The following is a 57,671-nucleotide window of genomic DNA, read 5'->3' as shown; positions in this document are numbered from 1 at the left end:
TATTTGGTGGGTGAGGCCTTTATGCGCCAAGCCTCACCGGGGCAAGGCTTAAGTGATTTATTTAATCCAATTTATAAATAAATTATACTGTATACAGCTCTAAGTTATTGTTGTTAACGCTTAGAGCTGTATACCCAATACGATTAACATCAAGGCGTCGCTAGCGACCAGGATTGACAGTACGATGCAGCATTGCATCGTTAGACTGTTTAAGTGACAAAGACATGGTCGTATTATTTATGACCGCCACCTTCACCCCCTTTGCCGCCACCACCGCTTTTGCCGCCGCCACTGCCGCCGCTATTTCCACCACTACTTCCGCCACTACTTCCACCACCACCACCACCACCACTACCACTACCACTACCACCACTACCGCCACCACTACCGCCACCACTACCGCCACTACTACCTCCGCTACTTCCTCCGCTACCACTTTCACCGGAGCCGGACGAGCCTTTTGATGAGGAATTAGAATGACTTGATTGATGGCCTGTCGATTGATGTTCGCCACTACGACTTTGATCAGCGCGACTTCTCCCTGCTGAATCATCCCCTAGCTCGCCAGATCGGTCTGATGGTTTATTGCCTGAGCGATGGCTCTCTTGTTGTTCTGGCAACGCGCGGCCATGTTCAATTTCGACACCTTCACGCGAGTGGTGCTCATTAAGCTGATGCAGCGCATGTTGCGATTCATGACTTTTAGACACCACAGAGCCTAAATTAAGCCCTAATCGATTTGAAATTGCGCCCCAACCCATACCTGAAGTACGCATTGACGACACTGAGCTCAGCGCCTGCGATAATGTGAGATTACTGTTTTTTTGCATCATCGCACTAGCCAAAGCCAGCGTGACATTCACATTGCCCCAGCCCATACTTTGCCCAGTACCAACAATCGTTGTACGACTACCATTGTCTGCAATCAACGTAGTCGAGCGGCCTTCTCTCAGCGCTTCAGCCAGTTGGGCGGCATTTCTTTTTGATCCTGCTAGTGTGGCGTAGGTACTGGCCATGGCATCCGCAACTTGTTTTGAATCTTGTTGCTGGCTCAGTTGATTGGTTTGCTGCGCGCTGTCATCCAAACGATCCGCCCATACCGGAAAGCTGAGCGCTAAAGCCGAAATAAACCATAAACGTTTCATCATTTGCTCCTCAACATAAGAATCAATACTGATTCAGTATGGCGCGCAGACAATGAATACCAGCCAGAAAAATTGACTTTAACAGCTCAAAGGTTTTCGTAAGGTAGGCGAAGAGAATTTAATCGAGTAGATGTGAGCGTATTGCGGCTTGCTGCTGCTGATTGATGCCCAAGACATGCTCAATATAGCGCGGTAGCGTGCCGGATATTTTTTTGACTTCATGCAGTGCGGCCTTTAGATAAGTCGCTTCCACCCCAAAGATTGCATTCAAAATGGCCACATCAGCGCCATTAGCGACGCAGCGCGCAATCATAGGCTGGTATTTACGCAACACATTGGCATTACTCGCCAAATAGTCGCGCAAAATCCGCTCGTGCGGCACGCCTAAAATCGTCAACAATAAAACCGCAGCCCAACCGGTGCGATCTTTGCCTGCAGTACAATGAAACAACACCGGATATTGCTGTTCATCGCAAAGTGAGCTCAGCCACTGCCTCATGACTTGTTGAGCGTGTGCATTATTGACCATATCGCGATATAGGCCGGCCATCAATATGGCCGCCTGCCCATTGCCTAGATGCAAGTCCAATTGCTGAGGATCGGCCAATAAGGCATCTAAATGCAGGGTCGATTGTTGTAAAGATTCGGCCAACACGTCGCCCGTTAAGACGTTAATTTGCGGCCATTTGGGATCGGGATAGCGCGCCACTTCGGCGGCAGAGCGAAAATCCCAGATGGTTTTAATCTGCAGCGCGGCAAATGCTGCTTGATCTTGCAGCCCAATCAGTTGGTCCGATCGAAACAAGCGAACAGATCTCACCACCCGCCCATCGCTGGTTTTCATGCCACCCAGATCACGAAAATTTGCTAGGCCGGCCAGCGTTAATGCTTTTTTGGGTGTTGGTACAAGCCGTTTTTGGCTAAAGAAAGCTTGTAATAGCTGCTTTGCCGCTTCGCCACCTGCGCCTTGTTCAATCCGCGTATGCTGATTTAAACGAGGCTCTAAATAGGGATTACACACACTACCGGCTGCCCCAGTTTTAGGCTCGGCGAGTGCATACACCACGCGCGCGATGCGCGATTGCAAAATAACGCCACTACACATTAAACACGGCTCAAGCGTAATAAACAGCTCACACTCGGGTAGGCGGTAATTGCCCAGATGCTGCGCAGCTTGGCGAATTGCCAGCATCTCGGCATGCGCACTCGGGTCGTGACGATGGATGGGTTGATTATGCCCACGGCCGATGATCTCCCCGCGATAGACTACGACAGCGCCGACTGGCACCTCGCCCAAAGCAAACGCCAGCTCGGCCTCTTGTAACGCCGCCTGCATAAAATCTAAATCGGTGTGACTCAAATCCAAATCCTTCGTTGGGTATACCGCTACAAGCAATCACCAGCACTGCGTACAAAGCAATACTCTAAGCCAACATCTCAGCAGCATGCTGGCGCGTGGTTTCGGTAATGTCTAAACCACCCAACATGCGCGCTATCTCTTCGATTCTGGCCTCGTGGCTTAATAATTCAATTGAGCTCACGACGCCCTCTTTACCTTGCTGCTTGGCCACTTGCAAATGCTGCACGCCGCACGCTGCCACTTGCGGCAAATGCGTAATACACAACACTTGCCGCGACTGGCCTAATTCAGACAATAATCGACCGACAATCTCAGCCACCCGGCCGCCAATACCAACGTCCACCTCGTCAAAAATCAGCGTCGGCACATTCGCTACTTGGCTGGTCACCACTTGCAAGGCCAAACTAATGCGCGACAACTCGCCACCCGAGGCGACTTTGGCCATCGCGCGCAGTGGCGATGCGGGGTGATTGGCCACTTGCAATTCAACTTGCTCCAAGCCGTAAGCTGCAGGATGGGCTAAAGGCTGCAAAACCACTTCACAGCGGCTACCCGACAAGGCGAGCACTTGCATTTGTTCGGTCACGAGTTCAGAGAGTTTTTTGGCGGCGCTAACGCGAGATTTACTTAAAGACGTGGCCAATTTGCGATAGCCACTTTCTGCCGCTAACACTTGTTTTCGCAGTGCGTCTAACCCTTCGGCACCGCCCAATTCTGCCAAGCGCGCTTGCCATTCTTGTAATTGCGGCAATAGTTGCGACGGGTCGATACGATATTTACGGCCCATTTTATAAATCGCGTCCAAGCGACTTTCAACTTCGCTTAAGCGTTCAGGATCGAGCTCCAGTCGGTCGGCATATAGGCGCAAAGCACTCACCGATTCGGCCAATTGCGCTTCGGCGCCAGCAATTAACTCTAAAGTATCGTTAATCGACGGATCAAAATCGGCCAATTGGCTTAGACGGTGCGCTGCTGTCGCGAGCCAGCTTTGGCAATTGTCATCACCGTCGCTCAATGCAATCAGCCCTTCTTGCACACCATCGATTAAGCCTGCCGCATGGTGCAAACGCTTGTGATCGAGCTGCAATTCAGGCCATTCACCGTCTTGCATATTCAGCGCCGCGACTTCGTCAATTTGCCATTGTAAGCGCTCGCGCTCGGTTTCAAAGCGCTCGGCATTTTGTTCGGCATCGTTAAGTTGCTGCGCTAGCGTATGCCAAATTTGATATTTTTTGGCGGTATCACGCGCGACTTGGGTGGTGCCAGCGTAAGCATCGAGCAAATCACGCTGCGCGTCATGGCGCAATAAAGATTGGTGGGCGTGTTGGCCGTGGATGTCGACCAAGAACTCACCGATGCCTTTAAGCTGACTCAGTGTCACAGGGCTGCCATTGATAAATGATCTGGATTTGCCATTGGCATCAATAACGCGGCGAATAATCAACGGTGCGCAGTCTTCGCTTAAACCTTGTTCAATCAACCATGCGGTGACGCCGCTTAAGGCTTCACACATAAATTCAGCCGACAATTCAGCGCGTTCAGCACCGTGGCGCACAACGCCAGCATCAGAGCGATCGCCAAGCAATAAACCCAGCGCGTCAATCAAAATGGATTTACCGGCGCCGGTTTCACCGGTGAGTACGGTCAAGCCGGCTTGAAAATCTAAATCCAGTTCACGAACAATGACAAAATCACGTAAATGCAGCGCAGCCAGCATGGTCTCACCTAAGTTAAAAGCTCAGAACAAGATCAAAGTGTACATTCGTTCTATAAAAATGGCGAGTGCTGGCCATTAAAACTCACCGGTAAAGCACGAAAATCCGCCAGAGTCGTACTCGAATCGCGACGACGGATATTGAATTGTTAGCGCTTTACGCCATTATTTACGCGCAAATGTGTAATCCATGATGCAAACTCAGCAAGACGTTGCAAAGCATAGCCTTACAGCAGCTTTTCACCCCAACGCAATTTGGCGCGCAGCATATCGTAATAGCTATAACCATGTGGATGCAAAATACGCAGTGAATTGGTGTAGCGACGAATCATGACGCGATCCATTTCATGCAATTCAAAATCCGATTGATTATCAAAATGCACGCGCGCGCCCTGCCCGCGCGTCAATAAAAACGCCACTTGAGCATTATCTGACACCACAATCGGGCGATTAGATAAAGATTGCGGGCAAATCGGCACCAAGGTAATGGCGGGTAGTGAGGGATGTAAAATCGGCCCACCGGAAGCCAGTGCATACGCCGTAGAACCGGTTGGCGTCGATACCACCAGACCGTCGGAGCGTTGACTATACACAAATTGGTTGTCGACAAAAATCTCGAATTCAATCATCGAACCAATTGAGCCGCGGCTAAATACCACATCATTAAACGCTAAAGAGGTGCTAATGGGCTGGCCATCGCGCAAAATCGTCGTTTCTAGCAAAATGCGCTCTTCGGGAACAAACTGCCCGGCAATCATATTGCTAACGGTGGTTTCCATTTCATGCAATGGAATATCGGTCATAAAGCCTAGGCGGCCTTGATTAATCCCCACCAAGGGTATGCGATAGGGAGCCAATAAGCGCGCCACCGACAACATGGTACCGTCCCCCCCTAACACCACAACCAAATCAGCCAGTTTGCCGATATGATCGCGTGATACTTTTTGGTATTCAATAATCCCATGCTCTTGGGCAATCTCTTGCTCGACCAATACTTTAATGCCGCCGCCTTCTAGCATGGCGGCCAAACGAGCAATCGGATCCCCAAGTGCGGGGGTATTTAAGCGGCCAACAAGGGCGATGGTTTTAAATAAGCTATGCATGACGTGTGGTTTTACACCAATAGTTTGGGTTTTGTTCGTGAAAAAAATCACATAACGCATTAATAACACGCCAGACAGGTTAAAATCCAGCGCTATGATGCTCAATGATCGATCCCACATCCTTTTAAAGACGCTGGTTGAACGCTATATCGCCGACGGCCATCCTGTTGGCTCAAAAGCGTTGTCGCAATATTCTGGCCTTGATGTCAGCTCGGCCACAATACGCAATGTGATGGCCGACCTCGAAAACCTCGGCTTGATTGCCAGCCCACACACCTCGGCGGGGCGCATTCCCACCGCGCAAGGCTACCGCCTGTTTGTCGATCGACTACTCACCACGCAGAACAGTGTCGCCCATGCTGCCTTGCCTGAGTTACTCAGCACTGAATTGCCCAACGATCATCCGCAACACAGCATTGCTGCGGCTTCGCAGCTCTTATCACAGCTTACGCATTTTGCTGGCGTGGTAACGCCCCCTCGCCGTAGCGAAGTACTGCTCAAACAAATTGAATTTTTGCCACTGTCGGATAAACGTGTGTTGCTGATTTTGGTAACGCAAGATGGTGAGGTGCAAAATCGCATCGTGCAAACCGAGCGCATTTTAGGTATCAATGAACTTAATGACGCGGCGCACTTTTTAAATCGCCATTGCGCCGGCAAAACCATTAGCCATTTAATGCAAGTGTTGCAACAAGATTTAGGCCAAGTTAAGCGAGAATTACTCGAACTGATGAATGCCGCCATGCAAATGGGGCAGGATTTAAGCCACGACCATATGGTGATAGCTGGGGAACATCAATTGCTAGGGCTGAATGATTTTGGCAGCAATATGCGACAAATGCGGCAGTTATTTGAACTTTTTGAACAAAAAAGCACCCTACTCAAACTGATGCAACTCGGGCAAAGCGCCGAAGGCATTCAAATTTATATCGGCCATGAATCGGGCATCGCGCCACTGGATGAATGCTCGGTGATTGCCGCGCCGTATCGCGTGGATGGCGAAATCGTTGGCACTTTAGGCGTGATTGGCCCGACTCGAATGGCGTATGATCGCGTGATTCCCATTGTTAACATTACAGCACAGCTACTTTCAAGCGCGCTGTCTCATTAAATTGACCTTATTCATGAAAAAAATCACCCTGGCCATCTTGGCGACCCTCGCGGTATCAGCGCCTTCTTTTGCGGATGATGAATTAATTAGCCGTCCAGAAGTGCAAAACTACATTCGCCAAACCGCCGCCACGCATGGCTTTAGTGAAGATTACCTCACGGCAGTATTGCAAGACGCGCAAACCAAAAATAATATCATTACGATTTTGGATCGCCCCTCCACCAGCCGACCTTGGCATGAGTTTCAAGCCAATTTTGTCAATAAAACCCGCATTAATAATGGCGCCAAATTTTGGCGCAATCATGCCGAGTTAATTAATGCCATTGCCAAGCAATACAAAGTCGCTCCCGAAGTGATGTTGGCGATTTTGGGCGCTGAAACCAATTACGGCACCTATACCGGCTCGTTTCGGATTGTTGATGCTTTAAGTACCATTGCGTTTAATTACCCACGCCGTGCTGCGTATTTTCAAAAAGAACTGACTGAGTTTTTCTTATTAGCGCAAGCAGAAAAACAAGATGCCGCTTCATTTAAAGGCAGTTACGCCGGCGCAATGGGCTGGCCGCAATTTATGCCGTCATCGTTCAGAAAATATGCACAAGATTGGGATGGCGATGGCCGCCACGACATTTGGAATAATCCTGGCGACGCGCTGGCCTCAGTCGCCAATTATCTAAACCAACATGGCTGGGTGGATCAAGGCGACACCTTTACCGCAGTAAATATGAATCAAGATCCAAGCCAATTATTGGCTGACAAATTTAATCTGCATTACACCGTGGATGAATTAATCGCCAAAGGCGTGGCACCGATTGCCGAAATCAACACCCAGCAACCGGCGGTGCTATACGCGCTAGAAACAGAACCGGGTTTCACCCAGCACTTTTTAGGCTTTAATAATTTTTACGTGATTACTCGCTACAACAAGAGCACCTTATACGCCACGGCAGTGCTACAGCTTGCCGATGAAATCAAAGCGGCGTATCTGCGTGGCGATGAGCCCGCCAAAGCAGCGGCAAAAAAATAATTATCTTTGTATTCGCGAGCCGCCTTGGCTCTTACCCGCTACGGGCATGAGCCAAGGCAGTCCCACAAACTGGTAGGTTACGCTTTAACCATGCGCTACCACCTGTATTACCCGCTAAGCAAAACCATATAAGCTCTAGATTAATATACCTCGCTCACTTGCTGGGTCATACTGATCAGCATTTTTTCCATATCCAGCGCTGATAATGGTTTGCTATAAAAATAACCTTGGGCACAAGCACAACCCATCTCACGCAAGATCTGCATTTGCGCTTGCGTTTCCACCCCTTCGGCAACCACATTCAAACCCAATTTTTTGGCCAAAATCACAATAGTTTCCGCAATCACCACATCGTCGGCATGCTCAGGAATGCCTTCAATAAACGATCGATCGATTTTTAAGGTATCTAGCGGTAGGTTTTTGAGTTGTGATAAAGACGAATAACCGGTACCAAAATCATCAATTGCCACTTTCACGCCCAATTGTTTAAGCTGCTGCAAAATGGCAACTGCTTCATTAATCCGCGTCATAATCAAGCTTTCAGTGACTTCGAGCTCTAATACCTGCGCCGGCAGACCGCTATTTTGCAGCGCTTGCGTTACTTGCGTCAGTAAAAGCTCGGGCCTAAATTGCCGCACCGACAGATTCACAGCAATTTGCGGCACCACAAACCCTTGCTGCCGCCAGCGCTGCACGCATTGACACGCTTCATTAAGTACCCAATCGCCAATAGGAATGATCAAACCATTCTCTTCGGCAAGCGGTATGAATTCGAGCGGGGAAATCAATCCTAATTGCGGATGCTGCCAGCGAATTAAACACTCCAAGCCCGCTAATTGCCCGCTCTTCAAATCAAACTGAGGCTGATACCATAATTGCAATTGCTGGCGCTCTAAAGCAAAACGCAGCGCATTCTCTAAATTTAAATGCGACATTTGATGCGCTATATTCATATCCACTGAATAAAACTGATACGTATTCTTGCCCATTTCTTTGGCGCGATACATCGCAATGTCAGCGTTTTTCATTAATTGTGCGGCTTGCCCAGCATCATGCGGATATAAACTAATGCCGATTGAGCCCGTCACAAAGAGCTCATGCTCACCCACTTGATACACTTCACCCAGCGCCAACAAAATACGCTCGGCAACCTGAATAATTTGCTCGTTATGGATCACATTTTCCAATAAAACCGTAAACTCATCGCCCCCCAAGCGTGCCACCGTGTCAAATTGCTTTACATTGCCTTGCAAGCGCTGCGCGACCACTTTGAGCAATTCATCCCCCACATCGTGGCCCAAAGTATCGTTAATGGTTTTAAAGCGATCCAAATCAATAAACAACAATGCAAAAGAGCGGCATTTGGTACTGGCTCGCGTTAAAGTTTGCCCGAGCGCCTCGTGTAATCCGCTGCGGTTGAGTAAGCCGGTCAGCGCATCATGCTGCGCCAAATGGCGCATTTTTTGCTCGGACTCTTTGCGCGTGGTGTAATCAGAAAAAACCGCCACATAATTGGTAATCTGATTATATTCATCACGCACCGCACTCATAGAAAGCCAGGCCGGATAAGCGCCACCGCCTTTGCGCCAATCTTGCACTTCGCCCTCCCAGTGACCAATTTGATGCAAACTAGCCAATTGATTCGATTGCAATACACTAAGCTGCCCTTGCTGGCGGCCAAAAATACGCGATGTTTTGCCAATTGCATCGCGAGATTGAAAGCCAGTGATTTTTTCAAATGCTGGATTAATCGCAATAATTTTGGCATTGGCATCGGTCAATAAAATACCTTCGCTGGCATGCTGAAAAATCTTTCCCGCCAAGCGCGCACCATTAATTGCGCGTTGATTTTCACGGCGAGAAGCAGTTAAAAAAATTGACGTTTGCAGCGCGATTGCCAATAAAAATAACAACCTGACGGTATGCACAATAGAATTTGTTTCACCAATATATTGACTACTGACCACCAGCAAAATGACTAAGGCAATAGCACTATTGGCAATTTGCCCGAGGCGCAATGACGACCAAACAAACAAAGGAAACATTAAATAGGCAAATTCTAGGGCATACACATTATGCCCTTGCAATAATAAAATACTGCCAGCAGCTACTACGGTAATGATTAAAGTTAATTCAATAATCCAGTTGGCATTAAGCAATTCTTTGTCGCTCAATACCGCATATATTCCAGGAATGATAATTAACAGACTTAATGATTGAGCTAGCCAAACCATTAGCCAATTTTGCAGCAACAAAGGCTGATGAATTACAAACTGCACCAAGGAAATAAAAATACTAGCAAATAACACATTGCTATAAATTGGCCCGGCCAATAATAAACGATGGCTATCGTTAATTTTAAATTCGCCTTCAGATACAAATAGTGGCATCAAACTAAAAACACATAGCGCCTGCGCCAGATTAAGCAAGGCCACAGTGGCAGCAAGCCATAATGTCGGCGTAGCAAGCTCAAGACCATAACAAATTGCGCCCGGAATACAGTAGAGTATTGCTTTGGGCCCCATTAGCAATAAGCCGGCCACGGCAATACCTAATTGCAAATTTAATGGACTAAACCAAGTGCCTTTGGGTAAGACACTGCAATCAATGAGGCCAGCCAAAAGATAGGCTAACGCCAATAAATAATATTTATGCTTAGATTGCGACATCGGCAATGGAAGATCATCAAAATGGAACGTTGATCAACATAAGCTTTTTGTACGTAGGATGTCTAGAAAATGTAGCTAATTTCATCAGACTACCAACAGCTACACGTCAGAAAATAGAAATTATAACGAATGATGTTCAGCCAACACGCCTAGTCCTAAACCGACATGCCCGCATAGATGCCAGCATGCATCACAAATGATCCCAAATAAAGACCAATCCGATCAATCACGTTGAATCAATGCTTCTGCATCCAAGCCAAAGGACGGTAATTCACTTAGTTTTTTTAAGCCTAAATCGGCGAGAAAAGTTGCATTGGTTGCGAGCAATTCCGGACGACCTGGCACCTCTTTATGCCCAATCACTTCTAACCAGCCACGCTCTTTTAAGGTTTGAATAATTTGGCTTGAGACCACCACGCCGCGAATTTCTTCGATTTCACCGCGAGTAATCGGTTGTTTATACGCAATAATCGCCAGCGTCTCCATGACGGCACGGCTATAGCGCGGTGGCTTTTCTGGATTTAATTGGTTTAAATAAATTTGCATTTCAGGTTTAGCGCGAAAACGCCAACCATTGGCGAGTTCTAATAATTCAATACCACGATCTTGCCAAGCCACCGCTATTTCATGCAAACATTGCAAAACAACCGCGGAACTCAATTCATCATTAAATATTTTTTTAATTTGCGAAACACGCAATGCTTCTTGACTCGTCAACAACACCGTTTCAATGATTTTAATTGCTTGAACTTGATCCATTTAAAACTCGCATAAAAATTTAGCGGAATAACCATCCGTTAATCGGTGTTTATTGCATTACGACGCGAATCACAAAGCATTCCCATCGACATTTATGCAATTTAATAACAAGGCGCATCGTCGCAGGCAGTGCATCGCGTATCGCACAATGTCGCCACAATGCAGGATAAACCGACTATACGATTTATTTGGTATTGAATTTATGTTGCAGCGGATTCTGCTCGAATTAACTGAACATAAACCGGCGTTAATACTGCATATTGCGTCACTGAAATCAATCGCTCTTTGACCAATTCTAAAATTGCAATAAAAGTCACTACCAATAATGGCACGCCCTGCAGCAAATCAAACAGCTCATTAAATTCATAATAACGGCCATTGGCGATAACTCGGAGAATATGCGCCATTTGCGCACGCACTGATAATTGCTCACTCGCAATCACATGATGCTGTACCTGTTTACTACGGGCAATTAAACCCAGCCAGGCGAGCTTTAAATCCATTAAACTCACATCAGGCATAAGGGCTGCACGCTCTGATTCGACATGAACCGCCACCCAAGTGAAATCACGCTCTGCTTGTGGCAAAATATCTAATGCTTGCGCGGCTAATTTCATTTGTTCATATTCTAATAGACGGCGCATTAATTCAGCACGGGGATCTTCTTCGTCCATAAAATCAACTTCGACTGCGGGCTTGGGCACCAAGAGTCGAGATTTAATCTCAATTAACATCGCTGCCATTAATAAATATTCCGCCGCTAATTCAATATGACACGCCTCCATCGCTTCAACATACGCCATGTATTGCGTGGTCACCTGTGACATTGGAATATTGAGAATGTCGATATTTTGTTTACGAATCAGATAAAGCAATAAATCGAGCGGACCTTCAAACTCAATCAATAAGACGCGCAATGCTTCTGGCGGGATATATAAATCAGCTGGAAACGCATGTACTGGCTCACCAAATACATGCGCTAACGGCGTCATAGGTAGATCGGCTGCATTCATTCGGGTTGACGCGGCGGTAAGGGTTGCTGCTCCCACGGTTTAGGTGGCGCAGCGGCAATCCAGCGCGAACGCGCCAGCAGCATTAAAAATCCGCACAATATGAGCAATATCGGCCACTGAATTGAAAGTGGCAATTGATATTGCTGGCGTAAAAACGTAGTAATTGCACCGGCAATCAGCATGGGACCCAAAACTATCGTGGATTTATTCACCCCTTCAATCGCCAACAGCGCAATCCCTGCGCTCATTAAACCAATAATGATAATCCAGCTCACGCTAGGAAAATAATCGAGCGAATTCATCAGCCAGCCCGCACCGATCACAATCAATACGACCGGAAAAACAATGCCTCGCATTGGCAACACCTACAAAACAATTTGAATTAAACGCATTACCATCGTCATTAATGGCACTAAGACATAACCTAAAATACCAGTTACCAATAAAGCAATGATAATGAAAAAGCCATAAGGCTCAACTTTCATTAAAGTTCGTGCTAAATTGGGTGGCAAAATAGAAATCATAATCCGGCCACCATCTAATGGCGGAATCGGCAATAAATTGAGCACCATTAAAATAACGTTAATTTGAATACCCGCTTGGCTCATTAAGGCCAATGGCAATTGAAACGAGCTACCTTCTAAGCCGCTGGCGGCAAAACGAAACAGCAAAGCCCAAATAAAGGCCATGACTAAATTGGCCAACGGCCCTGCTGCTGCCACCCAACGCATATCACGCTTGGGATTATTTAAAGCATGAAAATCAACCGGAACAGGCTTGGCGTAACCAAACAAAAAACCACCCGGCAGCAAAACACACAACAACGGCAATAACACCGTACCAATTGGATCGATGTGTTTAAGGGGATTAAACGTCATTCGGCCTTGTAAAAAAGCCGTGGGATCACCCAAACGCTTAGCCGCATAGGCATGCGCCGCTTCGTGTGCCGTAATTGCAAATAGCACCGGCAAAGCCCAGATTGCAATTGTTTGAATAATATTGAGTTCCATAACCGCCTTTATTTCCGTTTTAAAGTGCAAACGGCGTCACATCGCCTTTGCCTTGCCGAATCAGCGTTGGCACATCGCCAGAAAGATCAATCACCGTCGTTGGTTCCGTGCCGCAATAACCGCCTTCAATCACCAAATCGACTTCATGCTCTAAGCGATCGCGAATTTCCCACGCGTCCGTCATTGGATATTCTTCATTGGGTAACAATAAAGAGCTCGACAACATCGGTTCTCCGAGCTCTTCTAATAAGGCCAAAGCCACCGGATGATCCGGCACCCGCAAGCCAATCGTGAGTTTTTTAGGGTGCGAAACGCGGCGCGGCACTTCTTTGGTAGCCATTAAGATAAAGGTATAACTACCCGGAGTCGCCGCCTTGAGTAAGCGAAAAGCTTGATTATCCACTCGCGCATAGTTGCCCAGTTGCGACAAATCACGGCAGGCCAAAGTAAAGTGATGCTTATCGTCCAACTGGCGAATTCGACGAATTCGCTCAATCGCATCTTTATTATCTAAAGCGCAGCCCATGGCATAACACGAATCGGTCGGGTAAATAATAATCCCGCCTTTACGTAAAATATCCACCGCCTGTTTAATCAGACGCGCTTGAGGATTTTCAGCATGAATAGAAAAAAACTGTGACATGAGCTTCCAACTTATTAATAGGTATACCGCTATACAGCACAAGCCTTGTTAGCTAGCGCGAGATACATCTTGCAAAGGCTGTTTTAGCCAACGCTCCCACACAGGTGTGCAGCCAAAAGGCAGGTCGGCATTTAAGCCTGGTTCTCTCGAGCCCTCACCCGTGGCGTGATAATCGGTACCGCTAGAGCATTGATAATTAAAATCATTAGCCAAACGGCCAAATCGCGCCGCATCGGCAATGCTATGCGTACCGGAAACCACTTCGATCGCCTCGCCACCCATGCGGTGAAACTCGATTAATAATACGCGCAAGGTTTCATTACCTAAATCATAGCGCCCTGGATGCGCCAACACGGCAACGCCGCCAGCGCCACGAATCCAGTCAATGGCATCGTGTAAGCGCGCCCATTCATGCTCGACATAACCGGGTTTACCGCGCACTAAATATTTTTTAAATACTGACTTAGTGTCTTTGCAGCGGCCAGACTCAACCAAAAAACGGGCAAAATGAGTACGGCTAATCATTTCTGGATTTTCGGCAAATTTTTGCGAGCCTTCCAATACACCCGTCATGCCGAGTTTTTCCAAACCCTGAGCCATGCGTTCGGCGCGCTCAGCGCGGCCTGCGCGCACACTAGCGAGCCCAGCTAAAAGCGTCGGGTCATTTTCATCAAAACCTAAACCAACAATATGCAAGGTGTGCTTACCCCAGCTGACTGAGATTTCAACACCATTCACAAACTGCATACCCAACTCATCGGCCGTTTGCCGCGCTAACGGCAAGCCACGCACATCATCATGGTCGGTGAGTGCAAATAATTGGCAACCTCGTGAATGGGCACGGCGTACAACTTCATCAGGCGGCAATAAGCCATCCGAAATATTGGAATGACAATGTAAATCAACAGGCGTCATTGTGTTCTCTTAGTTTGAAACATTCAGCAAGCAAAATATTTGCTGCTTTGATAGTTGTATGCCAAAGATCGAATAAAGTCTTGGCATCGCTTACGCAGGAAACACCCCAGTAGACAGGTAGCGATCACCACGATCACAAACAATACTCACAATCACGGCGTTTTCGACTTCTTGCGACAAAGCCAGTGCTGCGCACAAAGCGCCACCCGATGAGATGCCAGCAAAAATACCCTCTTCACGCGCAAGGCGCCGTGTCATATCTTCGGCATCGGCTTGATTGACTTCCATTAAGCGATCAATCAAATCAAAATGACAAATCGTCGGCACATATTCTGGCGTCCATTTGCGAATCCCCGGAATTTGCGCGCCATCACAAGGCTGCACACCAACAATTTGAATGTCCGAGTTTTGTGCTTTTAAAAAGCGCTGCGTTCCCATAATGGTGCCAGTGGTACCCATACTGGAAACAAAATGCGTAATTGTTCCTGCGGTGTCGCGCCAAATCTCTGGGCCGGTACTTTCAAAGTGCGCCAGTGGATTATCCGCATTGGCAAACTGATCTAAAATCAAACCCTGCCCCGCTTGCGCCATTTGCAACGCCTGATCACGAGCCGCTTCCATGCCTTCGGTTAAAATCACTTCAGCACCGTAGGCTTTCATGGTTTGAATTCGCTCAATACTGGAATTTTTTGGCAGCAATAACACCATGCGATAGCCCATCACTGCGGCAGCCATGGCTAATGCAATACCGGTATTGCCGCTAGTGGCTTCAATCAAGGTGTCGCCAGTTTGAATATCTCCGCGCATTTGTGCGCGGCGGATCATCGACAAAGCGGGTCGATCTTTAACCGAGCCAGCCGGATTATTGCCTTCGAGCTTCACTAAAATCGTGTTAGTGGTATCGCCGGGAATACGCTTCAGTTTGACGAGCGGCGTATTGCCGACAAAATCTTCTAGATACTTGAACATATATCACTCCATGGGTCGCATGATTATACGCAAGCCCATGAAGTCTGGTTTATTTGTTACGCAATAGCTTCACTACAGCCAGCAAGACGCCAAATAACTTAACGCCATTGGCTAGTCGCGCCATCGACGGATGAGCCTTCGCTAAGATTTGCGCCAACTTACTGAGCATGCTTAATGATTGCGTATTACCCAACAGTGAGCTTGCCAGCGCCATTGGGCGACGAGACTCAAGCAATCGAGTTTCAAGCTGCAAGCGACACAGCTGTGAACGAAAGACCAGCTGCTGCTTTTTGAGCTCACGTTGCTGATTGGCCATCATGCTCCTCCTTCATCGAAGTTGCAGCATTAAAAGCAGCATCAATGAGCTTTTTGTCTTGAGCAAACTCCTCACTGGTTAATGGAAACGGGGTAATTAAATCGTGCATTAATTGGCGTAATTGTTTGTACGCAAACAAGCCACACAGCAAAAACACAGACCCAAAAGCGGCGCAAATAATAACCCGATATTCCCAAAAGCCAAATAGCAAGCCCAAACCTGTGAAAGTTAGCGCCATAATCAATAAAAAAGCGGCGGCAATCGCAAAACCAATCATCTGAGCGAGTCGATCAAACTCATCACGCAACTCAAGACCAAACAATGAAAAACGGGCAGCCACTAAGCCGCCCACCGTATCACGCCAAGATGCGCGCCGACTCATTTAGCGCCGAGCTGCCAAAAAGCCAATCAACAAGCCCACTGCGGCACCAACACCAACCGCTTGCCACGGATGCGCATGCACGTATTGATCTGTTTGCTGCGCTGCCACTTTGGCTTTATTTACTGCGAGCGCTTCAATTTCAACTAGACGATGTTTTGCATCGTATAAATTAGCGGCGATTTTTGCATATATCTTTTTTGATTCTTCAGGACTGGCATTGGCCGCTTCATTCATCAAATCGGCAGTTTCTTGCAGTACATCTTTAGTTTCATCAATTAGTACAGATTCACTTGCTTCAGACATAAATCGCCCCTTTAAATTAAAAACCAAAACAGAGTTATAAGAATAGCAGGCTGGCTCTTGCTTGCACAGGTAATATAAACAGTCAGCATCGAGTCATTTTCGGCAAATTAAATGCTAATTTAAAAACAATGAAAGGCCTTATTGCATACAACAGCCGCTTAGAATGCAAAAAAGCCACCTTCTACAAGGTGGCTTTTAAAATCAACGCGGCAAATTAAAACTTAAATCATGCCTTTTGATTTTAGCAATTCAAACATCGTTTTACCGATTTCTGCTGGGCTGCGTGTGTATGCAATACCCGCTTGTTCAAACGCTTTGAATTTCTCTTCAGCTGTTCCCTTACCGCCAGAGATAATGGCGCCAGCGTGGCCCATACGTTTGCCTTTTGGCGCAGTCACACCAGCGATGTAACCCACGACTGGCTTAGTCACGTAAGATTTAGCAAATTCAGCCGCTTCTTCTTCAGCAGAACCACCGATCTCACCGATCATTACGATTGCGTCAGTATCAGGATCATCTTGGAACAACTTCAATGCGTCGATGTGGCTCAAACCCGGGATTGGATCGCCACCGATACCGATACAAGTAGATTGACCCAAACCGAGTGCAGTCGTTTGCGCAACGGCTTCGTAAGTCAATGTACCAGAGCGTGAAACGATACCGATACGACCTGGGTTGTGAATGTGCCACGGCATAATACCGATCTTGCACTCGCCCGGAGTAATAATACCTGGGCAGTTAGGGCCGATCAGACGGATGCCCGCTTCATCAACCGCTTTTTTCACGTACAGCATGTCAATCGTTGGCACGCCTTCAGTGATACATACGATCAATTTAACGCCAGCATTCACCGCTTCTAAAATTGAATCTTTAGCGAAAGCTGCAGGCACGTAGATGACTGAAGTATCAGCTTGAGTTTGTGCCACTGCATCACGCATGGTATTAAACACTGGCAAGCCAAGGTGCTCAGAGCCGCCTTTGCCTGGTGTAACACCACCAACAACTTTTGTACCTACTTTCAACGCTTGTTCGGCGTGGAAAGTACCGTTTTTACCGGTGAAACCTTGCACCAGCACTTTTGTATCTTTGTTAACCAAAACGCTCATGGTCTTTTCCTTTGTAGTAAGTCAAAAGTTCTCTAGCGGCCTTACCTTATCTTGCCGTACTTGATGTACTGTCTGCGATTCGGTGCCTAGCTAGAAAACTTTTGTTACGTCACATATTCGTGCGGTGATTACAAGGCTGCAACAGCAGCAACGATTTTCTCAGCTGCGTCGTTCAAGCCTTGGGCTGAAACGAGTTTCAAGCCAGATTCATCCAAGATTTTTGCGCCAAGTTCAGCGTTATTACCTTCCAGACGAACCACAACAGGCACAGTCACGTTAACTTCTTTTACCGCAGCGATAATCGCTTCAGCAATCATGTCGCAACGAACGATACCACCGAAGATATTGATCAAAACGCCTTTCACTGATGAATCAGCCAAGATCAATTTGAAGGCTTCGATCACGCGCTCTTTAGTTGCGCCGCCACCAACGTCCAAGAAGTTAGCTGGCTGGCCACCTTTGAGTTTGATGATGTCCATTGTCGCCATCGCCAAACCAGCGCCGTTGACCATACAACCGATATTGCCTTCAAGTGCCACGTAGTTCAGTTCGAACTCAGACGCCTTAACTTCGCGCTCGTTTTCTTGTGACTTGTCACGTTGAGCTAGCAACTCTGGGTGACGGTACAAAGCATTTGAATCGAGGCCAATTTTGGCATCCACGCAGCACAATTCGCCGTTTTCACGCAGTGCCAATGGGTTGATTTCGAACAATGCAAAATCATTAGCGATAAACGCTTCAGCTGCACCCAACATCATTTTGGTGAAATGTGTTACTTGCTTGCCTTCAAGGCCAAGTGCAAATGCACATTCACGTGCTTGATACGGTTGCATGCCAACCAAAGGATCAACGGTTACTTTAATGATTTTTTCTGGCGTTTCTTCTGCCACTTTTTCGATCTCAACACCACCTTCAGTTGAAACCATAAATACAATGCGTTGTGAGCCACGATCTACCACAGCGCCAAGATAAAGTTCGCGCGTTACTGGGTACATGTCTTCGCACACCAATACACTGTGAACTGGCTGGCCTTCGGCATCAGTTTGATACGTGATCAAATTAGTACCGATCAAACGAGTGGCTTCAGCAGCTGCTTCTTCGCGGCTTTTAACCACTTTTACGCCGCCGGCTTTACCACGGCCACCTGCGTGAACTTGCGCTTTAACCACCGCAAATTTACCACCGAGCGCATCATACGCCGCAGCCGCTTCTTCGCCGGTTGTCGCCAAAATGCCGCGTTGTACTGGCAAGCCGTACTTAGCCAATAATTCCTTGGCTTGGTATTCGTGCAGATTCATCTCTATTAATCCTTTTCAAGGAGAGTGTTATTGTGAGGGTCAACACAACCCTCCAGAGGTACCACCGACGGGCGTCAATCACCCGTCAACAAATTAAGTATTGCCACAAAAAGCAGGCAAGGCGCGGTTAAGCCACCTATACCCCACCTTTTGCGTCAGCAATTACGAATGCAAACCACGCTTATCAACACCCAGCGCCGCTTCATGCAAAGCTTCAGACAACGAAGGATGAGCGTGAACGATACGGGCGATGTCTTCACTTGATGCGTTAAATTCCATCGCCACCACGGCTTCGGTAATCAATTCAGAAGCAAATGGGCCGATGATATGCACGCCCAAAATACGATCTGTTTTGGCGCAAGCGAGCATTTTTACAAAACCAGCCGTTTCACCCAAACCGAGTGCACGACCATTCGGGCCAAATGGGAACTGGCCTTTCTTGTATTCGATACCTTCGGCTTTGAGTGTTTGTTCGGTTTTGCCGACCCAAGCCATTTCTGGACTGGTGTAAATCACCCAAGGCACATTGTTAAAATCAATATGTGGATGCTGGCCAGCAATACGCTCAGCCACGGCAACGCCTTCTTCTGATGCTTTGTGCGCCAACATTGGACCACGAACCACGTCGCCCACGGCCCAAACATTCGGCAAGCTGGTACGGCAATCGCCATCCACAATCACATAACCGCGCTCATCAAGTTGCAAGCCCACTTCATCACTGGCTAGATTCCAAGTGTTTGGCAAGCGACCAATGGATACGATTAATTTATCGAATTCTTCTACATGCGCGGCACCATCAGCGTCAACATAATTGACTGTTACTGAGTCAGCACCTTTGTTGATTTCACCGATTTTGACGCTGGTATTGATTTTCAGGCCCAAATCTTTAGTGAAAATCTTATGCGCTTCTTTGGCAATCGCTTCGTCGGCGGCCAACAAAAAGCCCGGTGCGCCTTCCAAAATCGTGACATCAGAACCCAAACGTTTCCACACCGAGCCCATTTCTAGACCGATCACACCGGCACCAATCACGCCCAAGCGTTTTGGTACCGCTGGAATCGATAAAGCGCCGTCATTATCCAAGATCAAAACGTTATCAACCGGCGCTTGCGGCAGTTGACGTGGGGTTGAGCCCGTTGCAATGATGATGTGTGTGGTTTCAACCACTTCAGTTTGACCCGCATCACTGACTTCTAGCTGCCATTTGTCGCCAACGCGGCCCAAAATCTTGCCATGACCATGCAAGCTGTCGACTTTATTCTTTTTGAATAAATAACCGATACCTTGCGTAAGCTTGCTCACGATGCCATTTTTACGCGCCAGCATGGTGCCAACGTCAAACTTCATGCCTTCAACAGTAATGCCGTGCGCAGCAAATTTGTGCTCGATGCGCTCTACATTTTCTGAAGACTCAAGCAATGCTTTCGATGGGATGCAACCGACGTTTAAGCACGTGCCGCCCAATGAAGCTTTGCCTTCTTTGTTTTTAAATTCATCAACGCAAGCGGTCTTAAAGCCCAGCTGTGCGGCACGAATCGCCGCGATATATCCGCCAGGACCTGCACCAATCACCACAACGTCAAAAGATTTCGACATTTTGAATTCCATCCATAACCCGCATGGGTATATTAATGCAAACATTTAGGTATGCCGCAAGTAGCGGCATACCCTTAGATAATTACAAATCGAGCAATAAACGTGCTGGATCTTCGATGGCGTCTTTAATCGCCACCAGAGCCAATACCGCTTCACGACCATCAATAATGCGGTGATCGTAAGATTGCGCCAGATACATCATTGGCAAAGCAACGATTTGACCATTCACGACCATGGCGCGCTCTTTGGTGGCGTGCATGCCCAAGATCGCAGATTGTGGTGGGTTAATGATCGGCGTTGACATCATTGAACCAAAAGTACCGCCGTTCGAAATGGTATACGTGCCGCCTGTAAGCTCTTCAACGCCAAGCTTGCCTTCTTGCGCACGCTTACCAAAGTCTGCGATGGTTTTTTCGATATCAGCCAAAGACAATTGATCAGCATTACGAATGATTGGCACGACCAAGCCACGTGGGCTACCTACGGCAACACCAATATCAAAGTAACCGTGATATACGATGTCATTGCCATCCACTGAGGCATTAACGATTGGGTATTTCTTCAGTGCGGCAACGACGGCCTTCACAAAAAAGCCCATAAATCCGAGTTTAACGCCGTGTTCTTTTTCGAATTTATCTTTGTATTTGTTGCGTAAATCCATCACTGGCTTCATGTTCACTTCATTGAACGTCGTCAGAATGGCGTTGGTTTGTTGCGATTGCAGCAAACGCTCCGCAACGCGAGCACGCAAGCGGCTCATCGGCACACGCTGTTCAGCACGGCCATCGGTCGAAGTGGCCACCACTGGCGCTGGCGCAGCGGCAGCAGTTGGTTTGCTCAGATGATTTTGCACGTCTTCTTTCAATACACGGCCATCGCGGCCAGTACCGGCCACATCAGCCAGATTCACACCCGCATCAGCAGCCAGTTTTTTCGCTGCTGGCATGCCCACTACAGTGGCATCAGCCACTGCGGCCACTGGCGCTGCAGCAGCAGGCGCCGCTTGTGCAACCGCGGTGGTGTCGATACGCGCGATCAGTTGCAAGCTACCCACTGTTGCGCCATCCACTTCAAGCAATTCAACCAATACGCCGGCTTGTTGCGCTGGAATTTCTAGCACGACTTTGTCGGTTTCTAGGTCAATCAAATTTTCATCACGAGCTACCGCTTCGCCGACTTTTTTCTTCCAAGTAACTAAAGTCGCTTCTGATACTGATTCAGGCAATTGTGGCACTAAGACATCTACAATCATTTTTCATCTCCAGAGTTTTGGCCAGTTTAGCCATTACGCCACGCGCTGCGTGGCGTTGGATTTACAGTTTCATTGCATCATCAACAAGGGTTTTGAGCTGTGCATTGTGCTTACTCATATAACCCACTGCAGGCGACGCTGACGATGGACGACCCGCGTATTGCAATACTTGTTTTGCTTCGAGCACGTCTTCTAAGCGATGACGTAGTTGATGCCAAGCGCCTTGATTGCGTGGTTCTTCTTGCGCCCACATGATTTCTTTAGCGTTTGGATACTTGCTAAGTTCAGCTTTGAGTTCATCCGCTGGGAATGGGTACAGTTGTTCAATCCGCACGATGGCAATGTCTTTAATTTCGCGTTCACTGCGTCCTGCCAGCAAATCGAAATACACCTGACCCGAGCAGCACACCACGCGTTTAACCTTTTTACCATCGAGCTCTTGCGCTTCACCGATCACCGAGCGGAATTCACCATTGGTGAAATGCTCAATTGGGCTGGCAGCATTTTTTGCCTTCAAGAGTTTTTTACTCATGATGACAATCAATGGCTTGCGATAAGGACGCAACATTTGACGGCGTAGCACGTGATACATTTGCGCCGCTTCAGACAACATCACCACTTGGATATTGTGCTCAGCACACAACTGCAAGTAACGCTCAACACGCGCTGAAGAATGCTCAGGACCTTGACCGTCGTAACCGTGCGGCAACACCATAGTCAGACCACACAAACGGCCCCACTTGGTTTCACCCGAAGTAATAAATTGGTCAATCACCACTTGAGCACCGTTGGCAAAGTCACCAAACTGCGCTTCCCAAATCACTAATTCGTTCGGCTCTGAGCAGGCATAGCCATATTCAAACGCCAAAACAGCTTCTTCGTTCAAGATCGAATCAATCACGCGGAATGGTGCTTGGTTTTCCGACAGATTTTGCAGTGGCACATGCACGCCGTGATCCCATTTTTCACGATTTTGATCGTGCAAAACCGCATGGCGGTGATTAAACGTACCACGACCCGAATCTTCACCAGAAAGACGCACGCCATGACCTTCGGTCAACAAAGTGGCGTAAGCCAAATGCTCGGCCATACCAAAGTCAACTGGCGTATCGCCAGCAGCCATGGCTTTACGTTCGTTAATGATTTTTTCTACGTTGGCGCGCAGCTTAAAGCCTTCTGGTACCGCAGTGAATTTTTCGGTCAAGCGAATCAAATCCGCCTGTGGTACCGCAGTTACAACTGGCTGACGCCAGTGCGTGCCGAGGTATTTTGACCAATCAATAGCGTGTGAGCGCTTGTAATCTGTGAGCGTGGTTTTTTCAACGTGCTCACCACGATCCAATGCATCGCGATACGCTTGGATCATGCCATCCGCTTCTGCTGCAGTGACCACGCCTTCGGCGATCAAACGATCGGCGTATTTACGGCGTGCACCTGGATGTTTAGCCACTTGGCGATACATCATTGGCTGCGTTACAAATGGATCATCCGCTTCGTTGTGACCGTGTTTACGGTAACAAACCAGATCAATCACCACGTCTTTATGGAATTTCTGACGGTATTTCAATGCCGCATCCGTTACCAAACAAACGGCTTCTGGATCATCCCCGTTCACGTGGAAAATCGGCGCTTCAACCATCTTGGCGATATCAGTACTGTAAATCGTCGAGCGATTGTCGCGAATATCCGAGGTCGTGAAGCCCACTTGGTTATTGATCACTAAATGCACCGTACCGCCAGTACCGTAACCGCGAGTTTGCGACAGATTGAAAGTACCTTGGTTAGTACCTAGACCGATAAAGGCCGAGTCACCATGAATCAATAGCGGCAGCACTTGATCGCCCACCGTATCGTGGCGACGATGTTGCCGTGCACGCACTGAGCCTTCAACCACTGGGTTAACGATCTCTAAATGCGATGGATTAAACGCCAAGGTTAAATGCAATGGACCACCAACCGTTGGGATGTCCGAGCTAAAGCCCATGTGGTATTTCACATCACCCGATGCCAACGAGGTATCGTAACGGCCTTCAAATTCGCCAAACAAATCACGCGGTTGCTTGCCCAAGATATTGACTAGCATATTCAAGCGGCCACGATGCGCCATGCCGATGACCATTTCTTGCACGCCAGCCGCACCAGCGGCTTGTGCTAAATAGTCCACCGCTGGGATCATCGAGTCGCCGCCTTCGAGCGAGAAGCGTTTTTGACCGACATATTTTTTATGCAAATACTGCTCAAGCGTTTCTGCGGCAGTCACTTGCTTGAGAATGCGTTTTTTCTGCTCGACATTAAAGCTCGGTTGCGAACGGCTTGATTCAAAGAACTCTTGCACCCAGTTGCGCTCTTCCGCATCGGTAATGTGCATGTATTCCAAGCCAATATTGCCGCAATAAGTTTGCTTTAAAAACCCCAGCACTTCTGTAGGCGTTGCGCGCTCTAATCCGGCGATATTGGTGCCCAACTTCACCGCCATATCACTATCAGATAGGTTGTAAGTTTTAGGATCCAATTGTGGCATCGCCACTTTATCCATTCTTTCCAAAGGATCTAAGCTAGCGCCGCGGCTACCCATAATGCGGTACGCTGAAATCAAACGCAGTAAGTTGACTTGGCGTTCAATTGCGCCTTCATCGGCAACGCCAGCAGCACGAATTGGCTGCTTGGCTAACTGCCGAAATGACTCTTCAATCGGTGCACGCGCAATATCACGCGTGGTATTGCCGCTACTGAGTTGCAGTTTGTCAAAATACGCCCGCCATTCTGCGTCTACCGAAGTGGGGTCAAATAAATACTGTTCGTAAAGATCTTCTACGAAAGGTGCGTTGCCGCCAAAAAGCTGAGAATTTGTTTCGAGTTCTTTCATCATTGCCGTGTATCCAGTTTTATCCGCCTAAGCTTTGCAAGTTGATGCACCTAGGCCGGTCAATGCTGCTACGCCCTCATGGGGTACATAAGGGCGCAGGAACGGGGTCTTAGCCGCGTTGATCAATAGGTACAAAATCGCGTTTTTGCGCGCCAGTGTATTGCTGACGTGGACGACCGATTTTCATACCAGGATCAGAAATCATTTCATTCCAGTGGCTAATCCAACCTACAGTGCGCGCCAAGGCGAAAATCACTGTAAACATTGGTACTGGAATACCCAAGGCCGACTGAACGATGCCTGAATAGAAATCAACGTTTGGATAAAGTTTACGCTCGATGAAGTACGGATCTTCCAGCGCGATTTTTTCCAATTCCATCGCCAATTTGAATTTCGGATCGTCTTGCAAGCCCATTTCAGCCAATACTTCGTGGCAGATACGGCGCATCACATTAGCGCGTGGGTCGGTGTTTTTGTAAACACGGTGACCAAAGCCCATCAATTTATGCGTTTTAGCTTTCACGCCATCCATAAAGGCTGGTACGTTTTCAACTGAACCGATTTCGTCCAGCATCACCAATACGGCTTCGTTGGCGCCGCCGTGTGATGGGCCCCAAAGACACGCGATACCTGCTGCGATACAGGCAAACGGATTGGCGCCTGAGGAACCTGCCAAACGCACGGTTGAAGTCGATGCATTTTGCTCGTGATCGGCATGCAAGGTGAAAATCACATCCAGCGCGCGCACCAAAACTGGGTTGGGCACATATGGCTCGCAGGGTGTTGAGAACATCATGTGCATGAAGTTGGCGGTGTAGCTCAAATCATTACGTGGGTAAACGAATGGCAAGCCTTGGTTGTAGCGGTAGCACATGGCGGCTACGGTTGGGATTTTAGAAATCAAACGGAACATCGCTACTTTGCGGTGTTCTTCGTTATTGATGTCCAAACTGTCTTGGTAGAACGCAGACAAAGCGCCAACCACACCCACCATCATCGCCATAGGATGCGCGTCACGGCGGAAGCCATTAAAGAAGCGCGTCAATTGGTCGTGAATCATCGTGTGACTCATGACGGTTTTTTGAAAGCCGGCTTTTTCTGCTGCTGTTGGCAATTCACCATTGATCAACAAGTAGCAGACTTCGAGGTAATCTGAATCTTCTGCCAATTGTTCGATGGGATAGCCACGATAGTACAACTGCCCTAAATCACCATCGATGAAAGTGATTTTGGATTCGCAACTTGAAGTTGCTAAAAAACCTGGGTCGAAGGTAAACATCCCCGTTTGCGAAAATTTACGGATATCTACAACATCAGGACCCAGCGTGCTCGGCAACACTGGGAAATCGAGTGTGCTTTGTCCGTCGTTATACGTTAGCGTGACTTTCTTATCCATCTATAGACTCCTGTTAAACAGCCTAAGCTGTACGTTACTGTTGTGCGTCGCTAATGCGCGCTATCATCACGGCCAGCTGTGCATCAGGACACACTGACTTGCCATTGACGTACTCTAAAAAGTCCCAATCAGGCAGCATTAAAACTTGTTCGTACACAGCCAATTCAGACTCAGATAACGTGGGTAAAACATCGGAAACGAAGCGCTCTAATTGCAAATCCAATTCCAGTAATCCACGTCGAGAGCGCCACACGATTCGTTTAAACTCTACTTCATTCATCTAGACCCCCTATGGGTATAACCATGCAGGCTTTATCATAAAAAGTCTAGAAGGAAATACCCACCTACTATCAAGAAATACGCTTCACCATTAAATCTTTAATCTTGCCGATAGCCTTAGTTGGATTGAGCTCTTTCGGGCAAACATCAACGCAATTCATGATGCTATGGCAACGGAACAAGCGATAAGGGTCTTCTAGGTTATCCAAACGTGCGCTAGTGGCTTCGTCACGGGTATCGGCAATAAAGCGATACGCAGCGAGCAAACCAGCAGGACCGACGAATTTATCCGGATTCCACCAGAATGATGGGCACGATGTTGAGCAGCACGCGCACAAAATACACTCATACAAACCATCGAGTTCTTTACGATCTTCTTGGCTTTGCAGGCGTTCACGATCTGGCGCTGGGCTGTCGTTAATCACATACGGCTTGATCGAGTGATATTGCTTAAAAAACTGCGTCATATCGACGATCAAATCACGAATCACTGGCAAGCCTGGCAATGGACGTACTTCGATTGGCTGCTTGAGCGTATCGATATCAGTAATACAGGCCAGACCATTTTTGCCGTTGATGTTCATTGCATCCGAGCCACACACGCCTTCGCGGCACGAACGACGGAATGACAACGACTCATCAACCACTTTGAGTTTCACCAAGGCATCGAGCAATTTGCGCTCAGTGGTGGTGTCGACATCAACGCTGATGTCTTGCATATACGGCTTAGCGTCTTTATCTGGATCGTAACGATAAACGCGAAATTTTACGGATTGGGTAGTCATAGCAACCTCTTAGTATGAGCGAGTCTTCAACGCGACAGAATCAACAGTCAGCGGCGTTAAATTGACGGGTTTATATTCAAGGCGATTGTCTGAGCTAAACCACAGGCTATGTTTGAGCCAGTTTTTATCGTCACGACCATTCGGTTGTTCTGGGCTATCAATCGCATCGTCACGCACGTGCGCGCCGCGTGATTCCGTGCGCGCATTAGCCGAAATCATCGTGGCTTTGGCAACTTCGATCAGATTTTCTAATTCCAGCGCTTCAAGACGTGCGGTATTAAAGGTTTTCGATTTGTCGGCAATCACGGTGTTTTTAACCATTTTTTCGACTTCGAGAATCTTCGAAACACCTTCAGCGAGCATGTCTTTAAAGCGGAAGACGCCAGCATGCGCTTGCATTGTGCGTTGCATCGCTAAGCGAGCTTCGTTCACATTGGTACCCGTTGTTTGATTATCCAAACGAGCAACACGTGCCACAGAGCGTTCAACATCTTGCATTGAAATTTCTGGGAATGATTCATGATGCGACTTGATGTAATCGATCATTGAATTGCCAGATGATTTACCAAACACCAATAAATCGAGCAATGAGTTAGTACCTAAGCGATTAGCGCCATGTACCGAAGCACAAGCGCACTCACCTGCGGCGTAAAAGCCTTTGATGGTTGAATCGCCAGTTACCACTTCACCTTTGTAATTGGTCGGAATACCGCCCATTTGGTAGTGGCAAGTTGGTACAACAGGGATTGGCGCTTTGATTGGATCAACACCGGCAAATTTAATCGAAATTTCGCGGATACCCGGCAATTTCGACATAATGACTTCTGGATCTAAATGCGTAATATCCAGCAAAACGTGATCTTTATTTGGACCACAACCACGGCCTTCGTTAATTTCGGTCACCATGGCGCGCGAAACCACATCACGCGAAGCTAAATCTTTAGCGTTTGGCGCATAACGCTCCATAAAACGCTCGCCGTTCGAGTTGCGTAAAATACCGCCCTCACCGCGCACACCTTCAGTAATCAATACCCCAGCACCGGCAACGCCAGTTGGGTGAAATTGCCAGAATTCCATGTCTTCTAACGGTACACCCGCACGAGCGGCCATCCCCAAGCCATCACCGGTATTAATAAAGGCATTGGTTGAAGAAGAATAAATCCGGCCCGCGCCGCCAGTGGCGAACAAGGTTGCTTTGGCTTGGAAAATCACAACTTCCGAGGTTTCCATTTCCATGGCAACCACACCTTGCACCGTGCCGTTTTCGTCGCGAATCAAGTCCAGCGCCATCCATTCAACGAAAAATTGCGTATTAGCGCGAACGTTACGTTGATACAAAGCATGCAACATAGCGTGACCGGTACGGTCAGCAGCAGCACAGGCGCGGCGAACTGGTTTTTCGCCAAAGTTACTCATGTGACCACCGAATGGACGCTGATAAATCGTACCATCGCTATTACGGTCAAACGGCATACCAAAATGCTCAAGCTCAATCACGACTTTTGGCGCTTCGCGGCACATAAATTCAATCGCGTCTTGATCCCCTAGCCAGTCCGAACCTTTGACGGTGTCGTACATATGCCAAGTCCAATGATCGGGCTCAGAATTACCCAATGAAGCCGAAACACCACCTTGCGCTGCAACCGTGTGCGAGCGCGTTGGGAATACTTTAGACAGAACAGCGGTTTTAACTCCCGCTTCAGACAATTGCAGTGCAGCGCGTAAACCCGCACCACCCGCGCCGACGATCAGCGCGTCAAATTTGCGAACTGGAATCGGACGTTTTGTAGATTCTTGGCTCATAAAACACCCCATACAACTTTAACCATGTAAATCAAGCTAGCGAGCAACCACAGCAGCGTCAGCACGTGCATTGTGAGCTTTACGCCAATATGCTGGATGTAATCCATCCAAATGTCGCGAACACCAACCCAGGCATGCCACAACAAAGCAATAATCGTGATGGTGGTAACAATCTTCACCCACGTACAGGCGAACAATGCTTGCCAAGCTTCAAATGACGCACCGTTTGCAAACAAAATAAAAGCCACGACACCCAAGGTATAAGCCAACATAATGACCGCAGTCACACGCTGAACCAACCAATCGCGCAATCCATAATGCGCACCGACAACATGACGATTTACCATGTGATCGCTCCAATAATGACGGTCAATGACAAGCTCACTGCCAAGACAATATAAGAAGTGAGGCGCGCGGTTTTTAAATCCAAGCCTTTATGAATATCTAAAAACAGAAAGCGCGTGCCCGCACAGGCGTGATGCAAATAGGCCCACAACACCGCCAATAAGAACAGCTTCACCAGCGGATTGCCGATGCAGTCTTTAAATGCCGCAAAACGCTCAGCCGAAGACAAAGAACCTTCTAGCGCATACAACATGAATGGAATGGCTGCGAACATCAACAAACCGCTAATGCGGTGCAAGATGGACACAATCCCCGGCAGTGGCAAACGGATCTGCCATAGCGCGAGGTGTTTTGGGCGTGTTTTTTGCATACGCTCTTTCCTCTCTAAGTTACAAATAAAGCTCTAAGAGCTTAGGTAGTCTGATTTAGTCCTTAAAGGAGCTGTTATCAGTATTAAAAAATCTATGCAAACGGCGCTGGCTCAAAGGCAAGTGTCTCGGTTTTGAGCCATGCCACACTCCAAACCTGTGGCTTGCCTTCAAAATCTCTCGCCAAACGAACCAACTGCAACAGTGGCTCATTTAAATCCACCATCAGTAAGCGTGCTTCGCTCTGCCCTGCAGCAACCGCGCGATAACGCACTTCACCATCTCGCAAACGCACACCAAAATCGCGCCAGCACAACTCACGTAAATTACCTTTTAACTCACGAATGCGCCGGATATCGAGATTGGGAAACCCTACCTCGGGCAGTAACATTTCTTCTAGCCCGATGACAACACCCGAAACTCTAAGTAAGCGACGAACCTGCCACAATGCCGCGCCACGTCGCAAACCTAATATATCTGCTAGCTGTTCACCGGCATGAATCCGCACACAACCAAGTAGTTCAATTTTTGGTGCTACACCATCGGCACCTGCCAGTGGTAAAAAATGCCCCCGGGCCAGAAAGTCATTCATTCCTGCTACGAAAGTACCTACACCTTGACGCCGATACAAAACGCCCTCCGCGACCAAGGAATCGAGCGCCTTACGAACCGTACCTTGACTTACACCAAAGCGCACGCCCAGCTCAACCTCACTCGGTAAGCTTTCGTCATCCTGCCATTCACCTGCCTCAACCGCAGTCATAACTTCTCGTATAACTTGCTTATAAAGAGGCTGCGCCGCTAGTTTTTTCATTCCAACTTTATCTTTTTATCATGTTGTCGATGCCGAGTCTACTACAGTCTTATATAAGACAAAAGATATAACACCAAATTTTTGTTTTTATTAAACTTACTACGCACCCAATCGTCATCGTGATAAGATTACTTGCTAAGTATCAAAGTTCTCGCTTTGCAGTCATAATCAAGGCGGCCAAATTCTTATTTGCTTGATGGCGATCAACCGCCACTTACTTGGAGTATGCTCGATGAAACAACCTATTCGCGTTGCTGTTACTGGTGCTGCAGGTCAAATTGGTTACAGCCTTTTGTTCCGTATCGCCTCTGGTGCCATGCTCGGCGCAGACCAGCCTGTAATTTTACAATTACTAGACATTACACCTTCGCTACCGGCACTTAATGGCGTCGTCATGGAATTAGATGATTGTGCTTTTCCTTTACTACAAGGAATCGTACAAAGCGACGATCCAAAAGTAGCCTTTAAAGATGCTGATATTGCCTTACTGGTTGGCGCACGCCCGCGCGGCCCAGGCATGGAACGCAAAGACTTACTCGAAGCCAACGGCGCAATCTTTACAGCCCAAGGCCGTGCGCTGAATGAAGTTGCAAGCCGTGACGTTAAAGTTTTAGTAGTTGGCAACCCTGCTAACACCAACGCCTACATCGCAATGAAAAACGCACCGGATCTTAATCCTGCCAACTTCACTGCCATGATGCGCCTTGACCACAACCGCGCCATGACACAAGTAGCCCAAAAAACCGGCACTACAATTAGCGACGTTAAGAAAATGATCATCTGGGGCAATCACTCTGCCACTCAGTACCCTGATATTTTCCACGCCGAAGTGAAAGGCGCGAATGCAGCCACTTTGATCAACGATCAAAAATGGTTAGAAAGCGAATTCATCCCTACCGTACAACAGCGTGGCGCAGCCATTATCAAGGCACGCGGCCTATCTTCTGCCGCATCAGCAGCTAACGCAGCGATTGATCACATTCGCAATTGGGTTTTAGGCACACCTGAGGGTGACTGGGTAACGATGGGCGTACCTGCCAATGGCGAATACGGCTATAGCGATTTAATCTACGGCTACCCTGTTACTTGCAAAGACGGCAAATACGAAATCATTACCGGGCTTGAAATCAGCGAATTTAGCCGCGCACGTATGGACGCGACCGCTAAAGAGCTTTCTGAAGAACGCGACGCAGTTAAACATCTACTCGCTTAATTGAAAGAATCAAAAAATAGCATCACATAAACAAAAAGCCCGCTGCAGTGCAGCGGGCTTTTTTACAACACAACAAACTCAATCAATCAATCGCGTGAAAACTTCGCCGCCAATTGGTTGAGCTTTTCTAATTTTTGCGCCTCAGCCACTTTGGCGGCTTCTGCGGCTTCTTTTTCTTTACGCTGAGTCGCGGCTTTCTTGAAGTATTCGTGAAGGCTGTTTGCGGCAAATACGCGCTGCTCTTCAGTCACTTCATCCGCCTGACTGCCATCCAAGTTAAAGCGAACTTTGGCCACCTGCATCGCCTTAAGGTAGCGCAGTGAGCGTGTATGCATCGCCAATGCTTGGCGCAACACGCGATGACTCAACTCTGGCCGAGCGGCAAATAGTTGTTTGTCGACGCCAATGGCCAGCGGCAAGCAATCCCGAAATACAGGGCTATTTTTTTGTAATTCTCTTAACAATGCCGGAGCACTAATCGGTGAAGCAGGCTGCGAATCAGCGGTAGTCATCAAACTTCCTTAAAACGATAGAAACACTCTTAGTGGCAGATTTTATCAGACCCAGACCTGATCTTGCTGATATAAGTATAAAAATCACACTACTTAACAAAAAAACAGACGAAATACTTCGCCGTAGTAACGAAAAAAGGGTTGTAGCTCAAAAAAGCTACAACCCTTAGATTTCTTTGGCGCCGACGGCAGGAATCGAACTCGCGACCCCCTGATTACAAGTCAGGTGCTCTACCAACTGAGCTACATCGGCAACAGGCGTGCATAATATCTAACGATCGCCACTTGCGCAAGTCTTTTTTGAAAATATTTTAAAATTATTTTCTCCACACCCAATATCAAACACCAATGCAGCATTAACTCCACATCAATACTGAAAATGCCCCACGTCTTGGCGCAAACGCACAGTCAATGCTTCCAATAGATTGGCCGACTGACTCATCCCCGCCACTGCGGCGGAATTTTCATCAGTCATTTGCGCCACTCGCTCAACTTGCATGGCAATTTGCTGCATCCCTGCGCGTTGCTCACTGAGCGCCTCGGCAATTTGCGACACCGACTCATCTTCATCGATGACGCTGGCGTTAATACCATCAATCGACTCGCCGGCACCACCGGCGATTTCGGCACAGTCATGCGCTCGATTGGCTGTTTGACTGATACTGGCAACAGCGTCTTTACTGGTTTGATCAATACGGCCCACCATTTGCTGAATATCAACGGTTGCCGATGCAGTGCGCTCAGCCAGCTTTCTAACCTCATCGGCAACAACCGCAAAGCCCCTACCTTGCTCACCGGCTCTGGCCGCCTCAATCGCGGCATTGAGCGCCAATAAATTAGTTTGCTCAGCAACGTCTTTAATCACCCCAACAATCATGCTGATTTTTTCCGAGTCATTACCTAGCATCGCCACTTTTTCCGCAGCAGCTGACACTTCACGATCGATCCCTTGAATTTCAAGCACTGTTTTTTGTATTTTTTGAGTTCCATCCACGGCGCGTTGGCACGTTTGCTGCCCTATCGATTTGGCTTGTGCCGCGCTGTCGGCGACATGCGAAATACCTACCGTCACTTGCTCCACGGCAGCGGCCATCTGGCTGGTCGATTCAGCACCTATCATCGTTGCTTGCGAGACTTGCTCACTACAAGCAGCGAGGCTATTGGCCTCACTACTCACGGTATTAATCGCGCTTGCGATATTACTCACCAAGGTCTGTAATTTTTGTGCCAACTCGTTATACGCCAAAGCAATGCTATCGACTTCATCATTCCCATCCACCGCCGCACGAATCGTTAAATCTTGCCGCTCTTGCGCTAACAACATACTGTTTTTAAGTGCGTTGATTTTTCGACTCATCCCAACAATCACCCAAGCAGAATAACCAAGCCCAAATACCAGCGCCAAACCCATTAAAGTCCAAGCCCAAACTTTGGCCTGAATATACTCTTGCTGTGCATTTTCAAAATTAAGTTTAATCGCCGCCATTTGCAGATCGACTAATTGCGCAATTTGGCCGGAAACTGGATCGACCGCGTGATAAAGCTGCTCACGCACCAAGCGGTCCAATTCGGCGGCATTGCCAGTGGCTAAAACTTGCTCAAGATCTGCAACCACCTTGTCTGCCGCAAGTTTTTTTTGCGTTACCGCTTCTATCACTGATTTTTCGCTGGCTGACGGCTCATCTTTCAAAAATTCATCCCAGTTGCGATTAATTTCAGTTCGCGCCTGACGCACCAACTCCAATGCTTTTGCATAAGGGACTTGCTGATGATTGGCCTTGTGTGCGGTATCGACAATGTTGACTGCATACATATCGGCAACGATGCGCAAATGACTGATGGGCTCAACACGGTCTTTATATGTCACCTCAAAGTCATCAAACGTATGCGTCAAACCGCGCAAAGACGTCCAGCCCATCAAGGCAATCATCAGCAGCAAAACCGAGCTCAAAAGCATTAACTTGGCACGAATACTCATTGCAAACCTCCACAATTTAAACCAGAGCAATCCCAGCGCAAACCCCTGCGCCACTCATAGATTACTATCGCTTAAACTATAGACAGCAAATACTTAATGCAAAGTTTATTAAAACAAATCATCAGCTTACATAAGGTACTACAAGCCCAATGACGCTACTTTCTGCCAATCCATCGCCATATTCAGCGCATCGGCCAGTCTATCGATTTCAGCATTCAGTTGCGCATCGGCATCGGGCAACAAATCAACCGATCCGCGCCAACCGGCCCAACTCAACAAAGCCGTTAACGCCGGTAATTGATCAAACAGGCCATGCAAATACGTGCCAATCATTTGCCCATCGTTTGAAATTAACCCCTCGGTGCGACCATCATCCAATTGCAGCAAAGCCTGCCAGCCGTCGCCATGCAAAGTACTTTGCCCCACATGGATTTCATAACCGGCCACCGCACCCGTTAGCCCCTTGGCCACCAACTGCCCCGTGGCTAAGCGTAACTGCTTCTCAGGCTCTAAATGAGTATTCATGGGTATATAGCCCAAGCCTTGGCTAGATATTTGCTGCGATTCAATACCCACCTCATCAACAATCAGCTCGCCCAGCATTTGATAGCCACCACACACCCCGATCAATTTACCGCCATAGCGCAAATGCGTGGCAATCTGTTGATCCCAGCCTTGCTGGCGCAACCATGCCAAATCGCCTTGCGTGTTTTTACTGCCGGGCAAGATCAATAAATCACACGCTGGCAAAGGCTGATTCGGGTTGGCAAATTGGCAGTTAATCCCAGCAATTCGGCGCAGCGGATCAAAATCGGTGTGATTAGATATATGCGGCAAAGTGGCAATGACAATTTTAAAGTCGCCGTCAACACCGCTCGCCGTGCGCGGCACCGCGTCTTCAGCAGCAATGTCTAAACCATGCAAATACGGCACCACCGCCAACACCGGCTTGCCGGTTTTGGCCTCTAACCAATCGCAACCGGGCTGCAATAGCGCAATATCACCGCGAAAGCGATTAATAATAAAACCTTGAATTCGCGCCTGCTCTGATTCTGACAGACACGCCAAAGTCCCCACAAAATGAGCAAACACGCCGCCGCGATCAATATCGGCCACCAGCCACACAGGGCAATCGGCTTCTTCGGCAAAGCCCATATTGGCAATATCGCCTGCGCGTAAATTGACTTCAGCCGGGCTACCCGCCCCCTCGACCAACACCCAATCGTATTGCGCTGCTAAGCGCTGCCAAGACTCAAACACCGCCGCACGCGCGGTGGTTTTATACGCGTGATAATCCACCGCATCGAGATTACCAATCGATTTACCTTGAATAATCACCTGCGCGCGGCAATCGCTCGAGGGTTTAAGTAGCACCGGATTCATATCGGTATGCGGCGCTAAACCACAAGCAAACGCCTGCACCGCCTGCGCACGGCCTATTTCACCGCCATCGGGTGTAACCGCTGAATTAAGCGCCATATTTTGCGGTTTAAACGGGGCCACCGAGATGCCTCGGCGCAGCAATAAGCGGCACAGCGCGGCGGTGAGCGTTGATTTACCAGCGTCGGAGGTACAACCTTGAATCATTAAAGTCGGCATAAAATCCATTCACAAAAAACAAAAACCGTACTGCACCCAACGAGCATCCTACTTCGCCAAACGGGGTATGCAACACGGTTGATTTAACAGAGAAATTCAAAACTTCTTAACGCGGAATAAACCACGCGCGATCTGGCGTATTGATTTCAACAATCGGGTGATGGTATAGCGCAGTCAGATGTTCCGCGGTTAAGACTTCAGCGCGTGGGCCAGCCAGCCAGCGGCCGTCACCAAACAGCAGCAAGACGCGGCAATGCTCAGCAGCAAAAAAATGCGCATGGTTTGGGTCATGCGTCACCATCACGACGGCGCGTCCTTTGGCCTGCTCTTCGCTGAGCACCTGCAGCGCTTGCTGTTGATGGCGCAAATCCAGTTGCGACAAAGGCTCATCAAGCAATAGCAACGGCGCGTCTTGCGTTAAGGCGGTGGCCAACGCCACACGGCGGCGCTCGCCGCCGGATAAAGTCGCCAAATCACGCCCTGCCAGCAAGGACAAATCCAAACGCGCCAATTGCTCGCGCGCCAAAGCCACATCGGCGGCACTTTCCCAAGCAAAGCGTGATAAATGCGGATGGCGGCCAGTGAGGACTTTTTCCAACACCGTGAGGGGGAATGGGCATTCATCTTGCTGCGTTTGCCACGCCAGCATTTTAGCGCGCTCACCATGTGGCCAATCGGCCCATTCTCGCCCTTGCAGCGCAACTGCTCCCGCTGCCAGCGCATGCCAACCGGCCATTGCGGATAATAAAGTACTTTTACCGCAGCCATTCTCACCCAAAACCAGCCACACTTCACCCGGCTGTATGTGTAATGACAAATCACGAATCAAGCAGCGATCCGCCTGAGCAATGCTCACTTGCTCTAACTGCATTGAGATTGCTTGAACGCTCATCGCACTGCCCGCCGACTTAATAAATACAAAAACGCCGGCACACCCAATAGCGCCATCACTACACCCACTGGCAACTGCTGCGGCGCAATCAAAGTGCGAGCAATGATATCGGCCCACAGTAAAACAATCCCACCAGCCAACGTTGCCGCCGGTAATAACAAGCGCAAATCTTGACCAATCAATAAACGCAGCGCGTGCGGCACAATCAATCCAACAAAACCGATCATCCCAGCAGTGGTAACCGCCAAAGCGCTGGCCAAAGCGGCAGCAAAATACAGCACCCAGCGCAAGCGCTGATGATTTAAACCCAAGGCATGCGCCGATTCGGCTGACATCCCCATAATATTAAGCTCACGCGCCAAGGGCCAGACGAGCAGCAATAGAATACACAGTACCGCCGCCCCCGATTGCCAATGCGCGCCTGCCAAATCACCCATCAACCAAAACACCATGCCGCGCAATAAACCATCGGGCGCCATGCTCAGCAATAAAGACGACACTGCGCCGCAAAAAGCCGCCAACGCCACGCCAGTCAACAATAATCGGGTTTGCGTACTCGAGCGATCACGCCCAGCCAGCAAAAAAACAATCAAAATACTCAATAGCGCACCGGCACCGGCGGCGGCATTCACGCCCAAAGTACCCACACCCAGTAATAGCGCCAACAGCGCACCCACACTGGCGCCGCCAGAAGTACCCAGTATATAAGGATCGGCCAAAGGATTACGTAGCAAGACTTGCTGCAAAGTACCCGCCAAAGCCAATAAGCCGCCCACGACCAAAGCCGACACCGTGCGCGGCAATCGCAATTCAAGCACCACATCGCGCGCCAACGCCGATTCAGGACTGTCATACCAAAATTGCCATGGCCGCAGCGACGTACTACCCACCGACACACTAATGATTACGCTCAGCAATAGCACAAGTAATAAAATACTCAGCGTGAGCAGCGTTTTTTGCGGTGTTAACCGCGCCAAATTCATCACTTTATTCCCCAGCAACGTCTGCATTACAGCGCATTATTTCACCTGCCGAACTTGCTCTACCGCTTCGCACATCGCTTGCGCGCCATCGACCAAGCGTGGCCCCATGCGGCTAATGATGTCTTTGGGCAGCACATAAAACTGCTTATTTTGCGCCGCTTTTAGGTTTTTCCAGCGCTGCCAGCTTGCTAAAACATCGCCCTTCACCCCCGGCTCGCCACTCGTCATAATCGCATCTGGATTAGCGACCAACACCGCCTCGACATCCACTTTGGGCGTGAGCTCTGGCAAATGGCCAAACACATTCACCGCGCCGCATAAGCGCATTACATCCGAAATAATCTGCGTGTTATTGATCGTCATTAAAGGCCGATCCCAAATCTGATAAAACACCCGCACTGGCGCTCGGTTTGAGTAGGTTTTTTCTAACCGCGCCAATTGATCGCGATAGTGTTTGGCCGCTTTGGCCGCGCCCGCAGTTTGCTGGGTTAATACGCCCAAGCGCTCTAGCACCGTTGGTACATCGGCCATTTTTTTGGAAAAAGTCGTAAAAACCGGAATCCCCAGCTGCTTAATTTGATCAAGCTGGCGCTGTGGATTGCCGCTACCCCAAGCAATAATTAAATCGGGTTTCAGCGCCCGAATGCGCTCTAAATCAAAACCGTTATACCCGCCAATGCGTTCAATCTCTTTGGCTTTGGCTGGATAATCACTGTAATTGACCGCGCCAACAATCAAATCTCCCGCGCCAATGGCAAACAAATCTTCAGTCGCATGTGGTGCCAAGCTAATAATGCGCGCTGCCGGTTTGGCTAGCGTGACCGTCACGCCCAAATCATCTTGCACACTCACTGCTGCGTTCACTGTCGCACTCACTGCAACAGTCACCAACGAAGCACTCACAACCATCACGGCCAGTTTCAATTTAAAACTCATATTTAATTCCAATCTTGATACCCATTATTAATACCGCTAAGCCATGCCATCAAATCGCGCCAAACAAGACCGCCGTCGCCACCGGATGACTCATAAACCACGCATGCAAATACGAAGCCTGCAAACCACCTTGCCGGTATATAGCCTCAGCGCCAGATCCTAAGCGGCATGGCGCACCATACCCTATAGGCTCAAGCTGCGTCTGCATTGTTGAATAATGAAACGTATGGCCACGCAGCGCGCCCGACCCCAGGTCAAAACTTTGTGGCCCAAGTGCAGCTAAGCGGGTTTGCATCTCAACTTGCGCGGGCAACACGCCCCATATCGCGTGCACGGTACCATCGAGCAAAGTGAGCGATTCGCACAATGCAATCATCCCGCCACATTCGGCCCAAATGAGCTTACCTTCAGCCACATGCTGCGCCAATTCAATCGCCAGCGTCGGGTGCGCGGCCAGCTGCGCTGCGTGCAACTCGGGATAACCACCGGGCAACCACACTGCGTCGCACTCGGGTAAAGATTCATGTGCCAGCGGGGAGAAAAACACGAGCTCCGCGCCCAAAGCGCTCAAACACGCTAAATTGGCTGGATAAATAAAACAAAACGCCGCATCGCGCGCAATTGCAATGCGTTTACCCGCCAGCAACGGCGCGATTTTGCTGGCAATCGGCGCAGCAAATTCAATTGTTGGCAGGTTTTGCGCGTTAGCAATCGGCTGCGCCGCCAACACATCGGCTATTGCATCGAGTTTCTCAGCCAAATCGGGAATTTCTGCTGGCAGCGCCAAACCCAAATGCCGCTCAGGTAGCGGATCAACGCGCCCAAGCCAACCTTGCCAGTGCGCTGATGGCGCTGATTCTTGCAACATCTGCGCATGGCGCTCACCCGCCACTTTATTGGCCAGCACGCCAAAAAACGGCAAATCCGCACGATAATGCGCCAAGCCAAACGCCAGCGCACCAAAGGTCTGCGCCATTGCACCTGCTTCGATCACCGCCAGTACCGGCAAGCCAAACTGCACCGCCAAATCAGCGGTACTCGGCTCGCCGTCAAACAAACCCATCACCGACTCAATCAAAATCACATCAAAATCGCGTGCCGCCTCTGCAAGCATCTGCCGGCACAAATCCTCACCGACCAGCCATAAATCCAGATTATCCACCGGCGCACCGCTGGCAAAACCCAGCAGCAAGGGATCGAGAAAATCAGGCCCACATTTGAAAACCTTGACGCGCAAACCTTGCCGCCGATACAGCCAAGCGAGGCCCGCGGTGATGGTGGTTTTGCCAGAACCTGAGGATGGGGCGACGATCAAAAGTAGCTGAACAGAATGGAACAAAATTTTACTTTCCTAGCTTCGCCAACGTCGCTGGCACGATCAATTTATGTACAGGGGCGACAAAAAACATATAAACCTTACCAAGCAAATTATGGTTATGAACAACAGTAGTAACTGAAACACCCTGCTGATGGGCTTGATCTACGCGCTGCACAGAAAGTTGAACTCGTAAATGTTTATCAACATCGCTAAGCACCAACTCATTACGTGTCAACGACACAATCGAAAAAATACCCAATCGATCTCCCACCCGATATTCAACGACATTTTTTTGCTCATCCAATGAAGCCAATGCACCCAAATCTTTAAGCCCTAAATGCTTAACAATTTGATTTCGCAAACTCATCAAACCATTAACCCAAGAAGGTGCTTGTTTCACCATTAAGATATATGCAGCCAATGCACTATCCGGCAGAGGATCTACTTTCACCCAATAGGAGTCAGCAAAGCTCGCATTAACGTATGAAGCGCTGATAGCGCAATCTAAAGGTAAATCTTGTGCTGGCATGGCCTTAGTCCTGATGAATTACATAGTTGCCAATAAACTGCACCGCAATGCCCTGCGCGGTAATGATTTGCACCGGCAGTTCAATCCGCCCACGCCCTTTACGGGCAAATAATTTCAAGCAATGTGCAAAATCGGCCTCGCCATTCACGCGGCATTCAGCGTTAATTGTTTCAACCACGGGCAATAAATAATCAATCTTGGCGTCTTGAATCACGATATGCGCGTGAATGCCTGCGGCATGCAATTGTGCAAACACCATACTCCAGCCCGCCAACACCGCCACGGCGTATAAACTCCCGCCAAATGCGGTGCATTTATGATTAACATTGGGCGATAGCGGCGCACTGAGTTGCACTTGCTGAGTCGTAGCATGAACAACCTGAATACCAATATCACGCGTTAGCGGGATTTCTTCGTGAAGTGTTTTTTCTAGCAGACTTGCCAATTCACTCATACAGCACTCCAGTAGCATGACTCGTTTGAGTCAATCCAAACACTGCAGATTCGTTGGTATCCACAAAACCATTGCCAAGCACGAATTAACCGCAGCGAGCGCCCGTCAGCGCTGAGCGGCCGGAACGCAGGAGCCGGAATGTACTTTGGTACATGAGGCTTCATAGCTGTCGAGTACCGCCCGAATCATGATCACGGGATGCGCAGCACTTTTAAAACCGTTCTTACCATTCCAAACCCTTCTGCGCTCTGATTCCTGATTTGTACGCATGTTTTTCATCGGCCAACACGGTGACGGTATCGGCGATTTCATGCAACTCAGTAATCGCAGCGCGGCCGGTGACGACGACGTGTTGCATTTCGGGGCGCGACTCTAGGTCGCGCAATACGATGTCTTTATCAAGGTATTTGTAAGACAAGCAATACGTCAACTCGTCGAGCACCACTACGTCGTAGCTAGGATCGTTCAGCATTTTGGCCGCCATCGCCCAAGCGGTTTCTGAGCGGGCTTTGTCCGCTTCAAAATTTTGTGTTTCCCACGTAAACCCATCCCCCATCACATGCCATTCGCAGTGCTGGCCCAAAAAAGCTTCTTCGCCGGTGTCGGTGCGGTTTTTAATAAATTGCACCACGCCGACTTTAAGCCCATGGCCAATCGCGCGCGCGACCATGCCAAACGCCGACGATGATTTTCCTTTACCGTTGCCAGTTAGCAAAATCATGATGCCGGTGTCGATATTGGCTTCAGCAATATGCGCATCGATAATGGCTTTTTTACGCGCCATGCGCGCGGCGTGGCGCTCGTTTTTAGCTTGGTCTTGACTCATGCTGACAACTCCGAAATTAAAATAAATATTAGGCTTTACTGCTCGCACAGCTGGCGAATATACGCTTGGATCTGCGGCAAACCACGGGTGATGGCCGTAATACCGGGAACGAGTAAATCTTCACTTTTGATTTCAAATACTTGCTGATTTTTTACTGCAGCAATGCCGTCCCAGCCCGCTCGCGCTGTTACGCTTTTCGGCTCAAAAGCTTGGCCACACCAACTACCGAGAATTAAATCTGGCGCGCCTGCGATCACTTGCTCTGGCGTCACGGTGCGATCTTTAGCGCGCACTTTAGGCGCAATCTCGGCAAAAATATCATCGCCACCGGCAATCTCGATCAGCTCCGACACCCAGCAAATACCGGTATACAGCGGCGTATGCCATTCTTCGAAATACACTTTGGGCCGCCATGCAAAGTGCGTCGCAGCGAATTTGGCGGCAGCAATCTGCGCATTTAACTCAGCAATTAAGGCATTGGCGCGCTCAACGCAATCGAGCAATAAACCCAAGGTGCGAATCATCTTAAAAATACCGGCGATGCTGCGTTGATTAAAAAACAGCACTTCATACCCCGCCAGCACACACTCTTTGACCATCTCGCCTTGTAAGCTTGAATACGCCAAAATCAAATCGGGTTCAACTGCCAAGATTTTCTCGACTTTGGCGCTAGAAAACCCGCAAATAATCGGATGATTTTTAGTCACACCAGCCGGGTGGCGCGAAAAAGCCGATATCCCGACAATGCGATGCTGTTGCCCCAAGGCATACAGCACTTCAACGGTTTCGCTACTTAAACACGCAATTTTTTGTGGGCCTAGCATGGTACATCCTAAGTCGATTGAACTTGCGCTGCGGCGCGCGCCAAACGCTGCGCAAACTCAGCATGTTGCTGCAGCGTTAACGCACCAAAACGCAGCGCATTAACACCGACATCTTGGGTATTGAACACCCGAGCATATATTCCATTGGCTGCCAGCGCATACCCCCATTGATCAATTTGATCGACCACACAAAACTGCATCAGCGGATGATCACCACACGGGGTCAAGCCTTGAGCGATTAAATGCGCTTTTAAACTTTGTGCTTCTTGCAGCAAACGTGAGCGCTGCATTTGCTGCCAAGCCTCATCGGCTAAGGCCAATTGCCCAGCCCATAGCGCGGGGCCGCTTACCGCCCATGGGCCGATATATTCAGCCAAGGCCGCTAAAATCTTTTTATCGGCAAAAACAAAGCCCAAACGTAAGCCCGCCAAACCAAAAAACTTACCAATGCCGCGCAAAACAATCAGGCCAGAGCGATTATTCTGGCTCGCAGCTTGACACACACTCTCTGCAGCATCGACATCAATAAACGCTTCATCAACAATTAACCAAGCGCCGCGCGCGGCCAATTTGGCGTGCATCGCCAATAATTGCTGCGCCGTCCAGCGCTGACCATCGGGATTGTTGGGATTAACTAAAATCAGCACATCCAGCGTATCGAGCGCGGCATCGATCTCGTTTCGCGCCAGCAAAATCACCGTATGCCCAGCCTGTTGCCAACGCCAAGCATGCTCGGCATACGACAAACGCAAAACGCCCACGCGGCAAGGCGCACGCAACTGCGGCAAAGCCACAATCGCCGCTTGCGATCCGGCCACCGGCAAACACTGCGCACTGCCGTAATAGCCTTTAAGCACCGCCCAAAACTCAGCGCTAATTTGCGGCAATCGCTGCGCGACCGATTCGGGCATCGCGGGTAAAGGATAACTGTAAGGCGAAATTCCAGTCGAGCAATCGAGCCAATCGGCGTCGCCGCCACCAAAACGCGCTTGTACTGCCAATAAATTGCCACCATGCCGTGGCGCAGCGTGGCATGGTCGGTCTTGTTTGAAATCAGCCACTATGCATCACCACCATCGTGAACAATAAAACCACCACCATCACTCCCAACCACCACGCCAGCGTGGCTTGAATGAGCTCAATGCTGCGCGCGATATCTGGCGCGCTCGCTAGTGGGCCAAAACCTAATTCAGGCCGCAGCTCAATCTGGCCATGATATGGCGCAGCACCGCCTAAGCGAATACCCAAAGCGCCAGCACCGGCGGCCATCACCGGGCCGGCATTGGGACTATCCCACTGCGGTGCTTGCTGTCGCCACGCCGTCAACGCCAATCGGGTTTGCCCCAGCAAAGCGTAAGACACTGCACATAATCGCGCGGGCACCCAATTAAACAGATCATCCATGCGCGCAGCACAGCGACCAAAGTGCCGCCATTTTGGCGTTTTGTAGCCCCACATCGCATCCAAGGTATTGGCCAAACGATGTAAGAGCGCGCCCGCGCCGCCCAACAGTATGAAATAAAACAAACTGGCAAAAATCGCATCCGCACCGTTTTCTAAACACGACTCCACCGCGCCAGCGGCAACTTGAGATTCATCGAGCGCTTGGCAATCGCGGCTGACAATTTTTTGCAATTGCGCGCGTGCCAAAGGTAAATCGCCAGCCATTAACGGCGTGCCAATCGCCGCCACATGCGCCAATAAACTGTTTGCGCCTAGCGAAAACCACAAAGCCCACGCATCAAGGGCATACGCCAACAGCGGCGAATATTGCATAACTTGCCAGCGCAGCCCAATAAACACGCCCAGCGCGCCGCCGACTAAAATCAGCCAAGCCAAACCGCCGCGAAGCACCAAGCCAGCACCGCGATTGAGTCGCTGCGCTAGCCCAGTGGCGAGTCGGCCAAAGCCAACTAAAGGATGGTAGCGACGTGGCTCACCCCAGCAGCACTCGAGCAGCAGCGCGATGCACAATGCAGCCAATAGACCTACGGGGTTAAGCCACAACATACTTACTTAGGCTGCCAGCGCACGCTGACAATGCCATTGATTCCCAAATTGCCGTAATCGGTGGCCATTTGGTAATCACGATTAAATAGATTGTTCACGCGGGCGTGTAGCGACCAATCTTTATCAATCTGATAGCTCGCTGCCAAATTAGTCAACGCGTAGCCAGCCAAGACTTTCTTATTGGCAGCATCATCAAAACGCTGGCCTTGCGCCTGCATTTCAAGGCGCGCCATCCACACTGGCGTTTGTAAACCCACATACGCCACGCCAGCGTGCTTAGCGCGGCGCGCTAATTGACGGCCTTTATTGGCACCTGTCGAGGTATCTTTAGCATCGAGGTAATCGTAGCTCGCGCCAGCGATATACCCTGCATATTGCCAATCGGCAGTCAGCGTTGCGCCACCTAATTTAGCAGTACCAATATTGCTCGGCTGCCACAGGCCCGACGGCGTCGGTGTCCATTCAATCAAATTGGTAACTTTATTTTCATACACAGTCAACGAGCTTTGGAAGCGATTATTGGCAAAGCGAACAAACACTTCCTTGCTATTAGATTCTTCAGGCTTAACGTTTGGATTACCTGAACCTGGCCAATACAAATCATTAAAGCTTGGTGCTTTAAATGCCGTACCCATCGTGGTACCGAGCGACCAATCGTCGTTCATTTGCCAAGCCAAACCCAGCGTACCGGTGTTGTTACGGCCGTATTGCGAATTGTCGTCGCTACGACCATTTAATTGCAGCGTTACATCTGACACCGTCACCAAATAACCCGCCAACAGGCTATTAATCCGGCGATGATTGACGCTGTAATTGGTGTCGCTAGTGACTTTTTGCCCTAGCGTTTCAGCGCCCACTTGCACTGTACCGCCCAAAATCGACACATCATTCACCCACGACAATAAGCTTTGCTGGGTTTTGATTTTGCTGACTTTGTCTTGATAATTCGTCGCCGAGAATGGGGTGTAGTTGCGGCCCTCATCGATACTGGTACCGGCTTTTAAATGGCTAGTCCAGATGTCGTTCCATTGGTTTTTTGACCAAACATTGGCGCTACCATTAAACGATTTGTCGCGATAATCGTAGCTTTGCGCGACGGGTTTAAACGCAGCATTACTGATTGAGCCGTCGTAATGATTTTCACCCCAAGCACCCAAAGCGCTTACGCCAAAAGCATGCTGAGCGTTGATTTTATGCTGGGCCGCCAGCGACAAACTGTTATTTTCATAACCGTCTTGATCAGGATTGTAATTGCTGTTTTTGGGATTCACGATGGCGTTGACGCCGTCGGTTTTAAAATGCGCCGCAGTGATTGAATAGCGCGTTGCGTCATCCCCACCGGCTAAAGTCGCTTTGGCATCGACGGTATTGTGATTGCCATAACCGATTTCAACACTCGATTGAGCCTTGCCTTGGCGCGTAAAAATCTGAATCACGCCGCCAATCGCGCCGCTACCATATAAGCTGGCGGCTGGGCCGCGTAAAATTTCAACCCGCTCAATTTGATCTAATGGAATATTTTGCAGCGATGCGCCGCCCAGTGTGGCCGAGCCAAAATTAATCCCGTCGATCAACACCAAGGTTTGCGAATTATTGGCGCCGCGTAAGTAAACCGAAGTCGATTTACCCGGGCCGCCCAAATTACTAATTTGAATGCCAGGTTGGCGTGATAAAACTTCTTGTAAGCTTGAATTGCCTTGTGCGGCAATGGCTTCACGATCGAGTACGGTGACATCACCGACCACTTCACGCAGTGGCTGCGCAATGCGCGTTGCGGTCACGACTACGTCGTCGAGCTGGGTGACTTCGGCCATCGCAGGAATGGTGGCTAAGGCCGACAAAATCAATAGGTATGTTTTGCTAATGCTGGTATTCATTTAGGTCTCCGGCAATACGCCCGTTGCATATTGCATATTAAAAACAGGAAACCGCGCAGAACACATCACCATCGCATCAACGACAAAGACCATTCCGCCACGGCGTCCCTGCCAGTGCGTCAATCTCGCTCAATTGCGAGCAACAAGGCCGGTCTCCGGGCTAATCAGAAAAATACATCGCCTTCCCGCCATTTGGGCAGTGGCTCAAGCCAAACGCATCGATTAATGCGCTGTGCTTAGTGATGTATCCACACTGAATTACCGTTGCAGGGGCAGCACAGGTTTTAAACCTGTTTCCCGTTTAAATTAATCGCTTACACGATCAATCACCTTGAATGGCGGGCATTGTAACGTAAACACCACGTAGCCACCTTTCTGGAATATGACTATTGCTTATTTTGAAAATAGTGCCGCGCAAGTTACGACATTAAAACAATATCTTAGCCAGCATCCGTCGGCCGAAATTGATTTTCTAGATTGCAATATTTTTCTGAGCAGAATATGATTTACATCAAATTTCACAAATTACTGAAAATTCAAAACATACATGAACCTCACTCCTTTGATTCAATCGTTTGTGCTGCACTTTGGTGAAATGGGTAGCCGCTGGGGCATTAATCGCACCGTTGGACAAATGTACGCCCTGCTGTTTGTCAGCGAAAAGCCACTCAACGCCGATGAAATGGCCGAGGCACTGGGTTTTTCCCGCTCAAATGTCAGCATGGGATTGAAAGAGTTGGAGTCTTGGCGACTGGTGAAATTGCAGCATTTTCCGGGGGATCGCCGCGAATACTATTCAACACCCGAAGACGTTTGGGCGATTTTTAAAACGCTAGCGGACGAAAGAAAAAAACGCGAGGTTGAACCGACTTTGTCGATGCTACGCGAAGCACTGATGGAAACGCCAGCCAACGAAGCCGAGCGCCATGCACAAGCCCGAATGGGCCAAATGCACGATTTGATTGACCTAACCACTAGCTGGTTTAGCGACATTCAAAAATTAGACGTTGAAACACTAAAAAAATTGATGACGCTGGGCGCTCAAGTGCAAAAGTTTTTAGAGTTTAAACAGAAATTATCATTCCCTCGCGCCAGCGAGAAAGAGTAAGGAATCACCATGCTGCCCGAAGCCACCGGTCTACTCGACCCGATTGTATTAGCGCGAATTCAATTTGCCGCCAATATCACTTTTCATATTTTATTTCCAACGATTAGCATCGCTATGGGCTGGGCACTGCTGTTTTTTAAACTGCGCTTTAATGCCACTGGCGAGCAAAAATGGCTGGATGCCTATGGCTTTTGGGTCAAGATCTTCGCGCTGACTTTTGCGTTGGGCGTAGTGACCGGCATTACGATGAGTTTTCAATTTGGCACCAACTGGCCGGGCTTTATGAAAACCGTCGGCAATATTGCGGGGCCACTGTTGGCGTATGAAGTACTAACGGCGTTTTTCCTTGAGGCGACGTTCTTGGGCATCATGTTGTTTGGCCAGAAAAAAGTTAGCAATCGAATTCATACGCTGGCCACAGTCTTGGTTGCCGGTGGCACTACGCTGTCGGCCTTCTGGATTATCGTGCTCAATTCTTGGATGCAAACGCCAGTTGGCTTTGAAATGATTAACGGCCAAGCACATGCCACCGATTGGTTAGCGATTATTTTTAATCCTTCAATGCCGTATCACCTAAGCCATATGCTAGTCGCGTCGGGCCTGACGGTAGCGTTTTTACTCGCGGGCGTATCTGCTTTTCGCTGGCTTAAAGGCCAGCGGGACGCCAGCATTATGGCGTCACTCAAAACCGGTGTTTTTCTTGCTGCGGCATTGATTCCACTGCAAATTTTGATCGGCGATATGCACGGCATAAATACGCTCAAACATCAACCGGCCAAAATCGCCGCCATTGAAGGCATTTGGCATACCGAACGCGGTGCACCGCTGACTTTGTTTGCACTACCGAATGCAGCAACCCAAAGCAATGATTACGCGATTGCGATTCCAAAACTCGCCAGCTTGATCTTAACGCACGATCTGAATGGTGAATTGCAAGGCATTAGCGAATTTGCAGATCACCCACCGGTGGCCAAAGTATTTTGGAGTTTCCGCGTGATGGTTGGCGTGGGCATGTTAATGCTCTTGGTGAGCTGGCTCGCGGCATGGCAATTGCGCGGCGGCAAAACCTTGTCGCCTATGGTGTGCAAGCTTTTGATTGGCATGACGTTTAGCGGCTGGGTCGCCACCGTAGCTGGCTGGTATGTGACTGAAATTGGTCGTCAACCTTGGCTGGTGTATGGCGTACTTAAAACCAGCGATGCCGCGTCCAACGTTGGCGGCGGCATGATTTTAAGCACCTTAATCATGTACCTTACGCTGTACGCCTTCTTACTCGTTTCTTATATTTCGGTGGTGTTTTACCTCGCTAAGAAAGCAGGCCACCCTGCTCAGGAGCAATAATCATGTTGAGCACAATTGATTTGGCCTACTGGCTGCCGGTGATTTTTGCTGGCTTGATGGTGGTGTCGATGTTCGCCTATGTCGTTTTAGATGGGTATGATCTTGGCGTAGGCATTTTGCTTGAGCTAGAAACCGATACCAAAGAAAAAGACAAAATGATCGCGTCGATCGGCCCGTTTTGGGATGCCAATGAAACCTGGCTCGTACTGGGTGTGGGCCTGTTACTGGTGGCCTTTCCTTTAGCACACGGCATTATTTTAACCGCGCTGTATTTACCGGTGGCGCTGATGTTATTGGGTTTGATTTTGCGCGGCGTAGCGTTTGATTTTCGCGTTAAAGCGCGAGCCCATCATCAGCCACTGTGGAATCGACTGTTTTTTGTCGGCTCATTACTGGCCACCGTTTCGCAAGGTGTGATGCTGGGTCGCTACATCACTGGCTTTGCGCCGGGCTGGGGCGCCTGGGGCTTTGCACTATTGGTTGGCGTAAGTTTGGCCGCAGCGTACGCCTTATTGGGCGCGGGCTGGTTGTTGATGAAATCAACCGGCAAGTTGCAGCAGCGCGCGATTGTTTGGGCGCAAGGCAGTTTATGGATTGCCATTTTGGCAACGGTGTTGGTGTCGGTAGCTACACCGTGGATTAGCCCACGCGTATTTGCGCTATGGTTTTCAGTGCCTAACGTATTTTTGCTCGCGCCAGTGCCATTAATGACGGCGATTTTATTTGCTGTGATCGGCTTTGCGCTGCCGCGCTTGGCGCAGCGCCAAAGAAACGGCAATGATAATTTTTGCTGGATACCATTTGCCGCCACGGTGGGCATTGTTTTACTGTCGTTCTTTGGCTTGGTGTTTAGTATTTTTCCGCACTTGGTCATCGATCAACTCACCATCTGGCAAGCCGCGAGCAGCCCAGAAGCCTTATTGATTATGTTCTGCGGCGCAGCGCTGGTGTTACCGACGATTATTGGCTACACGATTTATTCTTACTATGTATTTTGGGGCAAAGCAGGCGAGCTCAGCTACGACTAAAGCATCGCGATATTTTCGCCGGTTTAAGCCATCCTGCGGGATGGCTTTTTTAACGCCCTCTTCTTTTTGATCTCATTCAATATCCACCTATCAACTCCGGCATCAATCCATGGATGCTGAACTTGCTGCGGGGATTTAACTCAATCCGTAAAGATCGCGCACCCAAACTAAAAACCTTGGCGCAGGCGCAGCCGAGCATCCTTCGCCGCAGGCGAAAAAACAAATCTCCGTAGGAGAAAACGGCCTTTTTCGAGGATTTTTCGTTTTTTTTCGCCAAAGGCGAAAAACCAAAAAAAAATTTTTCTAGCTTCGCCACTCAAACCTAAACCAGGGTTGCGCGGGCGGCGCGGCGGGCGGCAGCGGCACTTTGTGGGGTTTGCTTGTGCAAAGGGTTTGCGCACGCGGAACGAAGTACGCAATACAAAACGCCACGCGGCACCAACAGATCATCCAATCACCCAGCGGCACCCCGCGTGCGCAAAATTTGCACATCCTACGCAGCGACTTTTTCGCCATAGGCGAAAAACCAAAAAAATTTTTCCAGCTTCGCCACTCAAACCTAAACCAGGGTTGCGCGGGCGGCAGCGCGAAAAAACCCAGCAACAGCACGATATCAATGTCAGCTTTTGACTTTTTCCCTTGATGGCGCAGCCATCTTCGCCACAGACGAAACCCAAAAAAAATTTTCAGCTTCGCCACTAACACCTAAACCAGAGTTGCGCGGGCGGCGCGGCTGGCTGTTGCTGCCCCTACAATTTCCAATGGCTGATTTTGCATGTAAGATATGGTATTTATCTGACCACCTTCGACGATGAATCAACATTTAATCCGCCGAGCCACCGCCAGCGATGCAACGCATATTGCCTTGTTACTCACGCAACTGGGCTATCCCGCCAGCACAGATGAAGCCGCTCAACGTATTGCGTATATGGCAACGCCAATGAATGCACTATTTGTTGCCTGCACAAAAGAGAACAACACCCCGCGAGGGTTAGTGGGCATCCATCTTTTGCCCATGCTGCATTGCAGCGCCCTACTCGGCAAAATCACTGGGCTGGTCGTCGAGACCACATCTCGCGGCCAAGGCGTAGGATCTGCGTTGATGCAGGCGGCAGTTGATTTTGCCACTGAGCACCAAGCACCCAGAATCGAAATCATCAGTGGCAACCATCGACCTGAAGCCCATGCTTTCTACCGAAAATTGGGCTGCGTGGCCACCGAGCAAACCAAATTTAATCTACTCACGCCGGTACACAGCGCATAAAAAAGCGCCATCTTGATGATGGCGCTTTAACTTAAAAGCAAAATTTGCAGCAATCGGCGACAGAAGAAACCAATCAATCCACCAATGCCGATCTAGATTGCATGGCCCTCAAGCAAACCACTTAGCCAAGAGGTATTTGGTTATAAAGCACATTGAATAAGCATTGCAGTAATATACCTAGTTTAAATTTTCATGCTTATCTTTTAGATCGTCGGCTAAAGCCGACCCTACAAGACCATTGGCTTTCTAAATACACAATATAAGGGCAAAGTTTTGATTAAAACCGCCCCGTCAAACTCAGCCCCAAAAATGGCATCGTGCCATAGCTTTCACTAATCAAGGCATCACCTTGCTGATTGCGGATTTTAAATTCGCCATTCAGTGCCGCACCGGCATAAAAATCTAAGCGTGTGCTGGGCGCAAATTGATAGCCAGCGCGAACAAATAAGGGCACCGAGTTGTTTTCTAAAATGCCATTGGCGGCAATGGGGTTATCACTGGCTAAGCGAGTTTGATAACTGCGCCATGTGCCACCGGCGGCAAAATCCCAAACACTCGAGGCTTTCCACGACAACTCCAAGCCTGCAGGGCCAACGGGACCAGCGACAAAGGGGTTTTTTAAGGTCAGCTGATCGCTGATTTGCCAATTAAGTAATACAAACGGAAACACCACGTTTTCATCAAAACTCTGCCACGCGCTCACGCCTAAACCCAGCATTAAGCGCGGCGAGAAATAATGCGCCACATAGGCATTGCCGCCCCAATTGATACTTTCGCCCTGATCAGCTCCCGCTTCGGCAGCATATTGCACACCGGGCGTTACGCCAAAAATCCAACCGTCGGCAGTTACAAAACGATAAGGCATTGAGAGTTCAAGCCGATTTAAATCTTGCCACGGCGTTTTTCCGCCCCAAGCCACTGGCGCGTCAAAATGCCATTGCTGCTGACTGGCGTTCAGCGCCAAACCAAGGCTGTGCTGTGCATCAATTTGCTGATTCACGCTCAGCGACGCGATCAGCCATTCGCTACTAACTTCACCGCCAGCATCTAAATCCGCATTGGGCATCACCACCGGCGTTACGCTGTAATTGATCGTCGCTTCACTCGCGACGGCGCACCATGGCAATAAAGCCAAAAGTGCCGTGATTAAGGTTTTTTTCATTCAAGAAATCGATATAAAGTAAGAATTTGCTCGCGAGTTTAGCGACACCTTTTACGCAACGCGATTTATTTAGCGGCAGTGTCGCGCCAATGTTCATTTGTCAGTTTGTAGACATAAAAATACCCCACCAAACCTCGGCGGGGCTATTTAAATTGGCGATATTACGATGTGCTGAATGCCGTGCTACAAACACAAAATCCAACAAACAATCGCAATTACTCGTATTGATCCATGCTCGGGCAAGCGCAAATCAAATTGCGGTCGCCATACACATCGTCAATCCGATTCACCGACGGCCAGAATTTATTATCCAGCACATACGGCAAAGGGAAGAACGCCACTTCACGCGAATACGGACGATCCCATTCAGCAGCGATATCGTTTTTGCTGTGCGGTGCGTTTTTCAATGGATTATTCTCCGCTGGCCAAACACCGGCTTGTACTTGATCGATTTCTTGGCGAATCGAAATCATCGCCGCAATAAAGCGATCGAGTTCAGCTTTAGATTCTGACTCTGTCGGCTCAATCATCAAGGTTCCCGCCACCGGAAAACTCATCGTCGGCGCGTGAAAGCCATAATCCATCAGGCGTTTGGCAATATCGACTTCAGTAATGCCACTCGCAGCTTTGAGCGGGCGAATATCAATAATACACTCATGCGCCACGCGACCATTCGCGCCGGTATATAGCACCGGATAATGCGCCGACAATTGCTGCATCATGTAATTGGCGTTCAGTAGCGCGATTTCCGTAGCATGCTTAACGCCGCCCGCGCCCATCATCGTGATATACATCCACGAAATCGGCAAAATCGACGCCGAACCAAATGGCGCGGCCGATACGGCTGATTGACCTTGCGCGACGCTAGCGTCACCTTGATCGATATTGGCCACCGCATGATTGGACATAAACGGCGCTAAATGCGCTTTCATGCCAATTGGCCCCATGCCCGGCCCACCGCCGCCGTGCGGAATGCAGAAGGTTTTGTGCAAATTCATGTGGCTAACATCAGCGCCGATATCGGCTGGGCGCGTTAAGCCCACTTGCGCATTCAAATTTGCGCCATCCATATACACTTGACCGCCAAACTGATGTACCGTCGCGCAGATTTCTTTGACTGCCGTTTCAAACACGCCATGCGTTGATGGATAGGTCAGCATCAAGGCCGCCAAATTCGCACCGTGTAATTCAGCCTTGGCTTTCAGATCAGACAAATCAACGTTGCCGCTGTCATCACAATCGACCACCACAACTTTAAGACCCATCATTTGCGCCGTTGCCGGATTAGTGCCGTGCGCAGACTTAGGAATTAAGCAAATATCGCGATGCGCTTCATTGCGGCTATCGTGATAGCGACGAATCGCCAACAAACCGGCATATTCGCCCTGCGCGCCAGAATTGGGCTGCATACAAATGGCGTCAAACCCAGTAATTGCTTTGAGCTGATCGGCGAGGCCATTAATCATTTCAAAGTAACCCAGCGTTTGCGCTTTCGGTGCAAACGGATGGATATTGCCAAATTCAGCCCAAGTAACCGGAATCATTTCGCTGGTGGCATTGAGTTTCATGGTGCAACTACCCAATGAAATCATCGAATGATTCATCGCCAAATCACGATTTTCGAGGCGCTTGAGGTAACGCAGCATTTCGTGTTCGGTGTGGTAGCGATTAAAGACTGGGTGCGTTAAATAGTTTGAGGCGCGTTGCAACGCCGCCGGAATCACTTCGCTTGTCGCCAAGTCGAGTGCGGCCAAGTCGGCTGATTGACCAGTAAACAATTGAATCAAAGTGGCCAAATCTTTTTGCGTCGCGGCTTCATGAAAGGCCACGCTCAAGACTGAATCAGAGACTTGCAGCAAGTTGTAACCCGCCGCCAAGGCTGCGGCGTAAATGCTCGCCGTTTGCGCGCCAGTATTGACTTGTACCGTATCAAAAAACGCGTCGTGAACGATTTTCCCACCCGAACCGTTGGCGAACCGAACGCCTTGCGCAAACAAACTCGCCAAGCGATGCGTGCGCCCAGCAATGCGCTTAATTCCCGCTGGGCCGTGATACACCGCGTACATTCCCGCCATATTGGCGAGCAGTACTTGCGAAGTGCAAATGTTAGAATTGGCTTTTTCACGACGAATATGTTGCTCACGCGTTTGCAGTGCCATACGCAGCGCAGTTTTACCTTTGGCATCAATCGATACGCCAATGATCCGGCCCGGTGCCGAGCGTTTCATTTCATCTTTAAAGGCAAAATACGCCGCGTGTGGGCCGCCAAACCCCATTGGAATGCCAAAACGCTGACTACTACCAATGGCTACATCCGCGCCCATTTCCGCCGGCGATTTAAGTAGCGCCAAGGCCAACAAATCCGCCGCAACAATCGCCACCCCCCCACGCGCTTTAAGCGCTGCAATCGGCGCAGTTAAATCACGCACAGCCCCATCGGCACCCGGATATTGCAGCAAAGCACCAAAATAATCATCGTCACCCGCGGCAGTTGCCGCACCGATGACCAGCTCAAACCCGAAGTATTGAGCGCGGGTCTTTACTACATCAAGTGTCTGTGGCAATACCTGTTCATCTACGAAGAATTTCTCGGCTTTGACTTTCGAAATCCGCCGCGCCATCGCCATCGCTTCGGCGGCTGCCGTGGCCTCATCGAGCAAGGATGCATTAGCCAAATCCAGCCCCGTCATATCGATAATCATTTGCTGGTAATTGAGCAAAGCTTCTAAACGACCTTGGGCGATTTCGGCTTGATACGGTGTGTAGGCGGTATACCAGCCAGGGTTTTCGAGCACATTACGCAAAATCACATTCGGCGTGATATTGGGGTAATAGCCCAAACCAATAAAGCTGTGATTAACGATGTTTTTAGCCGCAATAGCGCGAATTTTCGCCAAAGCGTCCACTTCAGAAACCGCATCCGGCAAAGGCAATTTTTGCTTAAAACGAATATCGTCCGGAATGGTTTGCGCGACTAAATCTTCAATCGAGCTCGCGCCAATTTGCGCCAGCATCGCCGCTTGATCAGCCGCATTGGGGCCAATATGCCGAGCAATAAATTCTTCGTGGTTAAACAGTGTAGAGAGCGACATGAAGCACCTAGAATGGTTGAAAATTTAAAACCTTTCAACGCAGAGGCGCAAAGACGCAGAGAAAATCTTAAAACTAAGGTCTTAATTTAGGGTCGCTTTCAAGCCGCCTCTTAAATCGATTAAGCTTGTCGACCCTAAACGGGCTCCTAAAAAAGAAACACCATCAAGACTTTTAGACTTTCTCTGCGCCTCTGCGCCTCTGCGTCAGGTGTTGTTTTTAAACGCCGATTTCTTTGGCGTATTGTTCTGCCGTCATCAAACCATCAAGCACCGATGCATCGGCCGGTTTAACGCGGAAAAACCAAGCTGCACCGTAGGGTTCGGTATTGGCCAATTCTGGCGCATCCACCAAAGCATCGTTCACAGCGACCACTTCACCCGCAATCGGTGCGTATACATCCGATGCCGCTTTCACTGACTCAACCACGCCTGCGGTGGCGTCGGCGGCTAACTCATCACCCACTTGTGGCAATTCAACAAACACGATATCGCCCAATAGTTCTTGGGCGTGATCGGTAATACCGATGGTCACTGTGCCGTCGGCTTCTAAACGCAACCATTCGTGGCTGTTAACGTATTTAAGTTCGGCTGGAATATGGCTCATGATTTTTCCTTAGGGATTTGAGATGGGGATTTGGGAGCAAGGATAGAACAGGGTTTACTCCCCATTCCCCATTCCCTACTCCCCGAATTAATTTATGCAAACACTTTTTTGCCATTGCGAACAAACGGCATTTTCACCACGCGAACGTCGGTCAGCGTGCCGCGTAAGTCCACTTGCACCGTGTCGGTGTCTTTAGTTGCTGCAGGAACGCGGGCGATGGCCACGGAATGCTTGAGCGTTGGCGAAAACGTGCCGCTGGTTATTACGCCTTGACCCACGCCAGCCACTTCAACAATTTGACCTTCGCGCAAAACGCCACGACCTTCGAGCACCAAACCCACTTGCTTCAACGCCACACCTGCCGCGCGTTCAGCCTCGAGTGCTGCGCGGCCGATAAAATCACGCTCAGTCGGTTGCCACGCAATGGTCCAACCCATGCCGGCCGCCAATGGCGAAATGGTTTCGTCCATATCGTGACCATACAGATTCATGCCGGCCTCAAGGCGCAAAGTGTCGCGCGCGCCCAAGCCGATAGGCGCAATACCCACGCTCAGCAGTGCTTGCCAAAAGGTCGCCGCTTCGTCGCTGGGCAACATGATCTCTAAACCATCTTCGCCGGTATAACCGGTGCGGGCAATAAACCAGCCGTCTTCAACTGGGCCAAAAGGAAAGCCTTGAAACACATTCAGCGCTTTCACCGCGTCTTCCCAGTCTTCGTGGATGACTTTGCACACTTTGGCGATGGCGTTAGGGCCTTGAATCGCAATCATCGCCAATTCGCGGCGCACATGCAGTTGCACGTCAAAGTTGGCCGCTTGCTTAAGCATCCACGCAATGTCTTTGTCGGCGGTGCCCGCGTTGACCACCATCCGGTAGCCATAATGCGTCAGGTAAACGATCAAATCGTCGATCACCGTGCCTTCGGGCGTTAACATCCCCGAATACAAAGCTTTACCTTCGGTGCTGAGTTTTTCGACATCATTGGCAATCAAAAAACGTAAAAACGCTTTGGCTTCGCTGCCGACGATATCGAGCACGCACATATGCGACACATCAAACATGCCGGCGTCAGTGCGTACAATTTCGTGTTCTTTAAGTTGTGATCCGTAATGAATCGGCATCAACCAGCCGGCGAAATCAACCATTTTGGCGTTCGCAGCAAGGTGGGATTCATACAGTGGTGTAGTTTTGGTTGTCATTGGGGTTCCTTAGGGTATAGCCCTCTAAGTCCGACGGCTTATAGCACGACGGGCAACACCCCTCTGTCCTGACACCTGAGATTTTCCGGCCGCAGTATAGATCTGCTGAAAAAAAGCCAATTTAACACCACCCCGTGATTGCACGAGGCGTAGCAATTAAAAAAGTTTTTGCCGTTGAGCCCTTCGGTGGATGCTGCGGGTGTAAACACCGAGCACCGCTCTCCAGAGTTTTACTTTTGCCAGCAGTCCCTGATACCTGAGCGATTTGCGGGTGCATTTGCGCCTTCGGTGGTGACCTCAACCCAATAAATGGTAAAAATCACACTCTCCTGCTGTACGGCCGGATTATCACGGGAAGCTTGCCAATTGGCAAGCCACAAAACAGGATTTTTACCCTAATCCTTGCCACAAAAAACAAAAAGCCAAGCGAATGCGCATCGCTTGGCTTTAGTGCTTCGTCAAGATTACAAACCAACACCGCGCTACGCATTGTCGTCCAGCAAAGCAAAAGGCTAAATTCGATGGCGATTGGGCTTAATATCGCGCTCGGCGGGTCAGCGCGGACTTTGCTTTAA

Annotated in this window: 55 protein-coding genes, 1 tRNA gene and 2 riboswitches (1 of these 58 cut by a window edge); of the genes, 8 read left to right on the top strand and 48 right to left on the bottom strand. The window is 49.2% G+C overall.

All coding sequences use genetic code 11. The features are described from left to right. Positions 1 to 81, top strand: the 3' end of a protein-coding gene (gene trpC, locus K4H25_RS09375) for an indole-3-glycerol phosphate synthase TrpC (protein WP_221020274.1). 729 nt of this gene lie to the left of the window's left edge; the window shows 81 of its 810 coding nt (coding positions 730–810); its start codon lies off the left edge, out of view; the stop codon is at positions 79 to 81. A gap of 152 nt (positions 82 to 233) precedes the next feature. Here the strand turns inward: trpC and K4H25_RS09370 are convergent, their stop codons facing one another. From K4H25_RS09370 to K4H25_RS09355, 4 genes are all read right to left on the bottom strand, one after another. Continuing rightward, a complete protein-coding gene (locus tag K4H25_RS09370) occupies positions 234 to 1,148 on the bottom strand; it encodes a hypothetical protein (protein WP_221020273.1) in 915 nt (304 codons plus the stop codon). A gap of 115 nt (positions 1,149 to 1,263) precedes the next feature. Continuing rightward, positions 1,264 to 2,505 carry a tRNA adenosine(34) deaminase TadA gene (tadA, locus tag K4H25_RS09365; protein ID WP_221020272.1) on the bottom strand — a complete coding sequence of 414 codons (1,242 nt, stop codon included), beginning with the start codon at positions 2,503 to 2,505 and terminating at the stop codon, positions 1,264 to 1,266. Positions 2,506 to 2,569: 64 nt separating this feature from the next. Continuing rightward, positions 2,570 to 4,222 carry a DNA repair protein RecN gene (recN, locus tag K4H25_RS09360; protein WP_221020271.1) on the bottom strand — a complete coding sequence of 551 codons (1,653 nt, stop codon included), beginning with the start codon at positions 4,220 to 4,222 and terminating at the stop codon, positions 2,570 to 2,572. 224 nt (positions 4,223 to 4,446) lie between these two features. Beyond that, complete coding sequence (locus K4H25_RS09355) at positions 4,447 to 5,322, bottom strand: NAD kinase (protein WP_221022914.1); 876 nt, start codon at positions 5,320 to 5,322, stop codon at positions 4,447 to 4,449. A gap of 94 nt (positions 5,323 to 5,416) precedes the next feature. On the opposite strand from K4H25_RS09355, the gene hrcA reads away from it, so the two are divergent. Beyond that, entirely contained in the window at positions 5,417 to 6,433 is a 1,017-nt protein-coding gene (gene hrcA, locus K4H25_RS09350; RefSeq protein WP_308443204.1) for a heat-inducible transcriptional repressor HrcA, read from the top strand. Positions 6,434 to 6,446: 13 nt separating this feature from the next. After that, a complete protein-coding gene (mltB, locus tag K4H25_RS09345; RefSeq protein WP_221020270.1) occupies positions 6,447 to 7,460 on the top strand; it encodes a lytic murein transglycosylase B in 1,014 nt (337 codons plus the stop codon). A gap of 140 nt (positions 7,461 to 7,600) precedes the next feature. On the opposite strand, the gene K4H25_RS09340 is transcribed toward mltB, so the two are convergent. From K4H25_RS09340 to K4H25_RS09230, 23 genes are all read right to left on the bottom strand, one after another. Further along, positions 7,601 to 10,129: a bifunctional diguanylate cyclase/phosphodiesterase gene (locus K4H25_RS09340; RefSeq protein ID WP_221020269.1), complete on the bottom strand. Its 2,529-nt coding sequence runs from the start codon at positions 10,127 to 10,129 to the stop codon at positions 7,601 to 7,603. A 222-nt stretch (positions 10,130 to 10,351) separates the two neighbouring features. After that, positions 10,352 to 10,888: an SMC-Scp complex subunit ScpB gene (scpB, locus tag K4H25_RS09335; protein WP_221020268.1), complete on the bottom strand. Its 537-nt coding sequence runs from the start codon at positions 10,886 to 10,888 to the stop codon at positions 10,352 to 10,354. Positions 10,889 to 11,088: 200 nt separating this feature from the next. After that, complete coding sequence (locus K4H25_RS09330) at positions 11,089 to 11,901, bottom strand: segregation and condensation protein A (protein ID WP_221020267.1); 813 nt, start codon at positions 11,899 to 11,901, stop codon at positions 11,089 to 11,091. Further along, positions 11,898 to 12,257 (bottom strand): hypothetical protein, encoded by a 360-nt coding sequence (locus tag K4H25_RS09325; RefSeq protein ID WP_221020266.1) that lies wholly within the window; start codon positions 12,255 to 12,257, stop codon positions 11,898 to 11,900. The genes K4H25_RS09330 and K4H25_RS09325 overlap by 4 nt, the downstream gene beginning before the upstream one ends. 9 nt (positions 12,258 to 12,266) lie before the next feature. Beyond that, complete coding sequence (locus K4H25_RS09320; protein WP_221020265.1) at positions 12,267 to 12,911, bottom strand: site-2 protease family protein; 645 nt, start codon at positions 12,909 to 12,911, stop codon at positions 12,267 to 12,269. A 19-nt stretch (positions 12,912 to 12,930) separates the two neighbouring features. Further along, entirely contained in the window at positions 12,931 to 13,554 is a 624-nt protein-coding gene (locus K4H25_RS09315; RefSeq protein ID WP_221020264.1) for an L-threonylcarbamoyladenylate synthase, read from the bottom strand. A 48-nt stretch (positions 13,555 to 13,602) separates the two neighbouring features. Then, the gene (locus K4H25_RS09310; protein ID WP_221020263.1) at positions 13,603 to 14,469 is read right to left on the bottom strand and encodes a 3',5'-nucleoside bisphosphate phosphatase; all 867 of its coding nucleotides are present in this window, start codon (positions 14,467 to 14,469) and stop codon (positions 13,603 to 13,605) included. A 90-nt stretch (positions 14,470 to 14,559) separates the two neighbouring features. Continuing rightward, positions 14,560 to 15,438: a cysteine synthase CysM gene (cysM, locus tag K4H25_RS09305; RefSeq protein ID WP_221020262.1), complete on the bottom strand. Its 879-nt coding sequence runs from the start codon at positions 15,436 to 15,438 to the stop codon at positions 14,560 to 14,562. 49 nt (positions 15,439 to 15,487) lie between these two features. Next, the gene (locus tag K4H25_RS09300) at positions 15,488 to 15,757 is read right to left on the bottom strand and encodes a hypothetical protein (protein WP_221020261.1); all 270 of its coding nucleotides are present in this window, start codon (positions 15,755 to 15,757) and stop codon (positions 15,488 to 15,490) included. After that, complete coding sequence (locus K4H25_RS09295; RefSeq protein WP_221020260.1) at positions 15,735 to 16,136, bottom strand: phage holin family protein; 402 nt, start codon at positions 16,134 to 16,136, stop codon at positions 15,735 to 15,737. Before K4H25_RS09295 ends, K4H25_RS09300 begins: the two co-directional genes overlap by 23 nt. Then, positions 16,137 to 16,439 (bottom strand): ElaB/YgaM/YqjD family protein, encoded by a 303-nt coding sequence (locus K4H25_RS09290; RefSeq protein WP_221020259.1) that lies wholly within the window; start codon positions 16,437 to 16,439, stop codon positions 16,137 to 16,139. It abuts the gene before it with no gap. A 221-nt stretch (positions 16,440 to 16,660) separates the two neighbouring features. Beyond that, positions 16,661 to 17,545 (bottom strand): succinate--CoA ligase subunit alpha, encoded by an 885-nt coding sequence (gene sucD / locus K4H25_RS09285; RefSeq protein WP_173534086.1) that lies wholly within the window; start codon positions 17,543 to 17,545, stop codon positions 16,661 to 16,663. Between the two features lie 128 nt (positions 17,546 to 17,673). Beyond that, the gene (gene sucC, locus K4H25_RS09280) at positions 17,674 to 18,843 is read right to left on the bottom strand and encodes an ADP-forming succinate--CoA ligase subunit beta (protein ID WP_173534085.1); all 1,170 of its coding nucleotides are present in this window, start codon (positions 18,841 to 18,843) and stop codon (positions 17,674 to 17,676) included. Positions 18,844 to 19,005: 162 nt separating this feature from the next. Then, entirely contained in the window at positions 19,006 to 20,439 is a 1,434-nt protein-coding gene (gene lpdA / locus K4H25_RS09275) for a dihydrolipoyl dehydrogenase (RefSeq protein WP_221020258.1), read from the bottom strand. Between the two features lie 82 nt (positions 20,440 to 20,521). Continuing rightward, positions 20,522 to 21,691 carry a 2-oxoglutarate dehydrogenase complex dihydrolipoyllysine-residue succinyltransferase gene (odhB, locus tag K4H25_RS09270; RefSeq protein WP_221020257.1) on the bottom strand — a complete coding sequence of 390 codons (1,170 nt, stop codon included), beginning with the start codon at positions 21,689 to 21,691 and terminating at the stop codon, positions 20,522 to 20,524. 61 nt (positions 21,692 to 21,752) lie between these two features. Beyond that, positions 21,753 to 24,560, bottom strand: a complete 2,808-nt coding sequence (locus K4H25_RS09265) for a 2-oxoglutarate dehydrogenase E1 component (protein ID WP_221020256.1) — start codon at positions 24,558 to 24,560, stop codon at positions 21,753 to 21,755. Between the two features lie 106 nt (positions 24,561 to 24,666). After that, entirely contained in the window at positions 24,667 to 25,953 is a 1,287-nt protein-coding gene (gene gltA, locus K4H25_RS09260; protein ID WP_221020255.1) for a citrate synthase, read from the bottom strand. Positions 25,954 to 25,987: 34 nt separating this feature from the next. Continuing rightward, positions 25,988 to 26,233 carry an FAD assembly factor SdhE gene (locus tag K4H25_RS09255; RefSeq protein ID WP_221020254.1) on the bottom strand — a complete coding sequence of 82 codons (246 nt, stop codon included), beginning with the start codon at positions 26,231 to 26,233 and terminating at the stop codon, positions 25,988 to 25,990. Positions 26,234 to 26,303: 70 nt separating this feature from the next. Continuing rightward, positions 26,304 to 27,017 carry a succinate dehydrogenase iron-sulfur subunit gene (locus K4H25_RS09250; protein WP_027467334.1) on the bottom strand — a complete coding sequence of 238 codons (714 nt, stop codon included), beginning with the start codon at positions 27,015 to 27,017 and terminating at the stop codon, positions 26,304 to 26,306. A gap of 9 nt (positions 27,018 to 27,026) precedes the next feature. Continuing rightward, entirely contained in the window at positions 27,027 to 28,820 is a 1,794-nt protein-coding gene (gene sdhA, locus K4H25_RS09245) for a succinate dehydrogenase flavoprotein subunit (protein WP_221020253.1), read from the bottom strand. Beyond that, entirely contained in the window at positions 28,817 to 29,167 is a 351-nt protein-coding gene (sdhD, locus tag K4H25_RS09240; RefSeq protein WP_182077285.1) for a succinate dehydrogenase, hydrophobic membrane anchor protein, read from the bottom strand. The genes sdhA and sdhD overlap by 4 nt, the downstream gene beginning before the upstream one ends. Further along, complete coding sequence (gene sdhC, locus K4H25_RS09235) at positions 29,161 to 29,535, bottom strand: succinate dehydrogenase, cytochrome b556 subunit (protein WP_221020252.1); 375 nt, start codon at positions 29,533 to 29,535, stop codon at positions 29,161 to 29,163. Before sdhC ends, sdhD begins: the two co-directional genes overlap by 7 nt. 92 nt (positions 29,536 to 29,627) lie before the next feature. Beyond that, positions 29,628 to 30,347, bottom strand: coding sequence for a GntR family transcriptional regulator (locus tag K4H25_RS09230; protein ID WP_255587467.1), 720 nt, complete (start codon positions 30,345 to 30,347; stop codon positions 29,628 to 29,630). Positions 30,348 to 30,579: 232 nt separating this feature from the next. Here K4H25_RS09230 and K4H25_RS09225 point away from each other — a divergent pair, with 232 nt between their 5' ends. After that, entirely contained in the window at positions 30,580 to 31,560 is a 981-nt protein-coding gene (locus K4H25_RS09225) for a malate dehydrogenase (protein ID WP_182077287.1), read from the top strand. Between the two features lie 86 nt (positions 31,561 to 31,646). Here the strand turns inward: K4H25_RS09225 and K4H25_RS09220 are convergent, their stop codons facing one another. The 16 genes from K4H25_RS09220 to K4H25_RS16950 form a co-directional block, all read right to left on the bottom strand. Continuing rightward, the gene (locus K4H25_RS09220) at positions 31,647 to 32,072 is read right to left on the bottom strand and encodes a ProQ/FINO family protein (protein WP_173534074.1); all 426 of its coding nucleotides are present in this window, start codon (positions 32,070 to 32,072) and stop codon (positions 31,647 to 31,649) included. 177 nt (positions 32,073 to 32,249) lie between these two features. Next, positions 32,250 to 32,325, bottom strand: a tRNA-Thr gene (locus K4H25_RS09215). 114 nt (positions 32,326 to 32,439) lie between these two features. Continuing rightward, positions 32,440 to 34,050: a methyl-accepting chemotaxis protein gene (locus K4H25_RS09210; RefSeq protein WP_221020250.1), complete on the bottom strand. Its 1,611-nt coding sequence runs from the start codon at positions 34,048 to 34,050 to the stop codon at positions 32,440 to 32,442. A 138-nt stretch (positions 34,051 to 34,188) separates the two neighbouring features. Continuing rightward, on the bottom strand, positions 34,189 to 35,649 hold the full coding sequence (locus K4H25_RS09205; RefSeq protein WP_221020249.1) for a cobyric acid synthase: 1,461 nt from the start codon (positions 35,647 to 35,649) through the stop codon (positions 34,189 to 34,191). Positions 35,650 to 35,755: 106 nt separating this feature from the next. After that, positions 35,756 to 36,541 carry an ABC transporter ATP-binding protein gene (locus K4H25_RS09200; RefSeq protein WP_221020248.1) on the bottom strand — a complete coding sequence of 262 codons (786 nt, stop codon included), beginning with the start codon at positions 36,539 to 36,541 and terminating at the stop codon, positions 35,756 to 35,758. Next, entirely contained in the window at positions 36,538 to 37,551 is a 1,014-nt protein-coding gene (locus K4H25_RS09195) for a FecCD family ABC transporter permease (protein ID WP_255587466.1), read from the bottom strand. Before K4H25_RS09195 ends, K4H25_RS09200 begins: the two co-directional genes overlap by 4 nt. A 9-nt stretch (positions 37,552 to 37,560) precedes the next feature. Then, the gene (locus K4H25_RS09190) at positions 37,561 to 38,460 is read right to left on the bottom strand and encodes a cobalamin-binding protein (RefSeq protein WP_221020247.1); all 900 of its coding nucleotides are present in this window, start codon (positions 38,458 to 38,460) and stop codon (positions 37,561 to 37,563) included. Between the two features lie 49 nt (positions 38,461 to 38,509). Beyond that, on the bottom strand, positions 38,510 to 39,799 hold the full coding sequence (locus tag K4H25_RS09185) for a cobyrinic acid a,c-diamide synthase CobB (protein ID WP_255587465.1): 1,290 nt from the start codon (positions 39,797 to 39,799) through the stop codon (positions 38,510 to 38,512). 4 nt (positions 39,800 to 39,803) lie between these two features. Further along, complete coding sequence (locus tag K4H25_RS09180) at positions 39,804 to 40,307, bottom strand: DUF2867 domain-containing protein (RefSeq protein WP_221020246.1); 504 nt, start codon at positions 40,305 to 40,307, stop codon at positions 39,804 to 39,806. A 4-nt stretch (positions 40,308 to 40,311) separates the two neighbouring features. After that, a complete protein-coding gene (locus tag K4H25_RS09175) occupies positions 40,312 to 40,761 on the bottom strand; it encodes a YiiD C-terminal domain-containing protein (protein ID WP_221020245.1) in 450 nt (149 codons plus the stop codon). Positions 40,762 to 40,984: 223 nt separating this feature from the next. After that, positions 40,985 to 41,587: a cob(I)yrinic acid a,c-diamide adenosyltransferase gene (gene cobO, locus K4H25_RS09170; protein ID WP_221020244.1), complete on the bottom strand. Its 603-nt coding sequence runs from the start codon at positions 41,585 to 41,587 to the stop codon at positions 40,985 to 40,987. A 35-nt stretch (positions 41,588 to 41,622) separates the two neighbouring features. Next, positions 41,623 to 42,411: an ABC transporter substrate-binding protein gene (locus K4H25_RS09165; protein WP_221020243.1), complete on the bottom strand. Its 789-nt coding sequence runs from the start codon at positions 42,409 to 42,411 to the stop codon at positions 41,623 to 41,625. A gap of 8 nt (positions 42,412 to 42,419) precedes the next feature. Next, the gene (gene cobD, locus K4H25_RS09160) at positions 42,420 to 43,472 is read right to left on the bottom strand and encodes a threonine-phosphate decarboxylase CobD (protein WP_221020242.1); all 1,053 of its coding nucleotides are present in this window, start codon (positions 43,470 to 43,472) and stop codon (positions 42,420 to 42,422) included. Beyond that, the gene (gene cbiB / locus K4H25_RS09155; protein ID WP_221020241.1) at positions 43,465 to 44,421 is read right to left on the bottom strand and encodes an adenosylcobinamide-phosphate synthase CbiB; all 957 of its coding nucleotides are present in this window, start codon (positions 44,419 to 44,421) and stop codon (positions 43,465 to 43,467) included. Before cbiB ends, cobD begins: the two co-directional genes overlap by 8 nt. A gap of 2 nt (positions 44,422 to 44,423) precedes the next feature. Then, positions 44,424 to 46,298, bottom strand: coding sequence for a TonB-dependent receptor domain-containing protein (locus tag K4H25_RS09150; RefSeq protein ID WP_221020240.1), 1,875 nt, complete (start codon positions 46,296 to 46,298; stop codon positions 44,424 to 44,426). Further along, on the bottom strand, positions 46,299 to 46,421 hold the full coding sequence (locus K4H25_RS16950; protein ID WP_255587464.1) for a hypothetical protein: 123 nt from the start codon (positions 46,419 to 46,421) through the stop codon (positions 46,299 to 46,301). A gap of 6 nt (positions 46,422 to 46,427) precedes the next feature. Then, a riboswitch (cobalamin riboswitch) is annotated at positions 46,428 to 46,647 on the bottom strand. A 198-nt stretch (positions 46,648 to 46,845) separates the two neighbouring features. Here K4H25_RS16950 and K4H25_RS09145 point away from each other — a divergent pair. Genes K4H25_RS09145 through K4H25_RS09135 form a run of 3 tightly spaced genes read left to right on the top strand, consistent with a single transcriptional unit; the run spans position 46,846 to position 49,775 of the window. After that, on the top strand, positions 46,846 to 47,406 hold the full coding sequence (locus tag K4H25_RS09145; protein WP_221020239.1) for a GbsR/MarR family transcriptional regulator: 561 nt from the start codon (positions 46,846 to 46,848) through the stop codon (positions 47,404 to 47,406). Between the two features lie 9 nt (positions 47,407 to 47,415). Next, positions 47,416 to 48,747, top strand: a complete 1,332-nt coding sequence (locus tag K4H25_RS09140) for a cytochrome ubiquinol oxidase subunit I (protein WP_221020238.1) — start codon at positions 47,416 to 47,418, stop codon at positions 48,745 to 48,747. A gap of 2 nt (positions 48,748 to 48,749) precedes the next feature. Beyond that, the gene (locus K4H25_RS09135; protein WP_255587463.1) at positions 48,750 to 49,775 is read left to right on the top strand and encodes a cytochrome d ubiquinol oxidase subunit II; all 1,026 of its coding nucleotides are present in this window, start codon (positions 48,750 to 48,752) and stop codon (positions 49,773 to 49,775) included. Positions 49,776 to 49,942: 167 nt separating this feature from the next. Here the strand turns inward: K4H25_RS09135 and K4H25_RS09130 are convergent, their stop codons facing one another. Next, entirely contained in the window at positions 49,943 to 50,194 is a 252-nt protein-coding gene (locus tag K4H25_RS09130; protein WP_221020237.1) for a hypothetical protein, read from the bottom strand. A gap of 392 nt (positions 50,195 to 50,586) precedes the next feature. Between K4H25_RS09130 and K4H25_RS09125 the strand changes: the two genes are divergently transcribed. Continuing rightward, positions 50,587 to 51,039: a GNAT family N-acetyltransferase gene (locus K4H25_RS09125; RefSeq protein WP_221020236.1), complete on the top strand. Its 453-nt coding sequence runs from the start codon at positions 50,587 to 50,589 to the stop codon at positions 51,037 to 51,039. Positions 51,040 to 51,316: 277 nt separating this feature from the next. Here K4H25_RS09125 and K4H25_RS09120 read toward each other — a convergent pair whose 3' ends face one another. The 4 genes from K4H25_RS09120 to gcvT form a co-directional block, all read right to left on the bottom strand. Continuing rightward, complete coding sequence (locus K4H25_RS09120; protein ID WP_221020235.1) at positions 51,317 to 52,201, bottom strand: DUF6268 family outer membrane beta-barrel protein; 885 nt, start codon at positions 52,199 to 52,201, stop codon at positions 51,317 to 51,319. A gap of 215 nt (positions 52,202 to 52,416) precedes the next feature. Next, entirely contained in the window at positions 52,417 to 55,293 is a 2,877-nt protein-coding gene (gene gcvP / locus K4H25_RS09115) for an aminomethyl-transferring glycine dehydrogenase (RefSeq protein WP_221020234.1), read from the bottom strand. A 217-nt stretch (positions 55,294 to 55,510) separates the two neighbouring features. Next, positions 55,511 to 55,897, bottom strand: a complete 387-nt coding sequence (gene gcvH, locus K4H25_RS09110; RefSeq protein WP_210768914.1) for a glycine cleavage system protein GcvH — start codon at positions 55,895 to 55,897, stop codon at positions 55,511 to 55,513. A gap of 92 nt (positions 55,898 to 55,989) precedes the next feature. Continuing rightward, positions 55,990 to 57,096 (bottom strand): glycine cleavage system aminomethyltransferase GcvT, encoded by a 1,107-nt coding sequence (gene gcvT / locus K4H25_RS09105; RefSeq protein WP_221020233.1) that lies wholly within the window; start codon positions 57,094 to 57,096, stop codon positions 55,990 to 55,992. A 233-nt stretch (positions 57,097 to 57,329) separates the two neighbouring features. Beyond that, positions 57,330 to 57,438, bottom strand: a riboswitch (glycine riboswitch). Positions 57,439 to 57,671 lie beyond the last annotated feature (233 nt).

It is taken from the genome of Deefgea piscis, from assembly GCF_019665785.1.
Lineage (GTDB): Bacteria > Pseudomonadota > Gammaproteobacteria > Burkholderiales > Chitinibacteraceae > Deefgea.
Note: the sequence above shows the minus strand (reverse complement) of the source record. Positions and strands in the feature narration are given on the sequence as shown.

Coding starts and splice junctions, on each gene's coding strand:
- K4H25_RS09290 (WP_221020259.1), bottom strand. CDS start 16,439: ATGTCTGAAGCAAGTGAATCTGTACTAATTGATGAAACTAAAGATGTA.
- odhB (WP_221020257.1), bottom strand. CDS start 21,691: ATGATTGTAGATGTCTTAGTGCCACAATTGCCTGAATCAGTATCAGAA.
- K4H25_RS09310 (WP_221020263.1), bottom strand. CDS start 14,469: ATGACGCCTGTTGATTTACATTGTCATTCCAATATTTCGGATGGCTTA.
- K4H25_RS09120 (WP_221020235.1), bottom strand. CDS start 52,201: ATGAAAAAAACCTTAATCACGGCACTTTTGGCTTTATTGCCATGGTGC.
- K4H25_RS09175 (WP_221020245.1), bottom strand. CDS start 40,761: ATGAGTGAATTGGCAAGTCTGCTAGAAAAAACACTTCACGAAGAAATC.
- gltA (WP_221020255.1), bottom strand. CDS start 25,953: ATGGATAAGAAAGTCACGCTAACGTATAACGACGGACAAAGCACACTC.
- sucD (WP_173534086.1), bottom strand. CDS start 17,545: ATGAGCGTTTTGGTTAACAAAGATACAAAAGTGCTGGTGCAAGGTTTC.
- K4H25_RS09210 (WP_221020250.1), bottom strand. CDS start 34,050: ATGAGTATTCGTGCCAAGTTAATGCTTTTGAGCTCGGTTTTGCTGCTG.
- sdhD (WP_182077285.1), bottom strand. CDS start 29,167: ATGGTAAATCGTCATGTTGTCGGTGCGCATTATGGATTGCGCGATTGG.
- K4H25_RS09295 (WP_221020260.1), bottom strand. CDS start 16,136: ATGAGTCGGCGCGCATCTTGGCGTGATACGGTGGGCGGCTTAGTGGCT.
- sdhA (WP_221020253.1), bottom strand. CDS start 28,820: ATGAGCCAAGAATCTACAAAACGTCCGATTCCAGTTCGCAAATTTGAC.
- K4H25_RS09330 (WP_221020267.1), bottom strand. CDS start 11,901: ATGAATGCAGCCGATCTACCTATGACGCCGTTAGCGCATGTATTTGGT.
- K4H25_RS09340 (WP_221020269.1), bottom strand. CDS start 10,129: ATGTCGCAATCTAAGCATAAATATTATTTATTGGCGTTAGCCTATCTT.
- K4H25_RS09145 (WP_221020239.1), top strand. CDS start 46,846: ATGAACCTCACTCCTTTGATTCAATCGTTTGTGCTGCACTTTGGTGAA.
- K4H25_RS09140 (WP_221020238.1), top strand. CDS start 47,416: ATGCTGCCCGAAGCCACCGGTCTACTCGACCCGATTGTATTAGCGCGA.
- cobO (WP_221020244.1), bottom strand. CDS start 41,587: ATGAGTCAAGACCAAGCTAAAAACGAGCGCCACGCCGCGCGCATGGCG.
- cysM (WP_221020262.1), bottom strand. CDS start 15,438: ATGTTCAAGTATCTAGAAGATTTTGTCGGCAATACGCCGCTCGTCAAA.
- mltB (WP_221020270.1), top strand. CDS start 6,447: ATGAAAAAAATCACCCTGGCCATCTTGGCGACCCTCGCGGTATCAGCG.
- K4H25_RS09135 (WP_255587463.1), top strand. CDS start 48,750: ATGTTGAGCACAATTGATTTGGCCTACTGGCTGCCGGTGATTTTTGCT.
- K4H25_RS09150 (WP_221020240.1), bottom strand. CDS start 46,298: ATGAATACCAGCATTAGCAAAACATACCTATTGATTTTGTCGGCCTTA.
- lpdA (WP_221020258.1), bottom strand. CDS start 20,439: ATGTCGAAATCTTTTGACGTTGTGGTGATTGGTGCAGGTCCTGGCGGA.
- K4H25_RS09230 (WP_255587467.1), bottom strand. CDS start 30,347: ATGAAAAAACTAGCGGCGCAGCCTCTTTATAAGCAAGTTATACGAGAA.
- K4H25_RS09315 (WP_221020264.1), bottom strand. CDS start 13,554: ATGTCACAGTTTTTTTCTATTCATGCTGAAAATCCTCAAGCGCGTCTG.
- K4H25_RS09255 (WP_221020254.1), bottom strand. CDS start 26,233: ATGAATGAAGTAGAGTTTAAACGAATCGTGTGGCGCTCTCGACGTGGA.
- K4H25_RS09125 (WP_221020236.1), top strand. CDS start 50,587: ATGAATCAACATTTAATCCGCCGAGCCACCGCCAGCGATGCAACGCAT.
- K4H25_RS09165 (WP_221020243.1), bottom strand. CDS start 42,411: ATGCTAGGCCCACAAAAAATTGCGTGTTTAAGTAGCGAAACCGTTGAA.
- K4H25_RS09220 (WP_173534074.1), bottom strand. CDS start 32,072: ATGACTACCGCTGATTCGCAGCCTGCTTCACCGATTAGTGCTCCGGCA.
- cbiB (WP_221020241.1), bottom strand. CDS start 44,421: ATGTTGTGGCTTAACCCCGTAGGTCTATTGGCTGCATTGTGCATCGCG.
- recN (WP_221020271.1), bottom strand. CDS start 4,222: ATGCTGGCTGCGCTGCATTTACGTGATTTTGTCATTGTTCGTGAACTG.
- gcvH (WP_210768914.1), bottom strand. CDS start 55,897: ATGAGCCATATTCCAGCCGAACTTAAATACGTTAACAGCCACGAATGG.
- K4H25_RS09190 (WP_221020247.1), bottom strand. CDS start 38,460: ATGAGTTTTAAATTGAAACTGGCCGTGATGGTTGTGAGTGCTTCGTTG.
- sucC (WP_173534085.1), bottom strand. CDS start 18,843: ATGAATCTGCACGAATACCAAGCCAAGGAATTATTGGCTAAGTACGGC.
- K4H25_RS09200 (WP_221020248.1), bottom strand. CDS start 36,541: ATGAGCGTTCAAGCAATCTCAATGCAGTTAGAGCAAGTGAGCATTGCT.
- sdhC (WP_221020252.1), bottom strand. CDS start 29,535: ATGCAAAAAACACGCCCAAAACACCTCGCGCTATGGCAGATCCGTTTG.
- K4H25_RS09265 (WP_221020256.1), bottom strand. CDS start 24,560: ATGATGAAAGAACTCGAAACAAATTCTCAGCTTTTTGGCGGCAACGCA.
- scpB (WP_221020268.1), bottom strand. CDS start 10,888: ATGGATCAAGTTCAAGCAATTAAAATCATTGAAACGGTGTTGTTGACG.
- K4H25_RS09370 (WP_221020273.1), bottom strand. CDS start 1,148: ATGATGAAACGTTTATGGTTTATTTCGGCTTTAGCGCTCAGCTTTCCG.
- gcvT (WP_221020233.1), bottom strand. CDS start 57,096: ATGACAACCAAAACTACACCACTGTATGAATCCCACCTTGCTGCGAAC.
- gcvP (WP_221020234.1), bottom strand. CDS start 55,293: ATGTCGCTCTCTACACTGTTTAACCACGAAGAATTTATTGCTCGGCAT.
- hrcA (WP_308443204.1), top strand. CDS start 5,417: ATGATGCTCAATGATCGATCCCACATCCTTTTAAAGACGCTGGTTGAA.
- K4H25_RS09180 (WP_221020246.1), bottom strand. CDS start 40,307: ATGCCAGCACAAGATTTACCTTTAGATTGCGCTATCAGCGCTTCATAC.
- K4H25_RS09325 (WP_221020266.1), bottom strand. CDS start 12,257: ATGCGAGGCATTGTTTTTCCGGTCGTATTGATTGTGATCGGTGCGGGC.
- K4H25_RS09225 (WP_182077287.1), top strand. CDS start 30,580: ATGAAACAACCTATTCGCGTTGCTGTTACTGGTGCTGCAGGTCAAATT.
- K4H25_RS09320 (WP_221020265.1), bottom strand. CDS start 12,911: ATGGAACTCAATATTATTCAAACAATTGCAATCTGGGCTTTGCCGGTG.
- K4H25_RS09205 (WP_221020249.1), bottom strand. CDS start 35,649: ATGCCGACTTTAATGATTCAAGGTTGTACCTCCGACGCTGGTAAATCA.
- K4H25_RS09355 (WP_221022914.1), bottom strand. CDS start 5,322: ATGCATAGCTTATTTAAAACCATCGCCCTTGTTGGCCGCTTAAATACC.
- K4H25_RS09250 (WP_027467334.1), bottom strand. CDS start 27,017: ATGACTACCCAATCCGTAAAATTTCGCGTTTATCGTTACGATCCAGAT.
- K4H25_RS09195 (WP_255587466.1), bottom strand. CDS start 37,551: ATGCAGACGTTGCTGGGGAATAAAGTGATGAATTTGGCGCGGTTAACA.
- K4H25_RS09300 (WP_221020261.1), bottom strand. CDS start 15,757: ATGATGGCCAATCAGCAACGTGAGCTCAAAAAGCAGCAGCTGGTCTTT.